The sequence below is a fragment of the Bradyrhizobium sp. PSBB068 genome (assembly GCA_016839165.1).
GTDB lineage: Bacteria > Pseudomonadota > Alphaproteobacteria > Rhizobiales > Xanthobacteraceae > Bradyrhizobium.
In genome coordinates, this window is record CP069300.1 from 6210001 (window position 1) to 6267073 (window position 57073).

Sequence of the window (57073 nt, forward strand, 5' to 3'; positions counted from 1 at the left end):
GCTCGTGGCTTGAGCCCCGTTACATCTTCGGCGCAGAAACCCTTATTTAGACCAGTGAGCTGTTACGCTTTCTTTAAAGGATGGCTGCTTCTAAGCCAACCTCCTGGTTGTTTTGGGATTTCCACATCCTTTCCCACTTAGCCACGAATTAGGGGCCTTAGCTGTAGGTCCGGGTTGTTTCCCTCTCCACGACGGACGTTAGCACCCGCCGTGTGACTCCCGGATATTGCTCTCAGGTATTCGGAGTTTGGTTGGGTTTGGTAAGACGGTAAGTCCCCCTAGCCCATCCAGTGCTCTACCCCCTGAGGCATTCATCCGAGGCGATACCTAAATATCTTTCGCGGAGAACCAGCTATTTCCCAGTTTGATTGGCCTTTCACCCCTAACCACAAGTCATCGGAGCCTTTTTCAACAGGCACCCGTTCGGTCCTCCAGTGAGTGTTACCTCACCTTCAACCTGCTCATGGCTAGATCACTAGGTTTCGGGTCTAATACAACGAACTTGACGCCCTATTCAGACTCGCTTTCGCTGCGCCTTCGCCTATCGGCTTAAGCTTGCTCGTTAAATTAAGTCGCTGGCCCATAATACAAAAGGTACGATGTCACCCAGAACGTATCTTGGGCTCCATCTGTTTGTAGGTGTCCGGTTTCAGGTCTATTTCACTCCCCTCGTCGGGGTGCTTTTCACCTTTCCCTCACGGTACTGGTTCACTATCGGTCGCTGAGGAGTACTTAGGCTTGGAGGGTGGTCCCCCCGTGTTCAGACAGGATTACACGTGTCCCGCCTTACTCGTGGATACATCATCGCATTACTCGTACGGGGCTATCACCCTCTGAGGCCCAGCTTTCCTGACTGGTTCCGATTGTCTTTGATGTATCACTGGCCTGGTCCGCGTTCGCTCGCCACTACTAACGGAGTCTCGATTGATGTCCTTTCCTCCAGGTACTTAGATGTTTCAGTTCCCTGGGTTCGCTTAAAACCTCCTATTTTATTCGGAAGTCTCATACCTTCTCTTGATAACCGGAAATCCAAAACCTCGCGGTCTGATTTCTTCCATTTCTGGTCGAACCCCAAAACACAAGGTCTTGGAGTTCCGGCTATCGAAGGTGGGTTTCCCCATTCGGAAATCCGTGGATCAAAGCTTCTTCGCAGCTCCCCACGGCTTATCGCAGCGTAGCACGTCCTTCATCGCCTCTCAGCGCCAAGGCATCCACCGAACACCCTTAAGGCACTTGATTGCTCTCATTATCAATGTCCACACACTCGGCAGAATGTTGTCTGCACAATTGCCTTGCGGCGCACGCCCTCGATGAGCGCTATGTGCAGCCGGACATTGACTAGAAAGACCAGCTTGCTTCGTAAGATCGGCCCGATAGCGAGGCGGTCAAGCTTCGCTACAAAGATCGTTTTACAACTCGCTCATCTCACTCATCTTGCGATGAGCTGCGATGCGCGAGCGCCGAAAACGATCTGGAGATTAGGAATGGTACCCGCGAATTGCTTCGCTGGATCCAAACTCGGATCGATCTCCTCTTTACGATGTCAGAAAACACGCACGTCACCGTCCATCCGGACCAATGAGTGCGAAGTGATGTTTCGCGGACGAATTTGAACAGAGCTTCTTAAGCAGGGCGCATTCTCGAGCTTCAATTCCATCTGGTGGAGCCAGACGGGATCGAACCGACGACCTCATGCTTGCAAAGCACGCGCTCTCCCAGCTGAGCTATGGCCCCGTACCAGAAGACGAATGCTCACATTGAGCCCGCCGTCGCCCTTTGGGCTATGCCGGGCACACTTCGCTTCGTCTGCTACGTGGCCGCGCCACGCGTAGCCGACGGCGAAGCGTGGTGGGCCTGGGAAGACTTGAACTTCCGACCTCACGCTTATCAAGCGCGCGCTCTAACCAACTGAGCTACAAGCCCCTAACACGAGAGACATGCCGGCGCGCATCCGACGTGAAGTCGATGCATCGCACAGCGCTCAGCCCCTGGCGCGTGTTCGTCCGCGAAGAAAGAGAAACGAAGACGGCGAAATCCCGCCGATGGAGCTCAACAATCCTGAAATTGTTGGCCCCTGAATGTTTCTAAAACGATCCGATAGTGAGCGTGAGCTCGCTGAAGGATCATCCTTAGAAAGGAGGTGATCCAGCCGCAGGTTCCCCTACGGCTACCTTGTTACGACTTCACCCCAGTCGCTGACCCTACCGTGGCCGGCTGCCCCCTTTCGGTTAGCGCACCGTCTTCAGGTAAAACCAACTCCCATGGTGTGACGGGCGGTGTGTACAAGGCCCGGGAACGTATTCACCGTGGCGTGCTGATCCACGATTACTAGCGATTCCAACTTCATGGGCTCGAGTTGCAGAGCCCAATCCGAACTGAGACGGCTTTTTGAGATTTGCGAAGGGTCGCCCCTTAGCATCCCATTGTCACCGCCATTGTAGCACGTGTGTAGCCCAGCCCGTAAGGGCCATGAGGACTTGACGTCATCCCCACCTTCCTCGCGGCTTATCACCGGCAGTCTCCTTAGAGTGCTCAACTAAATGGTAGCAACTAAGGACGGGGGTTGCGCTCGTTGCGGGACTTAACCCAACATCTCACGACACGAGCTGACGACAGCCATGCAGCACCTGTCTCCGGTCCAGCCGAACTGAAGAACTCCGTCTCTGGAGTCCGCGACCGGGATGTCAAGGGCTGGTAAGGTTCTGCGCGTTGCGTCGAATTAAACCACATGCTCCACCGCTTGTGCGGGCCCCCGTCAATTCCTTTGAGTTTTAATCTTGCGACCGTACTCCCCAGGCGGAATGCTTAAAGCGTTAGCTGCGCCACTAGTGAGTAAACCCACTAACGGCTGGCATTCATCGTTTACGGCGTGGACTACCAGGGTATCTAATCCTGTTTGCTCCCCACGCTTTCGTGCCTCAGCGTCAGTATCGGGCCAGTGAGCCGCCTTCGCCACTGGTGTTCTTGCGAATATCTACGAATTTCACCTCTACACTCGCAGTTCCACTCACCTCTCCCGAACTCAAGATCTTCAGTATCAAAGGCAGTTCTGGAGTTGAGCTCCAGGATTTCACCCCTGACTTAAAGACCCGCCTACGCACCCTTTACGCCCAGTGATTCCGAGCAACGCTAGCCCCCTTCGTATTACCGCGGCTGCTGGCACGAAGTTAGCCGGGGCTTATTCTTGCGGTACCGTCATTATCTTCCCGCACAAAAGAGCTTTACAACCCTAGGGCCTTCATCACTCACGCGGCATGGCTGGATCAGGCTTGCGCCCATTGTCCAATATTCCCCACTGCTGCCTCCCGTAGGAGTTTGGGCCGTGTCTCAGTCCCAATGTGGCTGATCATCCTCTCAGACCAGCTACTGATCGTCGCCTTGGTGAGCCATTACCTCACCAACTAGCTAATCAGACGCGGGCCGATCTTTCGGCGATAAATCTTTCCCCGTAAGGGCTTATCCGGTATTAGCACAAGTTTCCCTGTGTTGTTCCGAACCAAAAGGTACGTTCCCACGCGTTACTCACCCGTCTGCCGCTGACATATTGCTATGCCCGCTCGACTTGCATGTGTTAAGCCTGCCGCCAGCGTTCGCTCTGAGCCAGGATCAAACTCTCAAGTTGGACTTGAAACCTTTGAACCGGCTGATCACAACGTTTGACGAGGTCCCACCATTCTTCGTCGACCGAAGTCAACGAGCCGCCCGCGATTCACATCGTTGGCAGCGATGGTGTAACCTTTGAAACGTGTACCGCCGAAGTCTTTCGTCCACTCCCAGAAGTCAAAAGCCGAAGCTTTCGAGTATTCCGAGAGACGCAAGGACTCCGCCGTCCACGTTTCTCTTTCTTCATCTTCACTTGTCAAACAGCCCGGGATCCGACGACCCCACACCCTTAGAGGGTGGTTCTACCCTTCACCGGCAGACAGTGAACCTCAACCGATTTATGTCGGTTGTTGTGTCACTCATCTAAGTGAGGAGCATCAGAGGCGCGTTCGCTCGCCTTGGTCAGTGACCCGGCGGCGCCGCGCTCAGTGGTTGGTTTATAGTCCGCCCCCCTCGGGATTGTCAACGGCCATTGTCAACAAAACGTCGTACGCCGAAATCGCTTGAGCAGTGCGAAGAAATTCTCATTCTTTCCGTGACTTAGGTCGGTGGTAAAAATTCGCCACCCGACCCGCGTGGTAAAAAACTTGAAAAAAAGTTTGGCGCCGAAGCGCCCGTCAGGCCCCTCGGAACGGGTTCCAGGCCGCTCGAGGCGGGGCGGCAGCACCAACCTGCTGCAGGAAACTTTTCCATCCCAAATGCCGCACTTGAGCCACAATCCTGCGACGTTCTGGCTATAAGACAAGCACTGAACCGCTCGTAACCTGTGGGGGCACGGGTGGTTTTTCTGGGGGACCAGGCGAATTCTTCGAGAACCCGTCGCCTCTTCCCTACACGGCCGAGCAATATCGAGAGATCTGCACACCATTGACGTTCGAGAGTGCGGCCAGCGAATGGCCATCGTCTTCTCGACTTCGATGCGTGTGGCTCGCCATACTGCCGAGATTCCGCTTCAGGGGATCAAGGTGGCGACGAGGACGAGCAGAGGACGATCGCAGTTGCTGGAATTTGGGGGGATATCGGGTTGAGCCAACGGGCGTCACGCGGAAGCGGCATTGGGCGCGAGACCGGGATGATCGATCTCGGTCACGAACCGCCGCTTTCAGTCGACGGCACCGAGGCCGCGGTGATCGATCGCCGCCGTGTCTCCGTTCAATGGTTCAGCGGCACCATTCTCACCGGTCTCTGTGGCGCAGCTCTGATCGGCGGCGCCGTTTTTGCGTCGCTCGATGGCGAGATGACCTTCGCCAAGGTGCCGGAGCGCGTCGAAGGCGCGCTGCGCGGCGCCTTCACCGGCAACGATCGCGTCGTCAGCCTGCATAAGGGCGACCGCCTGCCGCCGCCGAGCGAATCGTCAGCCTCCCGCAGCCTGGTGCGCGTGTCGACCGTGACCCGCGTCGGCAATCGCGACGTGATGCGGGTGCGGCCCTTCATCCGGATTTCCGGCAATCTCTCGATGACCACGAGCGATCTGTCGTCCAAGATACCGGCGTTCAACGCGCAGCGTCTGTTGACCGATGTCGGCTCCGACACGCCGGCTGCGGCCGAGGATCCGAATGCGGCGGCGTCCGCCGAACCCGACGCCGAGGTCTCCTTCGTCACCAAGGATCTCGGAGCCGTGCTGCCGAAAGCCAAGCTGGCCGCGGTCGTCGCACTCGACGACATCCTGATGCGGGTCCGCGACGCCGCCAACTGGCGCGGCTCCGGCAATTCCGTGCGCTACGCCTCACTCGCCAATGCCGCGGCCGATGCCACCGGCGCCGGCCCCGATATCAGGATGGCCTACGCCACCGAGGGCAACACCTCCGATCCCTATGCGGGCTTCGAGACCCGCGTCGTGCCGGAAAACGTCACGCTGCTGCCGAAGACCAAGGAGCAGGTCACCGGCGGCAATCCGGTCGGCGAACGGGTTCACCTCGTCAAGAAGGGCGACAGCATCACCTCGATCCTGCGCGATCAGGGCGCGACGCCAGACGAGGCGAAGGCGATTGCCGCAACGCTCGGCCCGCGCGGCCGCGACGGCGGCCTGAAGGAAGGCCAGAAGGTGCGGATCCTGATGGCGCCGGCAGCTCCCGGACCGAATGTCAGGCTGCAGCCCTATCGCGTCATCGTCGCCAACGATGCCGTGGTCGAAGCCGTCGCCGCGCTGTCCGATCTCGGCAAATACGTCGCCGTCGACGTGCAGAGCATGAACACCACGACCGACACCGCCGACAATTCCAGCGACGACGACGAGGATGATGGCAGCGGCGTGCGGCTCTATCAGAGCATTTACGAGACCGCGCTGCGCAACAAGGTGCCGCCGACCGTCATCGAGGACATGGTCAAGATCTACTCCTATGACGTCGATTTCCAGCGCAAGGTCCAGCCCGGCGACTCGTTCGACGTGTTCTTTGCCGGCGAGGACGAAGGCGTCACCAGCACCGAAAAGACCGAAGTGCTCTACGCCGCGCTGACCGTCGGCGGCGAAACCAAGAAATACTATCGCTTCCAGAGCTCGGATGACGGCCTCGTCGACTACTATGACGAGACCGGCAAGAGCGCGAAGAAGTTCCTGGTGCGCAAGCCGGTCAACAACGCGATCATGCGTTCGGGCTTCGGCGGCCGCCGCCACCCGATCCTCGGCTACGTGAAGATGCATACCGGCGTCGACTGGGCCACCGCCTACGGCACGCCGATCTTCGCATCCGGCAACGGCGTGCTCGAGAAGGTCGGATACGAGGGCGGCTACGGCAAATATATCCGTATGAAGCACTCCAATGGCTACGAGACGGCCTACGGCCACATGTCGGCCTTCGCCAAGGGCATGGAGATCGGCAAGAAGGTGCGACAGGGCCAGGTGATCGGCTTCGTCGGCTCGACCGGCCAGTCGACCGGCCCGCACGTCCACTACGAAATCCTGGTCAACGGCCGATTCGTCGACCCGATGCGTGTGAAACTGCCGCGCGGCCGATCGCTCGAAGGTCCGATGCTGGCGAGCTTCGAACAGGCCCGCGACAAGATCGAAGCCCAGATGGCGAGCCGCGGCAGCTCGCGCATCGTCTCGGATGCCACGAGCTCGACGTCGCAGACCCGCTCCATCACCAACCGCTGATCAGTCCGCCCATCAGGAGTGATCCACAGGGCGAGGCCCTCCCCGCGGCATGCGGAGAGGGCCTCCATTGTTGCGCTAGTCGCGCTCAGTTCAGCTTGCGCTTCGAGACCGGAGCATCGAACTGCACGATCTCGGCGGTCTTGGGCACCTGACCGTTGAAGGTCAGCACATTGCCCTTCTCCGAAATCAGCACGCGATCGCCGTCCTTGACCTCGCCGGCGAGGATCATCTCGGCCAGCGGATCCTGCACGCTGCGCTGGATCACCCGCTTCAAGGGGCGGGCGCCGTAAGCCGGATCCCAACCCTTCTCCGCGAGCCAATCCCGCGCCTTCGGATCGAGCGTGAGCTCGATCTTGCGATCCTCGAGCAGCCTGGTGAGCCGCGCGAACTGGATCTCGACGATGCGCCCCATCTCGCTCTTCTGCAGGCGATGGAACAGGATGATCTCGTCGATCCGGTTCAGGAATTCCGGCCTGAAATGCGCCCGCACGACGCCCATCACCTGGTCGCGGACCGCCGCGGTGTCCTCGCCTTCCGGCTGATTCACCAGGAATTCCGAACCGAGGTTCGAGGTCATGATGATCAGCGTGTTGCGGAAGTCGACGGTGCGGCCCTGACCATCGGTCAGGCGGCCGTCGTCGAGCACCTGCAGCAGCACGTTGAAGACGTCGGGATGCGCCTTCTCGATCTCGTCGAACAGCACGACCTGGTAGGGCCGGCGCCGCACGGCTTCGGTCAGTGCACCACCCTCGTCGTAGCCGACATAGCCGGGAGGCGCGCCGATCAGCCGCGAGACCGAGTGCTTCTCCATGAACTCGGACATGTCGAGCCGGACCATCGCGGTCTCGTCGTTGAACAGGTCAGCGGCGAGCGCTTTTGTGAGTTCGGTCTTGCCGACGCCGGTCGGGCCCAAGAACATGAACGAGCCGGTCGGCCGGTTCGGATCCTGCAGGCCCGCACGGGCACGGCGCACGGCGGTTGCCACCGCACGCACCGCTTCGGCCTGACCGACGACGCGCTTGGCGAGACTGTCCTCCATTTTCAGGAGCTTGTCCTTCTCGCCCTCGAGCATCTTGTCGACCGGCACGCCGGTCCAGCGCGAGACGACCTGCGCGATGTGGTTGGCGGTGACCGCCTCCTCCATCATCTCGCCGCCGCCATGCTTGCTTTCGCTCGCCTCGATATCCGCAAGCTTCCGCTCCAGCTCGGGGATCCGGCCATAGGCCAGTTCGCCCGCCTTCTGGAATTCGCCGCGACGCTGCGCATTGGCCAGCTCGACGCGGAGCGCATCGAGTTCGCTCTTCAGCTTCTGGGCGTTGGAGAGCTTGTTCTTCTCCGCGCTCCAGCGCGCCGTCAGCGCCGCCGACCGCTCCTCGAGCCCGGCGAGCTCCTTCTCCAGCGTCTGCAGACGGCTCTTCGAGCCGGCGTCGTTCTCCTTCTTCAGCGCCTCCTGCTCGATCTTCAGCCGGATGATGTCGCGATCCAGCGAATCGAGTTCTTCCGGCTTGGAATCGACCTGCATCTTCAGCCGCGCCGCCGCCTCGTCCATCAGATCGATGGCCTTGTCGGGCAGGAAGCGGTCGGTGATGTAGCGGTTCGACAGCGTGGTCGCGGCCACCAACGCGGAGTCGGTGATGCGCACGCCGTGGTGCTGCTCGTATTTGTCCTTGAGGCCACGCAGGATCGAGATGGTGTCCTCGACCGTCGGCTCGCTGACATAGATCGGCTGGAAGCGGCGGGCCAGCGCCGCATCCTTCTCGACGTGCTTGCGGTACTCGTCGAGCGTGGTCGCACCGATACAGTGCAGCTCGCCGCGCGCCAGCGCCGGCTTCAACAGGTTGGACGCGTCCATCGCGCCGTCGGCCTTGCCGGCGCCGATCAGCGTGTGCATCTCGTCGATGAACAGGATGATGCCGCCCTCGGCGGTCGAGACCTCCTGCAGCACGGATTTCAGCCGCTCCTCGAACTCGCCGCGATATTTCGCGCCGGCGATCAAGGCGCCCATGTCGAGCGACAGCAGCTTCTTGTCCTTCAGGCTCTCCGGCACGTCGCCGTTGAGGATGCGCAGCGCCAGGCCCTCGACGATCGCGGTCTTGCCGACGCCGGGCTCACCGATCAGGACGGGATTGTTCTTGGTTCGCCGCGACAGCACCTGGATGGTGCGACGGATCTCCTCGTCGCGGCCGATCACCGGATCGAGCTTGCCGTCGCGCGCCGCCTGGGTCAGGTCGCGGGCATATTTCTTCAGCGCGTCATAGGCGTTCTCGGCGGTCGCGCTGTCAGCGGTGCGGCCCTTGCGCAGCGCTTCGATCGCCGCGTTCAGGTTCTGCGCCGTGACGCCGCCCTTGCTGAGGATGGAGGCCGCCTCGCTGCCCTTCTCGAGCGTGAGCCCGAGCAGCAGCCGCTCGACGGTGACGAAGCTGTCACCGGCCTTGTCGGCAGCTTTCTCGGCCGCATCGAAGGCACGCGCCAGTTCCGGCGACAGGTAGACCTGCCCGGCACCACCGCCCGAGACTTTCGGCAGCTTGTTCAGCGCCTCTTCGGTCGCCTTCAGGATCGCTCTGGAATTGCCGCCGGCGCGGTCGATCAGACCGCCGGCGAGCCCCTCATTGTCGTCCAGCAGCACCTTCAACAGATGCAAGGGTGAGAATTGCTGGTGACCGTCGCGCATGGCGAGCGACTGGGCAGACTGGATGAATCCGCGCGAGCGCTCGGTGTACTTCTCAATGTTCATTCGTTTTCCCTCGGCCTGCCGTCACCACCCCTTCAGGCATGACAACGGCATCTTCATTGGGTTTCCGCGGGCCGCGTTGACGTTCCTCAACCAGCCTCTGGTCGTCGCCATCATTTTTCAGGCTTGCCGCAGATGTGGGCACTTGGTTCCGAAACGGAAGAGCCTCTCTGCGATTTCGCCCGGTGAATCTCAGCGCCGCGCGATGGCGACAAGGTAGCGGCAGGGCTGAGCAGTCTCATTGCGGAAGACGATGTCCGACGGCGGCCCGAGCTCGACGCGGTCACCCGCAGCGAGCTCGTGGCGCTCCGTCCCCTCCATCAAGACGAGGCGGCCGCTGATCACCCAGACCACCTGGCGGATCAGGTGATAGGCGCTGGCAGGAAAGCCGGCTTCCTGGTTGGCAGGCAGCTCGACCTCGACCAGCTCCAGCGGATTGGCCGGATGCAGGAACACCTGCCGCCGCAGATAGGCCGCCTTGGGATCGCGCCACACCGGCTGATCCTTGGCCCGCTGCAGGCGGGAACTGTGCGAGGCAACCTCGAACAGCGCGGCCATGGTCAGGCCATAGGCCGTGGCGATCCGCGACAGCGTCGCCGCCGTCGGGCTCGCCTCCGCCCGCTCGATCTTGCTCAGCATGGCCTTGGACACGCCTGCCCGCCCGGCGAGTTCCGCCAGCGACCAGCCGCGGCCCTCCCGTTCAGCGCGAACCCGCCGCCCGAGCGCTTCATCGGCATTGTCTTCTATAATTGACATATCGTCTTATATAGTAGACGATGGGGTTCGTTCAAGAGGCTTGTCGAGGAAGACCAATGATGATCCGCCCCGCCACCGAGCAGGACATCCCCGCCATCACCGCGATCTTCAATGAGGCGGTCGTCAACTCGAACGCGATCTGGACGGAGAAGCAGGATACCGAGGCCGAGCGGTTGGCCTGGATGAAGGCCCGGCTGGCGCTGGGCTACCCGGTGCTGGTCGCGGCCGAAGGGCCTGTGGTGCTCGGCTACGGCACCTTCGGCGATTTCCGGGCCTTCCCCGGTTACCGCTACAGCGTCGAGCACAGCGTCTACATCCACGTCGATCATCGCGGCCGCGGCCTTGGCCGCGTCATCGTCGATGAGCTGGTGGCTGCGGCGAACGCGCTGGGCAAGCACGTCATGATCGCAGGTATCGACGGCGGCAATCCGGCCTCGCTGCGGCTGCACGCCCAAGCCGGCTTTGTCGAGGTCGCGCGGATGCCGGAGGTCGGGCGCAAGTTCGGCCGCTGGCTCGAACTCGTCTTCATGCAGCGCGTGCTGGATGCGCCGGGAGCATCGCGGCCCGACTAGCAGCCTTCGCATTGGCGGTGGTTCTCCTCGCCGGCCAAACAGGCTAGAGCGAGCGGATGGACAACACACGCGCCTCCTCCGCCACGATCACCGGCATCTTTCGCTATCCCGTCAAGGGCCTGACGCCCGAGCCGCTGCCCCGCGCCGATCTCAAGGTTGGCGAGACGCTGCGCTCCGATCGCCGCTACGCGATCGAGAACGGGCCGAGCGGTTTCGATCCCTCGGCGCCGACATGGCTGGCGAAGCCGCATTTCCTGATGCTGCAGCGGGACGAGTGGCTGGCGCCGCTGCGCGCCCATTTCGACGACGACAGCCACGTGCTGACGCTGCGCCGGGACGGCGCGATGGTGGCCCAGGGCGATCTCGAGACGGAGGCCGGGCGTGCGGCGATCGAGCGCTATTTCGCCGATCGTCATGCCGGCCAGATCAAGGGCCCGCCCAAGGTGCTGGTGAGCCCCGGGCACAGTTTCTCCGACGTGCCGCGCAAGGTGGTCTCGATCATCAACCTGGCGAGCCTGCGGGCGATCGAGGAGATGGTGCAGGCGCCGGTGCATCCGCTGCGCTTTCGCGCCAACCTCTATGTCGAGGGCTGGCCGGCCTGGCATGAGGCCAGCCTGCTCGACCAGACCATTGCGATCGGCAGTGCGCGGGCAAAAGTTGTGAAGCGGATCACACGTTGTGCCGCGGTCAATGTCGATCCCGAGACCGGCGCGCGCGACCTCTCGGTCCCGAACACGCTGATGCAGCGCTTCGGCAACAACGAATGCGGCATTTACGCCGAGATCATCAGCGATGGCGGCGCGGCCATCGGCGACACGATTGCCGCGGAACCGCAATAGGTCACGCCGGGTTCCATATTCCTTGATGACTGCATAGGCGCGCGGCGCATTGCAATGCTTGGTTGCGTGCAATAGACTTCACTCGACATATTGAATTGCAGCAAATTTGTCGAAATTGATTGCACGGGGTCGCCATGAGCATGATCATGGTTTCGTACCGGCGGGTCGATCAGGACACAGCGGGCCGCATCGCAGACCATTTGATCGAGAAGTACGGTGAGCGATCCGTCTTCTTCGACGTCAACAGCATTCGTACCGGCGCGAACTTCGTCGATCGGATCGCCAAGGCCATCGTCGCCTGCGACGTCGTCATCGCCGTGATCGGTCCGCACTGGATCGGCAGGAGCGATGACGGGAAACCCACGCGTCTGGAGGACCCCGCCGATTCCGTGCGTTTCGAGATCGAGACGGCGTTGAAGCACAACAAGACGCTGCTGCCGCTGCTGGTGAACGGCGCAACCATGCCGGAGGCGGCCGAGCTGCCGGAATCGCTTCGCTTCCTGCACTTCTGCAACGCTGCCCGGGTCGATTCGGGCCAGGACTTTCGCATGCACATGACCCGCCTGATCGACACGATCAACGAGGTCCTGAACGAAGCCGGGCGATCGCCGCTGCGTCAGGTTTCGCCGATCAGGCGCTACTGGAAGTACGGCGCAGGCGTTGCCGCCGCCGCGTTGGCGCTGGCGGTCTGGACCGTCGGGCCCGCGTTCGAACATACGGTGGTGAAGTCGGGCGGACAGGATGATCAGGCCACCGTCGGGCGCACGACCCCGCCCGCCGTTCCGGCCTCCGTCACCCAGCGCGCCAAGGCACATGACGGCTTTCTGTTTCCCGATTCCGACCGGCGATTTCTCGGTGACGCCGATCTCAAGGACATGTCGGCGATCGAGCTGCGCGTCGCGCGAAACGAGATTTTCGCGCGGCATGGCCGGTTCTTCAAGGATCAGGTGCTGGCAAACTACTTCTCGCAATTCGCCTGGTATCAGCCCGCCGCGGTCGAAGTTCCCTTGAGCAACCTCGAGGCCACCAACGTCGACACTATCGAGGCGAAGGAGCACGGGAAGTGAAGCCGAACGAATTGCCACCGCTCCCCGCATTCCCGGGGAGAGGTGGAGAGTGCCGCCTCAGTTCGTCGGCATCACATAGGCATAGATCCGGCCGCGCGAGACCGGCGCCTCGCGGACGCGGTGACTGCTGTTGCCCGAGATCATGATCGGATTGCCCCTGGCGTCGACGCCGGTGATGATGCCGACATGGCCGCCGCCGCGGCGGCCCATCACGGCGATCGCGCCGACCTGCGGCCCCGAGACGCGCGTGCCGTATTTGGCGAACGAACTCGCCATGTCGGACCCGGTGCCGCGATGACCGGTCTGCTGCAGCACCATGTTCATGAAGCGTGCACACCATAGGCTGGAGCGGCCGGTCGGGTTGCCACCGCCGAGATAGCGGCGCGCCGTGTCGACGATGCCGGATGAGCCGAAGCCGCCTGTCGCGCTCGCCTCAATGTTCGACGCAGCGGGTATTGCGGCGGCATTGGCCTCGCCAGAACCGCCCGCCTGCATCCGGGCGCGACGCTCGGCGCGCGACAGCCGCGCGGTGTGCCGGTGGTGATGATGGGCGGAATGCCGCGCGTGATGGCCGGCATGAGCCGAATACGCGTGACGCTGATGGTGCGGACGAGCCGATGCCGAAGAAACCGAAATGACGGCGAGGGTGAGCGAACACAGAGCCAGCGCCAAAACTCGAAGCGACCGGCGATACGCAAGCAACTGAACCATACTTCACGAGATCCTCTGTAACGCCCCCACTTCCCCGTCGCGTTCCCTGCGAAACGCGGCGGTGGGTTTGAAAGTCGGGATGTGGCGGGAGCAGGATTTGGTGTGACGGCACCAAAACGATTTCTGGGTCATTCCGCGCAAATTCCATGACGAAAATAGTCAGAACTGCCGCATTGCCGCCGCGGAAATTAATTGCAAGTCTGGGGGTGGCCAACGAGAGGAGAATTTCAATGCCCTACGCCACGACGAAAGATCATGTCCGGCTGCATTTCGAGGAGGCAGGCAGCGGGACCCCGATCATCTTCCTGCACGAGTTCGCAGCTGATCACACCAATTGGGAACCGCAGCTGCGCTACTTCGCGCGCGCCCACCGCTGCATCGCCTATTCCGCGCGCGGCTACACGCCGTCGGACGTGCCGCCGAACGCCGACGTCTACACTTACAAGCATTTCTACACCGATGCGCTCGCGGTGCTCGATCATCTCGGCATCGCGAAAGCGCATTTCGTCGGCCTTTCGATGGGCTCCTATTCGTCGCTGCAGGTCGCGCTCAACGCGCCTGAGCGCGCGCTGTCGATGACGCTCGCCGCGGTCGGCTCCGGCTCAAGCCTCGAGAATCTCGATGCGTTCCGCGCGCAATGCCGCGCCAATGCCGAGCAATACGAGGCGATCGGCGCGGTCGAGGTCGCCAAGGTGACGCGGGAGGCGCCGAGCCGGATTCCGTTCCTGATCAAGGATCCGCGCGGCCACGCCGATTTCTATGCCGCGCTGGCGCGCCACGACGCCAAGGGCTCGGCCAACACGATGCGCAGCTTTCAGGGCGCGAGGCCCTCGATCTACACCATGACCGATGCCATCAAACGCGTGCCGACGCCGGCGCTGATCCTGTGCGGCGACGAGGACGACAATTGCATCGCGCCGAGCCTGTTCCTGAAGCAGCATCTGCCGGCCGCCGGGCTGTCGTTCTTCCCGAAGTCGGGCCACGTGCTCAATCTCGAGGAGCCGGCGCTGTTCAACGAGATGGTGGAACGCTTCATCGCGCTGGTCGAGGCCGGCCGCTGGCCGGCGCGCGATCCGCGGTCGCTGGTGGCGGCGGTGGTGTAGGCCGTCATTCCAGGGCTCGCGAAGCGAGAGCCCGGAATCCATTGGGCCGCAGAGTTCGTGGATAAATGGATTCCGGGCTCGATGCTACGCATCGCCCCGGAATGACGCCAAAGGTGGCGTCACTTGCCCCCGCCCCGACTGAGCAGGAACACGCCCTGCTCGCCGAACATGTTCCACACCCACCATGGCAGGTTGAGCGGCACCGGGCGGCCGTAGAGATCGAGCGCCACCGCGCGCTCCATCTTGACGTTGATCTCCTCGCAGAGCTGCACGAAATCCTTGATGGTGCAGAAATGGATGTTGGCCGTGTCGTACCAGCTCGCGGGCAGATTCTCGGTGCGCGGCATGTGACCGCCGATCAGGAGCTGCAGCCGCATCTTCCAGAACCCGAAATTCGGGAACGAGACGATGGCGCGCTGGCCGATCCGCAGGAGATTCTCCAGCACGACCTTCGGCTGTCGCGTCGCCTGCAGGGTCTGCGACAGGATCACATAGTCGAACGCATCATCGGGATAGTTGACGAGGTCGGTGTCGGCATCGCCCTGCACCACCGCGAGCCCCTTGGCGACGCAGCCATTGACGCCCTCGCGCGACAATTCGATGCCGCGGCCGTCGATGCCGCGGCTCTCCAGGAGCTGCAGCAATTCGCCGTCGCCGCAGCCGACGTCGAGCACGCGCGAGCCCGGCCGCACCATCTCGGCGACCAAAAGATGATCCCTGCGATAGCCGCCGCCGGTCCGCTCCGGCGCGACACCGGGCAACGGCAATGTCTGCTGCATGCTCATGACCGGCCGTCATCCTTCAGTCCGCGCGCTTTGCCTGCGGCCAGCAGGAAAGCGCGGGAAATGTCGAGGAATTCGGGCACGTCGAGCAGGAAAGCATCGTGTCCCCTGTCGGTCTCGATCTCGGCGAACGACACCCGCGCGCTCGACGCGTTCAGCGCGTGCACCAGCGCGCGCGATTCCGAGGTCGGAAACAGCCAGTCGCTGGTGAACGACACCACGCAGAACCGGGTCTTGATGCCGGCGAACGCCTTCGCCAGCACGCCGTTATGGTCGGCCGCGATATCGAAATAGTCCATTGCACGCGTCAGATAGAGATAGGAGTTGGCGTCGAAGCGCTCGACAAAGGACGAGCCCTGGTAGCGCAGGTAGCTCTCGACCTGGAAGTCCGCGTCGAACGAGAAGGTCGGCAGCTCGCGGTCCTGCATCCGCCGCCCGAACTTGCGATGCAGCGCCGCGTCCGAGAGATAGGTGATGTGCGCGGCCATCCGGGCCACCGCCAGGCCGCGATGCGGATGGGTGTCCTCGTCGACATAGCGGCCGCCGCGCCAGTCCGGATCGGCCATCACGGCCTGGCGGCCGAGCTCGTGGAACGCGATGTTCTGCGCCGAGTGACGGGTCGAGCAGGCGATCGCGAGCGTCGCGAACACGCGCTCCGGATAGGCCGCGGTCCATTGCAGCACCTGCATGCCGCCCATCGAGCCGCCGACCACGCAGAACAGCGTCGTGATGCCGAGCCGGTCGATCAGCATCGCCTGCGCGCGCACCATGTCGGGGATGGTGATGATCGGGAAATCGAGCCCCCACACTTTGCCGGTCGCGGGGTTGAGCGACGCAGGGCCCGTCGAGCCCATGCAGCCGCCGATCACGTTGGAGCAGATGATGAAGTATTTCTCGGGATCGATCGGCCTGCCGGCGCCGACCATGGTGTCCCACCAGCCGGGCTTGCCGGTGACGGGATGGGTGTTGTTGACGTGCTGATCGCCGGTCAGCGCATGGCAGATCAGGATCGCATTGGACTTGTCGGCATTGAGCTCGCCATAGGTCTGATAGGCGATCTGGAACGGTGCGAGATCGATGCCGCAGTCGAGCCTCAGCGGCTGATCCATGCCGAACTTCGCCACCAATGACGACGGATGATCGGCCTCATGGGCGCGATCATCGCTCTGGGTTTGCGGGCTCGGTATCGGACGCACGTTGCTCATCTAGGCGACCCTGCCCTCGCGCGGGAGGGCCTCAGCGGACCTCAGGCCATAAAAAACCCGGCCTGAACAAAGGTTCGGCCGGGAGCTGACTGTCCCCGGCCTGTTTAGCGAGTTGTTTAACGTGGCTGCAAGCCGGCCGGCTCAAATGACCACGGAGTAGCCGAAACCTAGTCCCGAGGTCTCCCGACGTCAAGCCAGCCGCATCGCCGGCTGATTGGTTAACCGATTGCGCAACGCACGGCTGCGACGTTTCTCTTTGCTTTCGGTGGCCGTCTTTCCTAATCAGGAGCCCTGTCTGACGCGGCATCGGGCCGCTCGGACGACAAGGTTTGAGAGCATGTCCAACCCACCCCCGTCGCCGCCTACGCTGCAGGAGCTGCGCAAGGAGATCGATGCGATCGACGAACAGGTTCACCGCCTGCTGATGGCGCGCGGCGACATCATCGACCGCCTGATCCAGGTCAAGAAGACCCAGGAGGTGGGCTCGGCGTTCCGTCCGGCGCGCGAGGCCAGCATGATGCGCGAGCTGGTGCAGCGCCATCGCGGCATCCTGCCGCTCGACACCATCGAGGGCATCTGGCGGGTCATCATCTCGACCTTCACCTATGTGCAGGCGCCATTCGCCGTGCATGCCGATGTCTCCGTCGGCGAGCAGGCGATGCGCGACTCGGCGCGGTTTCACTTCGGCTTCGTGGTGCCCTACGTCTCGCATTTCAGCGCCCAGGCCGCGGTCGAGGCGGCGGCGAAATCGAAGGGCGATCTCGCGCTGGTCTCCGCGATCGCGAGCCGCACGCCGTGGTGGAATGCGCTGGAGGCCGATGGCGCGCCGAAGATCATCGCGCGGCTGCCGTTCCTCGAACGCGCCGACCATCCCGCCGCGCTGCCGGTGTTCCTGATCTCGCGGGTCGCCGACGACGCCATGGTGACGGAGGTGCAGACCTGGAGCGTGCGCGTCTCCGGCTGGAACGCCGACGTCGCCCGCGCGCTGGCGCCGCTCGCCGAGATCGTGGCGGTCCCCGACACCGCCTTCGACGGCGCGGCGCTGCTGGTCTCGGTCGCCGGGCAAGGCCCTGAGAGCAAGGGTTTCGAGGCCATCAAGCTCGCCTTGATCAAGGCCGGCGCCTCGGTGCGCTCTTCGGCCCTCGTCGGCAGCCACGCAACGCGCTATACGGTGCCCTCTAACGGATCGGCCAAGAGCTAGATTAAGCATCGGCCCGTCCGCCCATCGGAGTAGATGATGTCCCGCCCTGTGCCGAACCCCGGCATTCTCGATATTGCGCCCTACACACCCGGCAAGAGCCCGGTGCCGGAACCGGGCCGCAAGGTGTTCAAGCTGTCCGCCAACGAGACGCCGTTCGGGCCGTCGCCGCAGGCGATCGCGGCCTACAAGGCCGCGGCTGACCATCTCGAGGACTATCCGGAGGGCACCTCGCGTGTGCTGCGCGAGGCGATCGGCCGCGCCTACGGCCTCGATCCCGACCGCATCATCTGCGGCGCCGGCTCCGACGAGATCCTCAATCTGCTGGCGCACACCTATCTCGCGCCCGGCGACGAGGCGATCTCGACCACCCACGGCTTCCTGGTCTACCCGATCGCCACCATGGCGAACGGCGCCAGGAACGTGATCGCGGCCGAAAGCAATTTCACCGCCGATGTCGACGCCATCCTCAAGGTGGTGACGCCGCGCACAAAACTGGTCTGGCTCGCCAACCCGAACAATCCGACCGGCACCTACATCCCGTTCGACGAGGTCAAGCGGCTCCGTGCCGCCTTGCCCTCAAATGTGCTGCTGGTGCTCGACGCGGCTTACGCCGACTACGTCTCGCGCAACGACTACGAGCTCGGCATCGAGCTGGTCGCGACCACCGACAACACGGTGGTGACGCACACCTTCTCCAAGATCCACGGCCTCGCCGCGCTGCGGGTCGGCTGGATGTTCGGCCCGGCGCATATCGTCGATGCCTGCAACCGGATCCGCGGCCCGTTCAACGTCACGACCCCTGCGATGCTGGCGGCGGTGGCGGCGATCGAGGACACTGCGCACGTGCAGATGTCGCGGACCCACACCGAACAATGGCGCAACTGGCTGACCGAGGAGATCGGCAAGCTCGGCCTCAAGGTGACGCCGAGCGTCGCCAATTTCGTGCTGATCCACTTCCCGACCGACAAGGGCAGGACCGCCGCCGAAGCCGACGCCTATCTGACGCGACGCGGCCTCGTGCTGCGCGCGCTCAACAATTACAAGCTGCCGCATGCGCTGCGCATGACCATTGGCACCGAGGAAGCCAACCGCCTCGTGGTCGAGGGGCTGCGCGACTTCCTGGCCGGAACCGGAAAGTGACGACGTGACCACGGCTCCGCTTTTCAACCGCATCGCGCTGATCGGCTTCGGGCTGATCGGCGGCTCGATTGCGCGCGGCGCGCGCGCGCAGGGCCTCGTCGGCGAGATCGTGACCACCGCGCGCTCGGAGAAGACGCGCGCGCGGGTCGCCGAGCTCGGCATCGTCGACCGCGTCGTCGCAACCAATGTCGAGGCCGTCAGGGATGCCGATCTCGTCATCCTCTGCATCCCCGTCGGCGCCTGCGGCCCGGTCGCGGCCGAGATCGCCGCTCATCTCAAGCCCGGCGCCATCGTCTCCGACGTCGGCTCGGTGAAGGGCGCCGTCGTCAAGGACATGGCGCCGCATCTGCCTGAAGGCGTGCATTTCGTCCCCGCGCATCCGGTCGCCGGCACCGAGAACTCCGGTCCGGATTCCGGCTTCGCCGAGCTGTTCATCAACCGCTGGTGCATCCTGACGCCGCCGGAAGGCGCCGATCCCGCCGCGACCGACCGGCTGCGCGCGTTCTGGGCCGCGCTCGGCGCCAAGGTCGAGATCATGACGCCGGATCATCATGACCTCGTGCTCGCGATCACCAGCCATCTGCCGCATCTGATCGCCTACACCATCGTCGGCACCGCCGACGAGCTGGCGCAGGTGACGGAATCCGAGGTCATCAAGTTCTCCGCCGGCGGTTTCCGCGACTTCACCCGCATCGCGGCCTCGGACCCGACGATGTGGCGCGACGTGTTCCTCGCCAACAAGGACGCCGTGCTCGAGATGCTCGGCACCTTCACCGAGGATCTGTCGAAGCTGACCCGCGCGATCCGCCGCGGCGACGGCGAAGCGCTGTTCGACCACTTCACCCGTACCCGCGCCATCCGCCGCGGCATCGTCGAGACCGGCCAGGACTCCGCCGCGCCCGACTTCGGCCGTCCGCACGCGAATTTGCAGAAGTAGCAGTCGGGCACGCAGCTTTCCCCACATCGTCGTCCTGACGAAAGCCAGGACCCATAACCACCGCATTTGCTTGCGAACGGGGATCGTGGTCCCAGCGTCGCACAACAATTGCGATTTGGGGTAATGGGTCTCGGCCTTCGCCGGGACGACGATGAGGATGGTTCTCGATTCAAGATATCAAACACACGGCGTCGTCGCAGCACCGTAGGATGGGTAGAGCGCAGCGAAACCCATCATTGGCGCAGCGAGTGTGATCGATGGGTTTCGCTGCGCTCTACCCATCCTACAATTCCGAACGACTTACGCCGGCGGCAGGCCGAGCGATTGCGCGGCCTCCATCCAGACCGGCAATTCGCGCTGATAGAGCGCATTGCTGTCCTTGAAGCCGATTGCGGGCTCGAGCACGAAGGTCGCGAGCACCTCCTTCACCCTCGGATCGTTGTTGGCGGCGACGCAGAGCTCGGCGAGCCGATCGACGATCGGCTGCGGCGTCGCCTTCGGCAAGGCCCAGCCGGAGAAGCCGCTCACGGTGAAGAATTTCGATGTCGTGCCCTGTTCGGGCAGCGTCTTGATCTCGGGGATCGCATCAACCTTCTTCGCGTGCACGGCGAAGACGACGCCGCGGCCACTTTGCAGCACGGTCTGCGCCGCGGTGTAGCTGCCCATCGCAACATCGAGCGTGCCTTCCGCCAAGCCCGTCCACATCGGCGCTTCACCGCGATAATGGATCGGCTCGATGTTGAGGCCGTATTGCTTGTTGAGCTCGTTGATCGTCATGTGCGGGGCGGAGCCCGCGCTGTAGGTGCCGAAGTTCACCTTGCCGCTGCTGCGCGCATACGCGACGAATTCCGCGAGCGTCTTGACGCCGAGTTTCGGGCTCGCGACCAGCAGCAACCCGCCGCCCGGAATGACGCTGACCAAGGTCAGATCCTTGTCCATGTCGTAGCCGGGGTTCTTCATCATCGCCCGGTTCATCACATAGGTAGTCGAGATCGAGCACAGGATAGTGTGCCCGTCGGGCGCTGAGCGCGCGACTTCCGCGGCGCCGATCGAACCGGACGCGCCGGCCTTGTTCTCGATGACGACGGTTTGCCCGACCTGCCTCGCGATGAACTCGCCGAAGGCGCGCGCCAGGAGGTCGGTCTGTCCGCCGGCCGGGTAGCTGCAGATCATGCGGATCTGCCGCGACGGCCACGCGCCCTGCGCCGAGGCCCCGCGCGACAGCCAAGGCATCGCGGCCGCCGCAGCACCGGCCGTGATGAGGTGACGGCGGCTAATCTTCGCTGGCATTCTGGTTCCTCCCCGATTTTTCGGTGAGGGTATCGTATCGGCGGGTCGCAGCTACGGGACAGATTGGCGCAGCAGGGCACGCTCACCGTCGCAACCGTTGATCCCGGATCGGCCCCGCCGACATCGCGGCAACCTTCTGCGTTGGCCGCCGGCGACCGAGCAGGCCGGCGGTTGCCAGCATGACAATGCCGCCGAACCACCACGAGCCGATCACGAACTCCCAGGCCCGCGGCGGAATCTCGTCGAAGATGATGCCGTAGACCGACACCAGCGCAGCCAGCGCGGCGAGGAAGATGCCGCCAGCGCTCATGAGCTCGACGGCATCGATGCGCCCGGTGGCGCGCATCGGCGGCCGCGGAACATCGATGCCGAGATAGAAGCCGACGGCACCGATCACGATCGTCGTCGCGATGAAGGCCAGCGTACCGAAGAATGCGATGTGCCCCCTCGCGAGCTGGGCGGCAACGAAGGTGCCGCCCATGGCGCCGGCCATCGCCAGGCCGGTTCGCTGCAGCACATGCGCGGCGCGGCTGACCATCAGCAACTCGCGAGCGATCATGGCCCTCTCCTTTCTGCTCACGATCCTCATGTGCGGTCTCCTTTGACGGCCCTGCGCGCGCTCTCCGTTGCTACGGCGAGAACGGGTAGTAGCGGATCTGCGACATGATGATGTGGTCGTCGGTCCTCGGCGCGCCGCCGACACCTGCGAAGGCGAAGCGCTGGTTGTAGGAGTACTGGATGCCGGCCTTGATCGCCCCGTAATCGCCCTTGAAGATCGTGTCATAGAAGCCGGCGGTGTATTGCCTGACCTCCGAGGTGTTGCCGTTGCAGGTCGCGGCCGGCGAGTTCTCGATGTTGCAGCCGAGATTGTTGTAGAGCGGATTGCCGTAGCCGAACGGCACCGTGCCGACATTGGAGAACGTCGGCTTGGTCTTCTCGAGGCCGGCATAGGCGTAGAGATCGAGCGACGGCGTCGTGTGCCAGACCGTGCCGAGCAGGAATGCGGTGATCGGCAGCGGCTGGATCGTGCCGTCCTGGCGCACCGTGGCGTCCGGGAACGGCGCCGCGGTGAAGCGGCCGAGCGCGCCGTGCGACGCGGAGCCTTGCAGCTCCAAGAGCTTCGGCACGATCTCCGCCGAGAAATGCCCGCCGAAGCTCACCGTGCTGACGTCGTGATTGGCGAAGTTGAAGCGATCGTAGAAGTCGCGGTACATCGCCCAGCCCTCGACATGCAGCTTGTAAGCGCCGAGCCGCGGATCCCAGGCGCCCTTCACGGTGAAGTCAGGCACGTGATTGAGGCTGACATTATTGGCGTTGTTGAAGAAGCTGCCGCCCGGCCCGGTGAGGTTGACCAGCAGGTTCGGATTGAGCACGCCCTGCGGCCCGACCGCGGGCGTGCCGACCAGCGGCGCGTTGCCGCCGAAGAACGAGGTCTGCGGATTTTCCGCCGAGACGGCGAGCTTGAATTCGGGCCCGATATCCTGCCAGACGCGGATGCCGGGCTGCCGCGCCGCGAGGAAGCCGGGCACCGATTCGAAATCGATCACGCCGGGCGCATCGACGCCACGCGGATCGATACCCGCCTTGCTCGGCGCGTTCAGCGACCAGCTCTGACCGGCAAGGACGTGCAAGCCGAGATCGCTGCGGCTGATCTCGACACTGGCCTGCCGCAGCCGGGGGTTGAAGGAGTTGGTCGCGACCGAATTCGCCGTCTGTGCGGCTCCCTCGAGATCCAGTTCGCCATAGCCGGCGACGCGGGTGTTGGCGAACACCTCGGCTTCCGCAAGCACCGAGAAACGGGTTTGCCGCGCCGAGAAGCGCGACTCGCCGGTGTTGAAATTCTTGCTCTGCGGGAACGGAATGAAGGCGTAGACCGAGCCCGTGTCGGAAGCAAGATTGCGGGTGCGGTAGATGCCGGTGAGATCGACCCAGCCGCCGAAGGTGAAGGTCACGCCCTTGTAGCAGAGCTTGCCCGATGCGCAGGGATCGAACGGCACCGGCGCCTTGGCCGCCATCCTCGTGTCTTGCATCGCGCTCTGTCGTGCTGCCAGCGCCTCCTCCTTGCGGGCCTGCACTTCCATCTTCTGTTCGAGCTGCCTGAGACGTGCCTTCAGGGCCCGCAGCTCGGACGCATCGTCTTCCGCCAACACTGGACCTGTCGACAGCAGCATGCTGCCGAGCAGAATTCCCCCGAGAATTCGCATCGCTTCCTCCACACGAGGTTGTTTCCTCAGGCGAGAGAGAGCGGTACTCGGGGAATGATATTCGCGGCGGCCCGCAAGATTGCGGTCACGTTTTTCTCATCGCGGCCGCGGGAATAGATTGCCGTGATGGACGATATCGCGCGCGAGGGTTTAATGAATCGTGGGGTGGATCAGCGAAGCGCAATGCGCCGCACAGCCGGCGCTGAAGGACGGCGGATGACGCGTTGCGGCAAATCCGCCCTGCGAAGCGGCAAGGCCGACGTCGCGCCTTGGCGTGAGTTTTTCTCGCGCTATGCGCGAGTTTTTACCGGATTGTCCGGCTCGGATTTTGGCGGTACGTCCATGTCGCGGTCAGGCGATCAACAGGGGCACACAACATGGCGGACGGCACGAACATTCGGACTGGCCAGTGCCATTGCGGCACCGTGCGCTTCGAGGTGGCGCTCAGCGACGGCTTCAACTCGATCCGCCGCTGCACCTGCTCCTACTGCCGCATGCGCGGCGCCGTCGTCGCCATGGCCGAGATGGGCGGGATCAGATTCCTGCAAGGCGAGGACGCGCTGACAAGCTACCGCTTCCATACCGGATCGGCGCAGCACTTCTTCTGTTCCCGCTGCGGAATCTACACCCATCACCAACGGCGGTCCGACCAGAACCTCTATGCCGTCAACGTGGCCTGCCTGGACGGGGTCAGCCCGTTCGATTTCCCTGACGTGCCGGTCATGGATGGCGTCAATCACACCAACGACACCGGCAAGCCGACGCGTCGCGCCGGCACGCTCCGCTTCATCCCGGCCGACTGAGCACGCTGCTCAGAACAGCGGCGGGATCTGCGCGACCTTCAGCGGGCCCAGAAACACCGCGCCGTCGGCGAAGCGGAGCGGGAAGCTGCGCGCTTTCTTGCCTTCGAGCGTGGCCTCGGTGCCGAGCGAATTGATGCCGGCGGAGATGCCGGCATTGGCGTTCTGCTTGATCACCTTGCCGAGGCCGGGGATCGCGCGATCCAGCGCGCCGAACAGATTGCTGAGGTCCTGGCTCTTTACGCCAGGCGCGACGCGATCGAGCGTTGCCTGCGGCACGCCGTCCTCCAGCATCTTGTCGATGCCGAGCGCGGGAATGACACGCTCGAGGCCGGCGACCGTCATCTGCAACTCGCCCTCGATGCGGCCTTGCGCGTTGAGGCGCAGTGTGCCGGCCGCGACCGACAGCACGTCGCCCTGTTCGATCCGCGACTGCTGGATCTCGACGCTGCCGCCGGCGGCCTGGATCTCGCGGAAACGATCCGGCCACGGCTTCGGCGAGAAATCCTTCAGCCCGTTCAGGCGCGCATGGATGTCGGCGTTGAACGGCTGGGTGAGCAGCGGATGCACCTCCTGCAAGGTACCGCCGGCAATCTGCAACACGGCCTCGATCGCGGGGTTATCCGGCGCCGAACCCTCGACCTGGCGGCCATGCAGCTCGATGTGATTGACGCGCATCAGCGGCGTCGGCGCGGCACCGCCGGTGCGATCGATGGCGAGATCGTCGAACACCAGCGAGGCGCGCTGCGGCACCGCCGGCAGGCCGACCACGCTGGCGCGTCCGAGGCGCCAGTCGACCGACAGCGTCGGCTGCGCGTTGCGCTCGGCGACCGTGGCCGGGCCCTTGAACTCCGCGATCACGAGTTTGGGATCGTAGATCTGCGCCACGACCAGAATCTCGGCCAGCCGCGCCACGAACGACATCTGCGGCGAGGCGGTCTGCGACACCAGCATCACGCTCGGCTGCTCGCAGCGGATCTCGAGCCGGAACGGGTAACCCGCCACCGAGCGCCTGTCGCAATCATAGACCCGGCCGGCTTTCGCCTCCTGCGCGCGCCAGGCATCGGCCTGCACGCCGACCTGCGAGGCGGCGAAGAACCAGAAACCGCTCCACAGCACCGCGGCGATCAGGACCGCGACGGGGACGGCATAGAGGCCGAAGCGCGAGCGGCGGCGGGGAGCAGAGGTCGAATCGGACATGCGGCGTCCTTTGGAGCGCGAATTTGTCAAAATCTAAGCGGCAGCAGGCCGCGGGCAAGCCTTACGCAACCTTCGCGCAACCCTCCCGCAACCCTTGGAAACATCACGGAATCTGCTTCGCTTCGACGGCCCGTTCTGCTAGCCCATCTGCGCGATGTCAGCAAATCCTCCCCATTCCGAAACCGACGGCGACCTCTGGGTGTTCGGCTACGGCTCGTTGATGTGGAAGCCGGGCTTCGAGTTCCTGGAGCAGGTGCCGGCGCGGCTGATCGGCGAGCATCGCGCGCTCTGCGTCTATTCGTTCGACCATCGCGGCACGCCGGAGAAGCCAGGCCTGGTGCTCGGGCTCGACCGCGGCGGCGCCTGCCGCGGCATCGCGTTCCGCGTCGCCGCCCGCCTGCGCCACGACACCATCGCCTATTTGCGAGCGCGCGAGCAGACCACCAATGTCTACCGCGAGGTGATGCGCTCGGTGTGGCTGGAGAACGCGGCACGCGATCGGGTCTCGGCGCTGGCCTACGTGGTCGATCGCGGCCATGTGCAATATGCCGGGCGGCTGTCGCTGGCCGAGCAGCAGCGCCTGGTGCTGCAGGGCTATGGCCGCTCCGGCAACAACCGCGACTATGTGCTCTCGACCGTCGCCGCGATCGAGAAGCAGGGCCTGCGCGACGCGCAGCTGCACCAGCTCGCGGCGATGCTGCACGACGCAGGCCCGCTGCATCGGGATGCGCGTGCGGCGGATGACGTGGATCCGAACTGAGGCGCGGCCGGACGGCGATATCGCTGCATCAGGCTGATCTCGTAGGATGGGTGGAGCGCAGCGATACCCATCAACCGCATCCACGCAATGAGGCGATGGGTATCGCCTCGCTCCATCCATCCTACGCAAATCGTCCGCGCGCCCCCTCTCCATCAGCTGCCTCGATCGGGCTTTGTAAACGGCTTGTTGCCAGATCGCGCTTTTTCGGTCCGCGGCACTGCGCATCCGACACATCGCGGCTTCTCTAAGGCAGCGCGCTGTGACATTTAGGCTTTTGCATCGCGGCGCGGACGGATAGAAGCTCATCCGCGAACATCGACACTGATGCAATGAACCTCTCCGCCCCCTTCATCCGCCGGCCGGTCGGCACCACGCTGCTGTCTCTCGGACTGGTGGTGGCGGGCGTCATTGCGTTCTTCAAGCTGCCGGTGTCGCCGCTGCCCGACGTCGACATCCCGACCATCATGGTGCAGGCGACCCTGCCTGGCGCGAGCCCGGCCGACGTCGCCGCCACCGTGGCGAGCCCTCTGGAACGCCATCTCGGCCAGATCGCCAGCGTCACCGAAATGACCTCGACGTCCTCGCTCGGCTCCGCGCGCATCACGCTGCAATTCGACATCGACCGCGACATCAACGGCGCCGCGCGCGACGTGCAGGCCGCGATCAACGCGGCGCGGGCTGACCTGCCGACCAACCTTCGCGCCAACCCGACCTACCGCAAGTTCAACCCGGCCTCGGCGCCGATCCTGATCTACACTTTGACCTCGGACACCCTGACACCGGCCGAGCTCTATGACGCCGCCTCGACCGTGCTGGCGCAGAAGCTGTCGCAGGTCGAGGGCGTCGGCGAAGTCTCGGTCGGCGGCGGCTCGCTGCCCGCGGTGCGCGTCGAGCTGATCCCGCCGGCGCTCTACAAATACGGCATCGGGCTCGAGGACGTCCGCGCCGCGCTGTCGAGCGCCAATGCGCACAGCCCGAAGGGCGGCATCGACGTCGGCGACCAGCGCTACCAGATCTACGCCAACGACCAGGCGCGGAAGGCCGCCGACTACAAGCCGCTGGTCGTCGCCTACCGCAACGGCGCAGCGGTGCGGCTGACCGACGTCGGCGACGTCATCGACTCCGTGGAGAATGCGCGCACGCTCGGCCTCGCCAACGGCAAGCCGGCCGTTGTGATGATCGTGTACCGGCAGCCCGGCGCCAACATCATCAAGATGGTCGACCTTGTGAAGGGGCTGATGCCGCAGCTGAAGGCCTCGGTCTCGCCCGCGATCGACCTCACGCTCGCGGTCGACCGCTCGAAGACGATCCGGGCCTCGCTGCATGACGTCGAGATCACGCTGCTGATCGCGGTCGCTTTGGTGATCCTGGTCGTGTTCGCCTTCCTGCGCAATGCGCGGGCGACGCTGGTGCCTGTGGTGGCGGTCGGCGTGTCGCTGATCGCGACCTTCGCCATGATGTATCTGCTCGGCTACACACTCGACATCTTCTCGCTGATGGCGCTGACGGTGGCGACCGGCTTCGTGGTCGACGACGCCATCGTGGTGCTGGAAAACATTACCCGCCACATGGATGCCGGACTGTCGCGGCTGGAGGCGACCCTGGTCGGCACCCGCGAGGTCGGCTTCACCGTGCTGTCGATGAGCGTGTCGCTGATCGCGGTGTTCGTACCGATCCTGCTGATGGGCGGCCTGGTCGGCCGCCTGTTCCGCGAATTCGCCATGACGATCACGATCGCGATCGTGATCTCGCTGGTGGTCTCGCTGACCACGACGCCGATGATGTGCGCCGTGCTGCTGCGCAAGGAAGAGGAAGGCCAGCCGCACGGCCGGATCTACCGCATCAACGAACGCGTGTTCGAGCTGATGCTGGGCGGCTACCGCGCGACGCTCGGCCTCGCGCTGCGCCACCCGCTGCTGGTGATGCTGATCCTCGGTTCGACGCTCTATCTGAACTTCCACCTCTATCGGGTCGTGCCAAAGGGCTTCGTGCCGCAGCAGGATACCGGGCTCCTGATCGGCTCGATCCAGGCCGACCAGAGCACCTCGTTCCAGCTGATGCAGCAGAAGCTGACCCAGTTCATCGACATCGTGAAGGCCGATCCGGCGGTCGATACCGCGGTCGGCTTCACCGGCGGCGGCGGCGTCGGACCGGGCGGCACCAACACCGGCACCGTGTTCGCCTCGCTGAAGCCGATGGACGAGCGCAGGCTGCGCGCCGACAAGGTGATCGAGCGGCTGCGCGAGCCGTTGGCAAGCGTGGCCGGCGCCACCCTGTTCTTGCAATCGATCGGCGATCTCGGCGCCGGCGGGCGCTCCGGCAACGCCGCGTATCAGTACACGCTGAAGGGCTCGACCTTCGAGGAATTGAACGAGTGGACGCCGAAGCTCGTCGCCGCGCTGCAGAAGGAGCCGACGCTCGCCGACGTCAACAGCGATCAGCAGAACCGGGCGTTGCAGGCCAACCTCGTGATCGATCGCGACGCCGCCTCGCGGCTCGGGATCACCGTCAGCCAGCTCGACAACACGCTCTATGATGCGTTCGGACAGCGCCAGGTCTCGACCATCTTCGTCGCGCGCAACCAGTATCACGTGATCATGGAGGTCGCGCCGCGCTTCTCGCAGGACCCGCAGACCCTGAAGGAGGTCTATATCTCGACCTCGGGCGGGTCGGCGACCGGCACCCAGAGCACCAATGCGGTGGCCGGAACGGTCGCCTCCTCGTCGCAGAAGAGCTCGCTCAATTCGATCGCCGCCAATGTGGTGCGCAACCAGGCCACCAACTCGATCGGCGCCACCGGCAAGGGCGTCGCCTCGACCGGAACCGCGGTCTCGACTAACGCCGAGACCATGATCCCGCTGTCGAGCGTCGCGCGCTTCGAGCATGGCGAGACGCCGCTCGCGGTCAATCACCAGGACCTGCTGGTCGCCAGCACCGTCTCCTTCAACCTGCCGCCCGGCGTCTCGCTGAGCACGGCGACCACCACGATCGAGAATGCGATGCACGCGATCAACATGCCGGCCAGCATTTCCGGCGGGTTTGCGGGCTCCGCGAAGGTCTTTCAGCAGGCGCTGGCGAACGAGCTGTTCCTGATTCTCGCAGCGCTCGCGACGATCTACATCTCGCTCGGCATGCTCTATGAGAGCTACGTCCACCCGCTGACCATCCTCTCCACCTTGACCTCGGCCGGCGTCGGCGCGGTGGCGGCCTTGATGGTGTCGCACACCGATTTCGACATCATCGGCATGATCGGGGTGATCCTCCTGGTCGGCATCGTGAAGAAGAATGCGATCATGATGATCGACTTCGCGCTCGACGCCGAGCGCCAGCGCGGGCTGTCGTCGCGCGACGCGATCTACGAGGCCTGCCTGATGCGCTTCCGCCCGATCATGATGACGACGCTCGCCGCGCTGTTCGGCGCGGTGCCGCTGATGATCGGGCTCGGCGAAGGCAGCGAGCTGCGCCAGCCGCTTGGCATCGCGATCTTCGGCGGCCTGATCCTGAGCCAGATCCTGACGCTCTACACCACGCCGGTGGTCTATCTCTATCTCGACCGCGCGCGGCTCTGGACCCAGCGGCGCCGGGCGGCACGCCGTGCCCGCCGCGCGGCGACAAGCGCCGCCAGTCGTTGACAGACCCGCACCGAGCTTGCCGCGCCGCACGCGCGACGCCCCAGCCGGCTGCAACCCATTCCCGCGGCCGCGTTATGACGGCGTCGCGCAAGGCGTGATAGCGTTTGGGAAACCCAATCCAATCGCTGCGGGAGGATGTCATGAAAACCTATCAGCTCTACATCAACGGCCAGTATGTCGACCCGGTCAATGGCGAATGGTTCGACACCATCGATCCCTATCGCGGCGAGGCCTGGGCGAAGATTCCGCGCGGCACGGCCGCCGATGCCGACAAAGCGGTGAAGGCCGCCAACGAGGCGATGTGGAACGGCCCGTGGGCGAAGATGACGGCCTCCGCCCGCGGCAAGGCGATGCGCAAGCTCGGCGACCTCGTCGCCGCCAATGCCGAACGCCTCGCCGAGATCGAGGTGCGGGACAACGGCAAGCTGATGGCCGAGATGCTGGGCCAGCTCCGCTACCATCCGGAATGGTGGTGGTATTTCGGCGGCCTCGTCGACAAGCTCGAGGGCGGCCTGGTGCCGATCGACAAGGCGGAGACCTTCGCCTACACGACGCACGAGCCGGTCGGCGTCGTCGCAGCGCTGACCGCGTGGAATTCGCCGTTGCTGTTCGTCGCCTGGAAATGCGCCGCCGCGCTCGCGGCCGGCTGCGCCGTGATCGTGAAACCCTCGGAATTCACCTCGGCCAGCACACTGGAATTCGCCGCGCTGACCAAGGAAGCTGGAATTCCCGACGGCATCTTCAACGTGGTGACCGGCTTCGGTCCCGAGGCCGGCTCGGCGCTGATCTCACATCCCGGCGTCGCCAAGATCACCTTCACGGGGTCGGACACCACAGGCGCAAAGGTCTACGAGACCGCGGCCAAGAGCCTGAAGCGCGTCTCGCTCGAGCTCGGCGGCAAGTCGCCCAACATCGTGTTCGAGGATGCCGACCTCACGGCCGCCGCCGCCGGCGCGATCTCCGGCATCTTCGCAGCCACAGGGCAGACCTGCATCGCCGGCTCGCGCCTGCTGGTGCAGAGCTCGATCAAGGAGCAATTCGTCGCGCGGGTGCTGGAGCTCGCCAAGTCCGCCAAGATCGGCGACCCCATGCAAGCAGATACCAATGTCGGGCCGATCACCACACCCGCGCAATACAAGAAGGTGCTCGACTACATCGATATCGCCAAGGCGGAAGGCGCGCGCTGCCTGCTCGGCGGGAGGCCTGCCTCCGGCGACGGCATCAAGGGCGGGCAATTCGTCGAGCCGACGATTTTCACCGATGTCGACAATTCGATGCGGATCGCGCGCGAGGAGGTGTTCGGGCCGGTGCTGTCGATCATCTCGTTCGACACCGAGGCAGACGCCGTCCGGATCGCCAACGACACCATCTACGGCCTTGCCGCCGGCATCTGGACCAAGGACCTCGCCCGCGCCATCCGCGTGCCGAAGCAGCTCCGCGCCGGCACGGTATGGGTCAACACCTACCGCGCCATCAGCTACATGATGCCGTTCGGCGGCATGAAGTTTTCCGGCGTCGGCCGCGAAAGCGGCATCGACGCGGTGCGCGAATATCAGGAGACCAAGAGCGTGTGGATCTCGACCGCGACCGACGTGCCGGCCAATCCGTTCGTGATGCGGTGACTTCCAGCCCTACCCCTTCGCACCCGGCACGCCGCCGAACAGCTTCGCCTGCTCGGCGCGGCCGGCCTCGACGATGCGGGTGGTGGCGGTTTCGATCGCCTCGCGCAGGCGGGTCATGAACTCGTCGCGCGGCAGGCCCGGCGGCAGCGGATCGAGGAATTCGACCACCAGTGTGCCGGGATAGCGCATGAAGGTGCGGCGCGGCCAGAACAGGCCGGAATTGAGCGCGATCGGCAGACATGCCACGCCGCTCTCGGCATAGATCTGCGCGACGCCGGCCTTGTAGCTTGGCTCGGCGCCGGGCGCGGTGCGGGTCCCCTCGGGGAAGATCACGAGCTGCCGGCCGAGCTTCACCTCGGCCGCGGCGCGCTTCAGCGTCTTGATCAGCGAGCGCGGCCCGCCGCCGCGCTCGACCGAGATCATGCCGACCTTCTTCAGGTACCAGCCGAACACCGGGATCATCATCAGCTCGCGCTTGAGGATGAACAGCGGATGCTCGAAGAAGCGCACCAGCGCAAACGTCTCCCAGAACGACTGGTGCTTGGAGGCGACGACCAGCGGTCCCGCCGGAATCTTCTCGACGCCGCGGAACTCGATCCGGATGTTGCAGATCACGCGCATCAGGAACAGGCTGGTGTTGGCCCACGCCGCCTCGATCGCCATCAGCGCCCCGCGCGGCAGCAGCAGCGCCGGCAGCGCGACGATGCAGAGCAGCACCAGCACCAGATAGAACAGCACGTTGAAGATCAGCGAGCGCAGGAAGATCATTTCAGTCCTTGTTTGACGCCTGCGCGGTCGCCGGGCGGCGCGGCGTGGCTGTCGGCTCGGCGAGATCGGAGGTCAGGTCGAGCCCGAGGTCGGCGAGCCGCACCCGGACCTCGGCGGCGACATATTTGGCGTATTCCGATAGCAAGAGACGGAACGTTCCGCCACTCGTCCACCAGGGTTCGTCGCGCCATTTGTCGCCGACCACCGCGAACGGGATCAGCGTGACGTCCGGCATCGCATGCGACAGTTCCACGATCGCGCGCGGCATGTGGTAGTTCGAGGTCACCACGATCAGCGACTTGAAGCCGCGCTCGCGCGCCCAGCGCCGCGTCTCCGCCGCGTTGCTGCGGGTGTTGACCGCCGAGCGGTCGAGATCGACGCAGCAGCGCATCAGCCCCTGGCTGTCCGGCACCGAACGCGAAATATCGCTGGCCTCGTTGGTCGGATGCACGCCCGAGATCAACAGGCGCTTGCCGTATCCCGCGGCCAGCAGCTCCATCGCGTCCGACACCCGCGACGAGCCGCCGGTCAGCACCACAATGCCGTCGGCATTGTGCGGCGGATCGGTCTCGACGCCGCGCAATTGCGACAGGAAGGCGATGAAGCCGACGGCGGCGGCCACGAAGGCCAGCGCCAGCGGCGCGACGACGGCGGCGCGCAGCCAGCCGCGCTGGCGCGCGGCATGGCCATTCGGCGACGTATCGTCGGGCTGCGAACTCATGTGATGCGGTTACCCTTCCCCCCGGGGATTTTAGAGCATGATCCGGAAAAGTGGAAACCGGTTTTGCCGCCGGCCGGGACCTGCGCGCGCGCACGCCGGATCACACCTGCTCCGCGAAACCGCGATCACGAAATCGCCGCCATCGTGACGCGGCCGTCAGTCGATGTCGTCGAGCGTGGCGAACAGGGTGCGCCGCGACGCCCATGCGGTGATCGCCGCGATCAGCACCGCCTGCAGCGCCAGCACCAGATAGCCCGACGGACGCAGCGAGAAGGTGCCGAGCAGCGCCGCGAACTGGTCGCCCACCGGCGTGCCGGAGAACCAGTTGGCGATCGACTCGGAGAAGCCGAACGCCAGCATCGCCGCGCCGCCGCCGATCAGCCCGCCTTCGAGGCCGAGCCGGAGGAAGTGCCGCAGGAAGCGGTTGGCGATGAAGCTGTCGCCGGCGCCGACGAAATGCAGCACCTCGACGATCGGACGATTGGCGGCCATCGCGCCGCGGGTGGCGAACGACACCGAAATGATCGTGGCGACGATCACGAGGATCAGGATGCCGACGCCCGCGAACACCGTGGCGCCGGTCATCGAGCGCATGCGCTCGATCCAGGCGCGGTGATCGTCGACGCTCGCGGTCGGCGCCACCTGCGTCACCCGCGCGCGCAAGCTCGCGAGATCGAGCGTGGTGCCGGGCTGCACCCGCGCCACGATCACGCGCGGCACCGGCAGTTCGTCGATCGAGAGCCCGCTGCCGAGCCACGGCTCGAGCAGCTTGGCGCTCTCCTCCTTGCTGAACGGACGGACCTCGAGAATGCCGGACTGCGCCCGCATCGCATCGCTAGCCGCCTGCGCGTCGCGATCGAGGTCGCGGCCCGGCGAAGGACGCACCTGGATGGTGATCTCGCTCGAGACTTCCGATTGCCACTCGGCCGCCGACGCGCTGACCAGCAGCACGGTGCCCGTGGTCAGCGAGGCGAGGAAGGTCATGATCGCGACCACCGCGACCAGCGCGCGGCCGGAGATCGAGGCGCGCGGCACGATCGGCGACATGTTGCGCGCCGTGGCCGGAACCTGCGGACGCTCGCGCCCGAGATCGACCAACGACACTTTCTCGTCGCCGCTCCTACTCATAGATGTGCAGCCGTCCCTGATGCAGCACCAGCCGGCGCGCCTCGTATTGATCCATCAGCGTGATGTCGTGGGTCGCGATGATGACCGCGGTGCCCGATTTGTTGAGCTCGATGAACAGCCGCAGCAGGCGGCGCCCGAGCGTCGGATCGACGCTGCCGGTCGGCTCGTCCGCCAGCAGCAATTGCGGCCGCGAGATCACCGCGCGCGCGATCGCGGCGCGCTGCTTCTCACCGCCCGACAGGATCGGCGGCAGCGCGTCCATGCGCTCGCCGAGGCCGACCCATTTCAACAGGTCGATCACCTCGCGGCGATAGGTCGATTCCTCGCGGCCCATGACGCGGAACGGCAGCGCGACGTTCTCATAGGTGGTCATGTGGTCGAGCAGGCGGAAATCCTGCAGCACGATGCCGATCCGCTTGCGCAGGTCGGCGACCTGGTCCTTGCTCAGCAGCGAGACATCCTTGCCGAACAGATTGACCAGCCCGCGGGTCGGCCGCAGCGACAGGAACAGCAGCCGCAGCAGCGAGGTCTTGCCCGCGCCGGACGGACCGGTGAGGAACTGGAACGAGTGCGCCGGGATCATGAAGGAGAGGTCGCGCAAAATCTCCGGGCCGAGCCCGTAGCGCAGACCGACATTTTCGAACCGAACCAATGCGCTAGCTCCGTTCGAGAGGGCCTTTGGCCCGATACCCCATACTGGCGGCCCGACCGGCCGCGAACCGCACAGAAAGCTTGTGCGTCGGTTATGGTTTCCGATTCGTTAACGGTCGCTCGGTAGCATCCGGGCATACCACACGGTGGAGATTCGGCTCCATGCATATCGTTTGCCCGCACTGTACAACATCCTATGCCATCAATCCGGCGACCCTCGGGGAGGCCGGACGCACCGTCCGTTGTTCCCGTTGCCGCGAGGTCTGGCTGGCCCGGCCGGAGGATGCGATCGGGGCGACGGCGCCGACCCTGGCCTATCAGTCCGCGGGCTCCGATCTGGCCGCCGAATGGGACGCGATGGGCCGCGAGGAGGCTGACGAGACCCCGGTGGTCGAGAGCCCCTCGATTTCGGCCGATCTGCCCGAGGGGAGCGACGCAGCGACCGCGTGGCCGGCGGTGGCCGAGGCGGACGCCGCTGCCCATACCGACGGCGCGGAGGCGACCGGAAAGCGCCGTTTCCACCTGCTTCCCCGCCTGTTCCGCCTGCCCTCCCTGCCCCGGATTCCGTTCATGCCGGTGATCGGCGCGCTGCCGACCACCTGCGCCGCGATGGCCGCGCTGATCATCGCGCTGTTCGTCTGGCGCAACGACGTGGTGCGGCTGCTGCCGCAGACCGCGCTGTTCTACAAGATGGTCGGGCTCGACGTGAATCTGCGCGGCCTCGCCTTCAAGGACCTCAAGATCACCAACGAGACCGTGGACGGCAAGCCGGTCCTGGTGATCGAGGGCATGATCGTCGGCCAGACCAGGAAACCGGTCGAACTGCCGCGGCTGCGCTTCTCGGTCCGCGACGCGCAGGGTGCCGAGATCTATGCCTGGAACGCGGTGCTGGAGCAGCCGGTGCTCAATCCCGGCGAACGCGCCTTCTTCAAGTCGCGCCTCGCCTCGCCGCCGCCCGAAGGCCGCAATATCGACGTACGCTTCTTCAACAAGCATGACCTCACCGGCGGCCGCGCCTGAGGCTGCGCGCCAACACTTGCGGGAACCGACACTCACCATGACGCGTGTTCTGATCGCCGACGACGAAGATTCGATGCGCTCGCTGGTGGCGCGCGCCATCGCCATGGACGGCCACGAGACCGTGACCGCGCAGGACGGCGCCGAGGCGCTGGAGGTTTTGACGCGCCATGACGGCGCCTTCGACCTCCTGCTCACCGACATCCAGATGCCCGTGATGGACGGCATCGCGCTGGCGCTGACCGCGGCGCGCGACTTTCCCGAATTGAAGATCCTGCTGATGACCGGCTTCGCCCATCAGCGCGAACGCGCCTCCGGCCTCGAGGCGATCGTCCATGACGTGGTGACCAAGCCGTTCTCGATCGCCGATATCCGCACCGCCGTGGCGGACGCGCTGGCGGCGCGGAAGGCGCAGTAGTTCATCGCGAGCGAAGCAATCGCCTCATTTGCTCCTCGTCATGCCCCGCGAAAGCGGGGCATCCAGTACGCCGCGGCTTCTCGATTCAAGCACTGACGTCTCTGGGAGACTAAATCGCCCGGTTGAACCGGGCGATCCAGTGGAATGTGCGGTGATGTCAATAATCCTTCAGCAGCCGCTCGATGTAGTCGAGCTCGATCTGCGGCCGTGACGGATCAGCGAGGCGGCGGCGCAGCTCTTCGAGGATGCGGCGGACGCGCTGGACGTCGATCTCGCCGGGGATCTTCACGGTGTAGTCGTCGCCGAATTCGCGGCCATGCAACGGACGGCCGAGCGGGTCGGTCTGGTTGCCGCCGCTCTGCTGGCGGCCGACGCGGTTGCCGGGGCCGTCGCCCTGCTGGTCGCCGTCGCCTTGCTGCATCGCATCGGCGAGGTTCTGCGCGCCCTTGCGCAGTGCATCCAGCGCGCGGCCCTGCGAATCCACCGCGCCGTCGGCATTGCCTTCGCCGAGCCGCCCGGAGGCATCGCCCATCGCGGAATCGGCCTGGTCGAGCCCGTCGCCATCGTCACCCTGATCGTCGCCTTGCTCGCCCTGCTGGCCCTGATCGCCCTTCTGACCTTTCTGGCCCTTCTGGCCGCGCTGCTCCGGCCCCATGCCGCGCTTGGCGAGCTCTTCCTGCAGCTTCTTCAGGCGGTCGCGCAGCGCCTGCTGATCCTGCTGCAGGTCACCCATCGACTGATCGCCCTGCTTGCCGCGCATGCGGTCGCGGCGGGAATCCTGGCCCTGCTTGAAGGTCTTGTCGCGCAATTGCTGCTGCTTGCGGATCATGTCGCCGAGCTCGTTGAGCGACTGCTGCATGTCGTCGTCGCCCTGATTGGGCTGCGCCATCTGCAGGTTTTCCAGCATCTGCTGCATCTGCTCGAGCAGCTGCCGCGCCGCCTCCTTGTCGCCGGAGCGCGACATCCGCTCCATGCGATCGAGCATGTTCTTGAGGTCCTGCTGGCTCAGCACCTTGGCATTGGGATCGAGCGGCCGGGCGAGCTGCTGCGGATTGTTGCGGAACTGCTCGACCATCTGGCGCAGGAAATTGTCCAGCGCCGCGCGCAGATTGTCGGTGAGCTTCTTGATCTCCTCGTCGCTCGCGCCGCGCTCCAGCGCCTGCTTGAGCGCGTCCTGCGCCGCGCGCAGCGCCTTGTCGACGTCGCTGATGTTGCCGTCCTCGATGGTGACGGCGAGCGCCCACAGGCTGGCGACGACCTCGCGCAGCTGATCGTCGGTGCGCGCGGCCTCGAGCTGGCGGGCCACGGTGTGGAGGCCGAGATAATAGCCGGTCTCCGGCATGAACATTTCCGGCGCGATCATCAGCGCATCGAGCGCGGCGTAGACCTGGCCGTTCTGGTTGGCGTCGAGCGCCAGGATACGGCGCTGCTCGATCAGCGCGCGCGCCAGGGGCTTGGTGAACAGCCGCTCCGGCAGGCGCATGTTGAAGGGCTCGCTCTTGCCCTCATTGCCGGCCTCGTCCTTGGCGGTCAGCGTCAGCGTCACCTCGGCGCCGGCGTAGGGATCTTCGCTGAGATCCTTGACGGTCTGGCCGACGCCGTTACGGGTGCGGGCATTCGGCAGCACCAGCGGAAACTGCGGCGGCTCGAACAGCGGCCGCCGCTGCGCGGCCTTGCCGTCGGCATCCTTCGCCACATCGGCGGGCCGCGCGGCGAACTGCGCGCGTGCTTCGGTCACGCCGTAATCGTCCTCGAGCTTGTAGGACATCTGCAAGGCGCCGCGCGCCTGCCGCTCCGGATCCTTGGTCAGCGCAATCGACGGCGGGCGGTCCGGCGTCGCGGTGAACTTCCACTGCGGCTGGCCGGCCGGGGCGCGGACATGCGCGGTGCCGTCGGCGGTGATCTTGAAATGCCGCTCATTGGTCCCCTTCGGCGCCTGCCCTTCGGGCGCGACCTCGGTGACGCCGCCACCCACGACGACGTCGATGGCGCCACCGCTGGAGCGCACCAGAAGCGTGCTGCCCGAGGGAACCGCGAGCGGGGTCGCATCGGCCGCGTTGGCGTCCTTGTTGGAACTCGACAGGATGATCGGCGGCTTGGCCGTGTAGTTCGGCGGCGTCACCCAGGCATCGACCCGGACATTGGCCGGCGCCATGATGCCGTTCCAGTCGAACGCGGAGGCGACGCGCAGGCCGCGTTCGTCGCCGGCGGCGACATAGCTCGCGACCAGCATCACGATGACCAGCGCGCGCAGCGCCCAGGGATCGTGCAGCGAGACGCGCGGCCGCGGCAGGCCGGCACGGATACGCTTGATCGACGCCAGCGTGCGCTCGCGCTGCGCCTGCCACAGCGCCAGCGCGAACGGATCCTGGTTGGTGAGCGTATCGGAAAGCGTGGTCGCCGGCCGATGCCGGACGCCGACGCCGCGGTCGAGCCGGCTCAACCCCTCCTCGCGGCTCGGCCAGCGGAAGCGCAGCAGCGGCAACAGCGTCGCGAGCGCGGCAAGCCCAAACAGGCCGGCGCCGGCCAGCCGTGCGGCAAACGGCAGCACCAGCCAAAGCCCGGCCCAGGACGCGACCAGGAACAGACCCACGACCGTCAGGAACCGCGCCAGATGCGGCCAGGCCCGTTCCCACGCAATCGCGAGTTTTGCCCGCTGCAGGGCCTCGGTGAGCCTCTGTTGCGTCAGCTTCAGCCGTGCACTCGCATCACTGTCGCGCGCGGCGCTTGACGGGTTGGCAGACGGGTCGATGTTGGCTCCGCTCAATAAAATCTCCGGGGTAGCCCGCAGGTCAGCCTAGCACGGCGGCGGCTTTGAGGCACCCGTTCCCCGACGTAACCCACACCGGGAAATACGCATAACACGAAGGCGTGACTGCGGCGGTTCGACCCCGTAACTTCCCGGACCGAACCCAAGCCTAAACGCACGAGGAAACGATATGGACCAGAAGACGCACGACAAGGGGCTCGAAATCCGCAAGGCGGTGCTCGGCGAGGCCTATGTCAACAATGCGCTGAAGAACTCGGACAGCTTCAACAAGCCGTTCCAGGAACTCGTCACCGAATATTGCTGGGGTGCGGTCTGGGGCCGCGAGGAACTGCCGCGCAAGACCCGCAGCATGCTCAACCTCGCCATGATCTCGATCCTGAACCGGCCGCACGAATTGAAGGCGCACATCAAGGGCGCGCTGACCAACGGCGTCTCCCGCGACGAGATCCGCGAGATCTTCATGCAGGTCTCGATCTATGCCGGCATCCCCGCCGGCGTCGACAGCTTCCGCATCGCGCGCGAAGTGTTCGCCGAACTCGACAACAAGGCGTGAGGCGCTGCTGTCTTACCGCCGTCGTCCTGGCGAAGGCCAGGACCCATAACCACCGAACGTCATCGCTACGAAAGCTGTGGCCCCTGATCGGCGAAACAACAAGCTCCTGGGGTAATGGGTCCTGGCCTTCGCCAGGACGACATCGCGTGTGGGGCGCGGAATATCGCGCATAACGAAGAAAAGGAAACGACCCATGGAAATCGGATTCATCGGCCTCGGGAAGATGGGCTTCCCGATGGCGCGCCGGCTGATCGAGGCCGGCCACAAGCTCACCGTATTCGACACCAGCAAGGACGCGCTCGACAGGCTGGTTGCGCTCGGCGCCCAGGCCGCGACATCGCCCAAGGACATCGCCGACCGCGTCGAGACCGTGATGGCGAGTCTCCCGTCGCTGCAAGCCTCGCTCGAGGTCGCGACCGGTGCGGGCGGCGTGATCGAGGGCACGCGCGTCAAGCGCTTCATCGATCTCTCCACCGTCGGCTCGCGGATGGCGGTGAAGATCCACGATCTGCTGGCGAACAAGCACATCGTGCAGATCGACAGCCCGGTCTCCGGTGGTGTGTCAGGCGCCGAGAAGGGCACGCTCGCGGTGATGGTGTCGGGCCCGCGCGCCGATTTCGAGCTGGTGAAGGGCGCGCTCGACGTCATCGGCAAGGTGTTCTTCATCGGCACCAAGCCGGGCTCCGGCCAGACCATGAAGCTGGCCAACAACTTCCTCTCCGCAACCGCGATGGTCGCGACCTCGGAAGCGGTGGTGATGGGCGTGAAGTCCGGGCTGGACCCGGCCGTCATGATCGACGTCATCAATGCGGGCTCGGGGCTGAACACCGCGAGCCGCGACAAGTTTCCGCGCGCGGTCTTGCCGCGCAGCTTCGACTTCGGCTTCGCCACCGGGTTGATGGTCAAGGACGTGCGCCTCGCCGTCGAGGAGATGCGCGCGCTCGGGCTGTCGATGGAAGTCGCCGAAGCGGTCGGCCGGCTCTGGGAGGTCATCATCCGCGACGAGGGACCGGAGTCGGATTTCACTGCGGCAATCAAGCCGATCGAGAAGGCCGCGGGCGTGATCGTCGGCGGAGCCAAGGGCGGCAGTCACGCAGCGAAGTGACTCTGTCGACCAAACAAACGCTGTCGTCCCGGGCAAGCGAAGCGCGACCCGGGACCCATAACCACAGGATTTTGTGGGGTAGCTGAGCTGGAGCCCCAGCTCAGTGTAACAATCAAGGGCGGTGGTTATGGGTCCTGGCCTTCGCCAGGACGACACTATTGATGCGGCACGCTCAGAGCCTCACAGCCACGGCGCGGGCTTGTCCATCGCGATCAGGGCGTCGACGTCGATACGTGGGCGCACGACGGCGTACTGGTCGTCCTTGACCAGCACTTCCGGCACCAGCGGCCGCGTGTTGTAGGTGCCGGACTGCACCGCGCCATAGGCGCCGGCGGTCATGATCGCCAGCAGATCGCCGGCCTTCGGCTGCGGCAGCGTGCGGTCGAGCGCGAGATAGTCGCCGGTCTCGCAGACCGGGCCGACCACGTCGGCGACCATGACCGGCGTGCCCGCGGCTGGCTGACGCACCGGCAGAATGTCGTGATGCGCTTCATAGAGCGTCGGCCGGATCAGGTCGTTCATCGCCGCGTCGATGATGACGAAGTTCTTGGCATCGCCCGGCTTCACATGGATCACGCGGGCAACCAGGATGCCGGCATTGCCGACGATCATGCGGCCCGGCTCGAACATCAGCGTGCAGCCGAGATTGTGCGTGACGCGCTTGACCATCGCGGCATAGGCATTAGGTTCCGGCGGCGCGGCGCGGTCCATGTAATAGGGAATGCCGAGGCCGCCGCCGAAATCGACATGCGAGATGTCGTGGCCGTCGGCGCGCAGCGTCTGCACGAATTCGGCGAGCAGCCGGAAGGCGGCCTCCAGCGGGCCGAGATCGGTAATCTGGCTGCCGATATGCACGTCGGTGCCGGTGACCTTGATGCCCGGCAGCTTCGCGGCGCGGGCATAGACCTCGCGGGCACGCGCGATCGGAATGCCGAACTTGTTCTCCGACTTGCCGGTCGAGATCTTGGCATGGGTGCCGGCATCGACATCGGGATTGACCCGCACCGAGATCCGCGCGGTGGTCTTCATCTCGACCGCAAGGCGCGACAACATCTCGAGCTCCGGCTCGGACTCGATGTTGATGCAGAGGATGTCGACAGCCAGCGCGGCACGCAGCTCGCCCTCGGTCTTGCCGACGCCGGAGAACACGATCTTCGACGGCGGGATGCCGGCCGCCAGCGCCCGCTTCAACTCACCGCCCGACACCACGTCGGCGCCGGCGCCGAGTTTGGCCAGCGTGCGCAGCACCGACTGGTTGGAGTTCGCCTTCATGGCGTAGCAAACCAGCGCCTTCTCGCCGGCGAAGGCCTCGGTGAAGACGCGGTAGTGCCGCTCCAGCGTCGCCGTCGAATAGCAATAGAACGGCGTGCCGACGGCTTCCGCGAGCTCAATGAGATTGACCGCCTCGGCATGCAGCACACCGTTGCGATAGTCGAAATGGTTCATGACACGCTGGTTTGTTTGAACATGATCTCGTCGGAAAACCGCTTCGCACTCTTCCGGATCATGCTCCAGATATTAGTTGCCGAGCAGCGGATCGAGGACGAAGGGCCGTTTATTGCCACGCGTCGCGGCCGGCGCGGCATCCGAGCCATAGGTCGGATTGAACACGCTGGGCTGCGCCGCCCGCTCGCTATCGGTGTCGCTCGCTGCCGCACCCGGCGCAGCGTTCGCGGTCGGCGGCAGGTCAAGCGGTCCCTTGCGGCCGCAGCCGCCGAGCGCCAGCGCTGACACGCTCAGCACAATGATGGCCCATCCCGAGGGGGTCAGGCGGTTCTTGCTAATCACGACGAATTCCCCAATTCGGGCGGCACCATACAAACATTGGCGTGCTCTGGCGAGAGGCGGAGGACGATGAAATCACGGCCAAATTTTCTCGATCAGCCCAATTTTCGCTCTTTTTCCAGCCGCTTGGCCCAGGCCTTGGCCTGCGCCATCACATTCTTCGGCGCCGTGCCGCCAAACGAGGTCCGGCTTTTCACCGAGGATTCGACGCTGAGCACCTTGAGCGCGTCGGCGGTAATCTTCGGCTCGACCTCCTGCATGGCCGCAAGCGGCAGCTCGTGCAGTGCCACGCCCTTGCTGGAGGCCAGGCCGACGATGCGGCCGGTAACGTGGTGGGCATCGCGGAACGGCATTTTCAGGGTGCGCACCAGCCAGTCGGCCAGGTCGGTCGCGGTGGCATAGCCCTCGCCGGCCGCGGCCTTCATCTTCGCCTCGTCCGGCACCAGATCCTCGACCATGCCGGTCATGGCGCGGATCGCGAGCGACAGCGCCTCGAACGCCTCCATCGCGCCCTGCTTGTCCTCCTGCATGTCCTTTTGATAGGCGAGCGGCAGGCCCTTCATCACGATCAGCAGCGCGGTGAGTGCACCGATCACGCGGCCGGTCTTGGCGCGCACCAGCTCGGCGGCGTCCGGATTGCGCTTCTGCGGCATGATCGACGAGCCGGTCGTGAACTTGTCGCTGAGCTTGACGAGGCCCACCAGCGGCGAGGTCCAGATCACGATCTCCTCGGCGAAGCGCGACATATGCACCGCGCAGATCGCGGCCGCGGAGAGCGTCTCCAGCACGAAATCGCGGTCCGACACCGCATCGAGCGAATTGGCCATCGGACGGTCGAAGCCGAGCGCCTTCGCCGTCGCGGCGCGGTCGATCGGAAACGAGGTGCCGGCGAGCGCCGCGGCGCCGAGCGGCGATTCGTTCAGCCGCTTGCGCGCGTCGATAAAGCGGCCACGGTCGCGGCCGGCCATCTCGACATAGGCGAGCAGATGATGGCCGAACGTCACTGGTTGCGCGGTCTGCAGATGGGTGAAGCCCGGCATCACGGTTCCGGCATGCTCCAGCGCACGGGTCACCAGGGCCCGCTGGAACGCGGCCAGCGCCGCGTTCGTCTCATCGATGGTGTCGCGGACATAGAGCCGGAAATCGGTCGCGACCTGGTCGTTGCGCGAGCGCGCGGTGTGCAGCCGGCCCGCCGCGGGCCCGATCAGCTCCGACAGCCGCGACTCGACATTCATATGAATGTCCTCGAGCGCGCGCTTGAAGTCGAAATCGCCCTTGCCGATTTCTGACAAAATCGTGTCTAGACCTTTACCGATATTTTTCGCATCAGCTGACGTGATGATGCCTTGCGCGGCGAGCATCGCGGCGTGGGCCTTGGACGCGGCAATGTCCTGGGCATAAAGGTGCCGGTCGACGTCGATGGAGACGTTGATTTCCTCCATGATCGCGTCGGGACGCTCCGAGAACCGGCCGCCCCACATCTTGTTGCTCATGACTTCTCGCTCACGAATTTGTATTTCAGGCCGTGCTGGTTCATTGCCCGTGGCGGCGAAACAGCATGGCGGTTCCTAACGTATTCCCGGCATTGCATAGCCATATCTGACCCAGGATGACAAACGATATGCCCGAGACGCCCCCACCCGAATCGACCACCAGGCCGACGGCCAAATGGCGCATCCCGCTGGTGATCGGCGCCGTGCTGGTCGGAGCCGTGATCGGCTATGTCGGGATCTCCGGCCTCAGGCATCCCGCCGGCGGCGATATCGCCTGCAACAGCGCGGTGGACCTGGCGAAGAAGATCGCCCCGCTCGCCCATGGCGAGGTCGCGGCGCTGACCATGGCGACCACTCCCTTGAGGCTGCCCGACCTGGCCTTCGAGGACGCCAATGGGCAGCCGAAGAAGCTTTCGGACTGGCGCGGCAAGACCGTGCTGGTGAACCTGTGGGCGACCTGGTGCGTGCCCTGCCGCAAGGAGATGCCGGCGCTCGACAGCCTGCAGACCAAGCTCGGCGGCAAGGATTTCGAGGTGGTCGCGATCAACATCGACACCCGCGACCCGGACAAGCCGAAAAACTTCCTGAAAGAGGCCAATCTGACCAATCTCGGCTATTTCAGCGACCAGAAAGCCAAGGTGTTTCAGGATCTTAAGAACATAGGCAAGGCCTTGGGCATGCCGACCTCGGTGCTGGTCGACGGCAAGGGCTGCGAAATCGCCAACATCGCCGGCCCCGCCGAATGGGCGAGCGACGACGCGATCAAGCTGGTGAAGGCGGCGCTACAGCCTGCGGCGGCCGGGTTCTGATCAGGCGACGGCGTTGAGGTTGCCACCGATGCCGGCACCGAGATTGGCGGTCGACGGCGTACCGAGCAGGGTCTGAACCGCGAACTTTTCCGCGTCGAGGTTCTGCTTGGTCACGCGGGTCGCGATCTCACCCTGCAGATTGCCCTGCTGCATCGAGAGGATGCTGGTGACCATGCTCATCGTGTCCATACGCGGTACTCCCAAGTCCAACTTGCAAGTTCGACCTTAGGTAGCGCGCGAAAGTTAATGCTTGGGTAATGGATGGCCGTGTCAGGCTGACGCATCGTCGTCTTCATGGCGCAGGAGGTCGCCGGGCTGGCACTTCAGATAGGTGCAGATCCGCTCCAGCGTGTCGAACCGGACGCCCTTCACCTTGCCCTGCTTGAGCAGGGACAGATTGGCCTCGGTGATCCCGACATATTCGGCGAGCTCCTTCGATTTCACGTTGCGCTCGGCGAGCATCACGTTGAGCCGGACCCGGATCGGCATCGCAAATGCCTCAGACGAATTGCGCGTGCTCGTCGGCGATCGCATTGGCCTCGGCCATCACCCAGGCCGTTACCGCGACCAGACCCGCAAACAACAGCGCCAGCAGCGTGTCGGAGCCGAGCGCGATGACGATGGACTGGCCCTGCGCGTAGGTCTGCCAGCTCAGCAGGATCGAGAGCAGCGCGCCGATCAGCGGCTTCAGCAGGGTCGAGACCAGCATCGCGATCGCGAGATCGCGCAACCCCGCAACGTTATCCGCCGTGAAGAAACGTCCTGCCGCGAACGAATTGAAGCAGCGCCGCACCCGCGACAGTCCCCAGATCAGACCGGCCAACGGCAGCGCCGAGACCGCGAGAGCCATCAGGCGGACCAGCCAGCCGATCGGATGGAACGCGAAGCCGGTCAGCCCCGCATCGCGCAGGATCGCCTCGTCGGGGCTCGCCAGCCAATAGGCCAGCAATCCCACAGCGAGCAGGAACGAGATGCCGGTGCAGGCATAGGCAAGCAGGCGGCTGATCGCGCTGATGCGCGCGAGGCGGGCCGGCCGCGCAAACTGGGACGGTTCTGATGAGAGGGTCACGGACATGCTCGACCTCGGGTGCTGACCTGATATTATTGTTTTATGATAATTAATATCTGCAAGTCAACATGCATTGAAAGGTCACCTCATGCTCAATCGTCCGACGTGCGTCATCTGCGCCCTCCTCTTCCTGACCACGGCCGCGCCGGCACAGCCTTCGACATCACGCGGACAGATCTCGGTGGCGCAGGTCAGGGCGATGCTGGATCAGGCCGCCACCAATCCGACCGCGCGCCAGACATTGACGGCCTATCTGGCTGGGTCAGGCGAAACCGCCGGCTGGCTGCTCGATACCGCCCGCGGCCTGCCGCCTTGTGCCCGGCGGCTGACGCTCGACGCCCAGCAGGCCCGCGATGCGATCGCCGGTGCGGCTGCCGCAAACGGGACGCCGGCCACGCCGCTGATCATCCGCGACATGCTCAAGCGTGCCGGGTGTCGCTTGACCGAATGACGGACGTCTAGGCTGCGTTCGCCGCGAAGGCTGCACCGAGGGTGCGCAGCGCCTGCCGGGTCCGTGCGTCCGACAGTTTCGAGTGCAGCATGACGTCGCGCGACGGCAATGGCGGCAGGCCAAGCCGCGGCCCGAGGTCGACGGTATCGGCCGGCGCCACCCGGCGCGCCAGCGCGGCAACCGCGAGGCCTGCGGATATGGCGGCCCCGATGGTCGAAAGCCCGCCACCGACAAACGCCTCGGTCCAGGCGATGCCGGCAGCGTCGAGGACCTCGACCGCCATGGCCCGCACGCTGCACGGCTCGGCTTGGGTCGCGAGCCGCAGCGGCTCGCCGGGCCGGTGGTGGAAGTCCGGGGCGGCCATCCAGCCGAACGGCTCCTCGAACAGCACGTCGCCATCGCGACGCCTGGCGTCGTGGCGCAGCACGATCGCCGCATCGAGCCTGCCGTCGTCGAATGCGCCGAGCACCGCGCGTGACGTATCGACATGCAGCTGGATCACCAGTCCTGGATCAGTGGCGTTCATCCGCTTCAACAGCGATGCGAGCTCCGATCCGACGATGTGGTGGCTGATACCGACCATCAGCCGCCGGTGTTCGGCCGCGAACGACCCGATCGCCGACTGATGCGCGGCAACCAGGTTGCGCGCCGCGCCGAGGAAGGCGGCGCCTTCGGCAGACAGCCGAACCAGCCGCGGCGTTCGCTCCAGCAGCCGGCGGCCGAGCCCGTCCTCCAGCCGTCTGATCTTCAGGCTGACCGCGGACTGCGTGGTCTCCATCGCCTGCGCGGCGCGGGTGAAGCTGCTGAGGTCCGCCACCAGCACGAAGGCCTGCACCGCCTCGATGTCGAGCGCCTTCATGGCCATTCATTTAAAATGAATATCATTAAAATCATTTATCATACGGTTTTTCAATGATCAAGAAGCCCCTAGGTTCGGCTGAACGCAACGATCGCCGCCAGGAGAGCCATCATCATGCCGCTGACCCGCGTCTCACTGCGGCGGGGCAAGCCCGCCGCCTACCGCAAATCGATTCTCGAGAACCTTTATCGCGCGATGCGCGAGACCTTCGATGTGCCGGAGGGCGATCGCTTCATGACGATCTCCGAGCACGACGGCGACGACTTCGTCTATGGCGCCGATTACCTCGGCATCGGGCGGAGCGACGACCTGGTCATCATCCAGATCACCGTCAGCAACACCCGTCCGGTGGCGCAGAAGCAGAGGCTGTATCGGCGGATCGCCGAACTGCTGGCGGAAAGTCCCGGCCTGCGCCGTGAGGACATCTTCATCAACCTCGTCGAGGTGCTCCCCGAGAACTGGTCGTTCGGCAACGGCGAGGCACAGTACGTCCGATGACCGCAACACCGATCCTCTCGCCGCGCATGAGCGGCATCAAGGCGTCGCCCGCATCGGTGCTGCGTCGACGCGCCCGCGAGTTGCGCGCCGCCGGGCGCGACATCATCGAGCTGTCGTCGGGCAATCTCGACTTCCCGACACCGGACCATGTGATCGCGGCGGCGCATGACGCGGCGTTGCGCGGCGAGACCCGCTACACCGACGTCGACGGCACGCCGGAGCTGAAGCGGGCGGTGCAGGCCGCGCTGCTGCGCGACCATCGTCTCGACTATCGGCTGGATGAGATCGTGATCACCAACGGCTCGACCCAGGCGTTGTTCAATGCGCTGCTGGCGACGCTGGCGCCGGGCGATGAGGTGATCATCCCCGCGCCCTATTGGGCGCCCTATCTCGATCAGGTGCGGCTTTCGCACGGCACGCCGGTGGTCGTACCGTGCGCGCAGAACAACGGCTTCAAGCTGCGCGCGGAGGATCTGCAGGCGGCGATCTCGGCGCGGACGCGCTGGATCGTGATCAACAATCCGGTCAATCCCTCCGGCGCGCTCTATTCGCGCGAGGACCTGGCCGAGATCGCCGCAGTCCTGTCGCGGCATCCGGAGATCTGGGTGCTGGCCGACGGGCTCTACGAGCACATCGCGTTCGATGGTGCGCCGGCGACGACGCTGGCGGAGATCGAACCGCGCCTGAAGCCTCGGACATTGACCGTCAGCGGCCTCGCCAAGAGCTACGCCATGATGGGATGGCGGATCGGCTATGCCGCCGGACCTGCGGCGCTGATCCGCGCGATGATCGCGATCCAGTCGCAGACCACGTCCGGCGCATCGTCGATCAGCCAGGCCGCGGCGGTCGCCGCGCTCGATGGCGCACAGGATGTGCTGCTCGAGCGCGCCGCGATCCTTCGCACGCGGCGCGATCGCTTTGCCGAACTGGTCAACGGATGCAACGGGCTCTCCTGCACGCCGCCCGAGGGCACGTTCTATTTGCTGGTCAACTGCGCCGGCGTGATCAGCAAGCGTACACCCGACGGCAAGGTGATCGAGACCGACCGAGACTTCTCGACCTATCTGCTCGAGGAAGCGGACGTCGTGGTGTTTCCCGGCGAGGATCTCGGGCTGTCGCCCTACATCCGCGTCAGCTTCGCCAACCCGTCATCGACCATCGAGGAGGCTGCAAGACGGCTGAAGCGCGCCTGCGAGGCCCTCCAATGACGCCTCACGCGAAGAGCCAGCGTCTCGCGCTGACGGCGCATCTGCTCGGGCTTGGAACGGGTGTGACGATGGTTGTCAGTCTCGTGCCCGCGACGCTTGCGCTGCTGCGGGCACTGATCTGAAGACGCGGTGATTATCGGGTCGGGATCGGCTTGTCGCCGCGATAGTCGTAGAAGCCGCGCTGGCTCTTGCGTCCGAGCCAGCCGGCTTCGACATACTTCACCAGCAGCGGGCACGGCCGGTATTTGGAGTCGGCCAGGCCCTCGTGCAGCACCTGCATGATCGACAGGCAGGTGTCGAGGCCGATGAAATCGGCGAGCTCGAGCGGGCCCATCGGATGATGCGCGCCGAGCTTCATCGCGGCATCGATCGCCTCGACATTGCCGACGCCTTCATACAGCGTGTAGATCGCCTCGTTGATCATCGGCAGCAAAATGCGATTGACGATGAAGGCAGGGAAATCTTCCGACACCGCGACCTGCTTGCCGAGCTTGGCAACGAACGCCTTGGCGGCGTCGAAGGTCGCGTCGTCGGTGGCGATACCGCGGATCAGCTCGACCAGCTCCATCGCCGGCACCGGATTCATGAAATGAATGCCGATGAATTTCTCCGGGCGGTCGGTCGAGGCGGCGAGCCGCGTGATCGAGATCGACGACGAGTTGGTCGCGACGATCGCATCCGGCTTCAGCACCGCGCAGACGTCGTGGAAGATCTTGCGCTTGGTCTCTTCCTTCTCGACCGCGGTCTCGATCACGAGATCGCAATCGGCCAGCGCATCGATCGTCTCGGCGGAGGTAATGCGGTCGAGCGCCTGCTTGCGGTCGGTCTCGCTGATCGCCTTCTTGGCGACCTGGCGGGTCAGATTGCCGTTGATGGTCGCCAACGCCGACTTCAGCCGGTCGCCGGACACGTCGTTGAGCGCCACGTCGAAGCCGGCCAGCGCCGCCACATGGGCAATGCCATTGCCCATCTGGCCCGAACCGATCACGCCGACCTTTTTGATTGCCACCGTCATCTTGTCATCCACCGGAACGGCGCGCATGTCGCGCCTGCCCAATCCCAACGATACCCGAAGTGCAGCCTTCCGGGTTGCCCAATCCGCCGGAAAACGTTTCCCGAGACCATGGTGTGATGACAGGTCATCACACCGGGGTCCCATTTCCCCTGTCGGGCATGATCCTTCCGGAAAAACGTTTCCGGATCATTGCCTCGAAAATCATAACACCGGCCGGAGCTTACCCACCCGGCCGGTGTCTTGTCGCTTACTTTCCGAGCTTGCCGAGCGCTTCGGTCAGCTCCGGAACCGCCTGGTAGAGGTCGGCGACCAGGCCGTAATCGGCGACCTGGAAGATCGGCGCGTCTTCATCCTTGTTGATGGCGACGATCACCTTGGAGTCCTTCATGCCGGCCAGATGCTGGATCGCGCCGGAGATGCCGACCGCGACATAGAGTTCCGGGGCCACCACCTTGCCGGTCTGGCCGACCTGCCAGTCGTTCGGCGCATAGCCGGCATCGACCGCGGCGCGCGAGGCGCCGACCCCGGCGCCGAGCTTGTCGGCGAGCGGCTCGATGTACTTGGCGAAGTTCTCGCGGCTCTGCATGGCGCGGCCGCCCGAGACGATGATCTTGGCCGAGGTCAGTTCCGGACGGTCGCTCTTGGCGACCTCCTCGCCGACGAACGTGGACAGGCCCGGATCGGCGGCGGAAGCGGCGTTCTCGATCGCCGCGCTGCCGCCTTCGCCGGCGGCGGCGAAGGTCGAGGTGCGGACGGTGATCACCTTCTTGGCGTCCTTCGACTTCACGGTCTGGATCGCGTTGCCGGCATAGATCGGCCGCTCATAGGTGTCGGGCGCGACGACCTTGATGATCTCGGAGACCTGCATGACGTCGAGCAAGGCTGCGACGCGCGGCATCACGTTCTTGAAGCGCGAGGTAGCGGGCGCGACGAAGGCGTCATAGTTCGGCGCCAGCGCGACGATCAGCGCAGCCAGCGGCTCGGCAAGATCGTGCTCATAGGCGGGGCCTTCGGCCACCAGCACCTTGCTGACGCCGGCGAGCTTGGCGGCTGCTTCCGCCGCCGCCTTGGTGCCCTGGCCGCCACCGGCAACCAGCACATGCACGTCGCCGCCGAGCTGGCTCGCCGCGGTCAGCGCCTTGTTGGTCGAGTCCTTCAGGGTCTCGTGGTCGTGTTCGGCAATCAACAGCGTCGTCATCAGAGAACCCCGGCTTCGGTCTTGAGCTTGTTCACGAGTTCGGCGACGTCCTTGACCTTGACGCCCGCCTTGCGGCCTGCCGGTTCCGCGGTCTTCAGCACTTCCAGACGCGGCGTCACGTCGACGCCGTAGTCCGCGACGCTCTTGTCGTCGATCGGCTTCTTCTTCGCCTTCATGATGTTGGGCAGCGACGCATAGCGCGGCTCGTTGAGGCGGAGGTCGGTGGTGACGATCGCCGGGCCCTTCAGCTTGATGGTCTGCAGGCCGCCGTCGACTTCGCGGGTGACCTTGAAGTCCGATCCTTCGACTTCGAGCTTGGAGGCGAAGGTCGCCTGCGACCAGCCGAGCAGCGCGGCCAGCATCTGGCCGGTCTGGTTCGAATCGTCGTCGATCGCCTGCTTGCCGAGAATGACGAGGCCGGGCTGCTCCGCCTCGACCACCGCCTTCAGGATCTTGGCGACCGCGAGCGGTTCGACATTGCCTTCGGCCTTGACCAGGATGCCGCGGTCGGCGCCCATCGCAAGGGCGGTGCGGATGGTCTCGGAGGCCTGCGCGGGTCCGATCGACACCACCACCACTTCGGTCGCCTTGCCGGCTTCCTTCAGCCGCAGCGCTTCCTCGACGGCGATCTCGTCGAACGGGTTCATCGACATCTTGACGTTGGCGAGCTCCACGCCCGTCCCGTCGCTCTTGACGCGGACCTTGACGTTATAGTCGACGACCCGCTTTACCGGCACAAGAACCTTCATCGATCCTCTTTCGCTTTGATTTTATGGGTTTCGGTTGGCTGGCGCGGAACCTAAAGGTCCCGTTTCCCCCGGTCAACGCGCCAACGCCAAAAAACCGTCACCCGGTTTTGAGCCAGTCTAACGGTTCTGGCCGGGCACCCACAACACGTCCCCCGCCCCTTTATTGTTCTGGAAGCGGCTGGCAACGAACAGGAAATCCGACAGGCGATTCATATACTGGATGCCAGCTTGATTGACCGGCTCGTCGGGCCGGGCGGCGAGTTCCACCATCATCCGTTCCGCACGGCGACATATCGTCCGGGCGAGATGCAGATATGCAGCGGCAGGCGTGCCGCCGGGCAGCACGAACGAGGTCAGCGGCGCGAGCTGATCGTTCAGGCTGTCGATGTCGCGCTCGAGGCGCTCGACCTGGCTCGCCAGCACGCGCAGGCGTTCGGCCTTGCCCTCGCGCTCGGGCACCGCAAGGTCGGCGCCGAGATCGAACAGATCGTTCTGGATCCGGCCGAGCATCGCATCGACCTCGGGACTATCAGCCAGATGCAGCCGCACCACGCCGATCGCGGCGTTGGTCTCGTCGACGGTGCCATAGGCGGCGACGCGCAGATCGTATTTCGGCCGCCGCTCGCCGGAGCCGAGCGCGGTGGTGCCGTCATCGCCGGTGCGCGTGTAGATCCGATTGAGAACGACCATGGTGAGCTCCGGTGTTGACACCTCTCCCGTAGGGAGAGGTCGCGAGCATCTTGCGAGCGGGTGAGGGGTTACAGTCTAACGATAAACCAAAGCCCCTCACCCGGATCGCCTTTGGCGATCCGACCTCTCCCAATGGGAGAGGTGTACGATAGCGCATCTATCGCCCCATCGCCCAGACCGCGAGCATCGCGATGACGATAGCGACGAACTGAAAGAGCACGCGCAGCCGCATCAGCTTCTGCGACGTGTTCGGCGAGCCGCCCTTCATCATGTTGATGAGGCCGAGCAGGAGCACCAGCGCGACGGCGCCGACGGCGATGGGAAGAATGATCGTGCTGAGAAGAGATGTCATCTGCGGTACATAACACCGCATGACGCGGACTTCCACACAGGCGGCCGATGCAACCAACTGGCTTTTCAGTGCGTAATATCAGATGCTGGGTCCGTTCTCGGACCGAGCCGTTTTCGACAATGCCGGGTGGAATGTGAAGCAGCTTCGTTACGTCACCCACGTCGTGATGGATGCCTTTTACACGTTCCTCGCCGATGACGGCTGGGCGATCTCAAGCCACATCGCGCTGTCGACCCTGATGGCGCTGTTCCCGTTCCTGATCGTGCTGACGTCGCTGGCCGGCTTCTTCGGCTCCAAGGAGCTCGCCGACCAGGCGGTCGGGCTGCTGCTCCAGGTCTGGCCGGATCAGGTCGCCGGGGCGCTGTCGGGCCAGATCCACGACGTGCTGACCAACACCCGCGGCGACATCCTGACCATCGGCGCGGTGCTCGCGGTGTACTTCGCCTCCAACGGCGTCGAGGCGCTGCGGGTGGCGCTGAACCGCGCCTATGCCGTGATCGAGCCGCGGCGCTGGTACTGGCTGCGCCTGGAATCGATCGGCTACACGCTGGTGGCTGCCTTCACCTCGCTCGCGATGGCGTTCCTGATCGTGCTCGGGCCGCTGATCATCGAGGCGGCGCGGCGCTACATCCCGTTCTTCGTCGAATCCAACGAGAGCCTGCTCAACATCGCCCGCTACGGCATCACGATCCTGGCGCTGGTCGTCGCGCTGTTCATCCTGCATGCCTGGCTGCCGGCGGGGCGCCGCGGCTTCACGCAGATCCTGCCTGGCATCATCTTTACCGTGGTGGCGTCGCTGATCTCAGGCATCGGCTTCGGCATGTACCTGGCGCGCTTCGCCAACAATTACGTCACGATGTATGCGGGGCTCGCCTCGGTGGTGATCGCGCTGGTGTTCATGTATTTCATCGCCGCGATCTTCGTGTTCGGCGGCGAATTGAACGCCGCGATCATCAAGTCGCGGCTGCCGCGCGGCGTATCGCTTCATGCAGCGCAGTTGCGAGTGCCCGCGGAGAAACAGGCTTGACCAGGAAGGCGTCGGCGCCGGCGGCGCGCGCCGCGGCTTCGTCCTCGGCACGGCCGGAGATCCCGACGATCGCGATCCGGCCGCGCGGCGGCGGCAGCGCGCGGATGCGCTTGATCGCCTCGACGCCGCCGATGCCGGGCAGCACCATGTCCATCAGCACCGCATCGAAGGCACCCTGTCCGAGCCTGTCGGCCGCGCCCTCGCCCTGACCTATAAATTCGGCGTGGTGACCGAGCTCGGTCAGGATGGTGTTGAGCACGACGCGGCCGAACGGATTGTCCTCGACGCTGAGCAGCCGCAGCCCCTGCGATAACGGCGCTGTTGCGCCTTCGCGCGACGACGCACCGGCCGGTCCTTCGGCTGAAACCAGTTCCACGTTGAGCGTGAAGACGGTGCCGCCGCCCGAGCGCTGGGCCACGACGATGTCGCCGCCCATGGCGCGCGCAAGCTGCTTGACCGAGGACAGGCCGAGCCCGGCGCCGCCGAACCGCGCGGCGATCGAGACATTGGCCTGCGAGAACGGCCGGAACAGGCGCTTGAGCTCAGGAAGCGTCAGGCCGATACCGCTGTCGGCAATCGCAAAGGCAATGCCGATCCTGCCGTTCGCCCTTCGCTTGCCGGCGCGCACCGGTGCGACGCGCAGCTCGATGCTGCCCTGCTCGGTGAACTTGACCGCGTTGTCGATCAGATTTTCCAGCGCCGCGCGCAGGCGGACGGGATCGCCTACCGCGAAGGCGGGCAACTCGGCGGAGACCTCGATCGAGGCCCGCAGTCCCTTGGCTGCCGCCCGGCCCGCCAGCGAATCGCCGGCGAGGCGCGCCAGTGTGCGCAGGTCGAAGAAGTCCTGCCGGATCTCGAGCCCCGGCCCCTCGCTGCGGGCGGCATCGACCAACAGGGTCGCAAGGCTCGCCAGGTGCTCGGCGCCGGCCCTGATGGTGTCGACCCAGCGCCGCTCGCGCTCTCCGAGATCCGACGTCGCGAGCAGATTGCTGATCGCGAGGATTCCGGTCAGCGGCGTCCGCACCTCATGGGCAAAGGCGGCGAGAGCGGTCTCGACCATGCCGGGACCGGACTTCGATCCGGACTTGGCTCCAGACTTGGCTCCGGACTTGGCGGATGTCTTTGGCGCGGTCCGCGTGCGGCGCGGCTTGGCCGCCGCCTTGGACTTGCGGGTCTTCGACTTGCTGGCCTTGGCCTTGCGCGTCTTGGCGGCGCGGGTCGTCGACGGCGCGCCCTTTGCTCGCCGCTTGCTGCGCCCTCCGCGCGATGATGCCGCCATGATCTCGTGACCCCGCCCCGGAGGCAACATGGCATGCCAGGAGTGGCGGAGTCACGGCGCTGTTCGGGAGGAGCCAAGCCAAATCAGGATGATGGTAAGCGGTCCATCTACTTGCGGCGCCAGCTGCCGCGAGGGGCGCCTCCGAGCAAAATGTCGAAAACAACCCCATGCAAAGCAGCCGGCGTCCAACGCCGCAACTTGACATGTCGGGCAAATCGGTGGTACTTTTCTATTATTCCGAAATCGCGCAAGCCCCATCGCCTCCGCCAGGGTAGAGAGCCGCGCAGCACGTCGGTGGCGGACTACTCCAAATCGACCAGACGGCGGATGTCGGCGGGGCTTGCCCCCGCAGCCCGCAATTCGCGCAGCCCGGTCGCGCGGGTGGATTTCGACAGTTTTTGACCCGCCGCGTCGCGGATCAGCGCATGGTGCCGGTAGGCGGGTGCGGGCAGGCCGAGTAGCGCCTGCAACAGCCGATGCACGCTGGTCGACCAGAACAGGTCAGCGCCCCTGACCACATCGGTGACGCCTTGCAAGGCGTCGTCGATCACGACCGAGAGATGGTAGCTGGTTGGGGTCTCCTTGCGGGCCAGGATCACGTCGCCCCAAGCCTCGGGCCGGGCCGCGACGTCACCGCTCTCGCCGCCCGGCCCCTCGCCGGCCTCCTGCCAGGAGAGGCTGCCGGCGCGCGCGGCGGCTGCGGCCATGTCGAGTCGCAGCGCGAACGGCGCGCCCTGCCCGATCAGCCGGTCGCGCTCCCCGGCCGACAGCGATTTCGCCGCCCCCGGATAAAGCGGCGCACCGTCCGGATCGCGCGGCCAGGCACCGCCAGCCTCGCGTTCGGCGACCAGCCGCGCGATATCGGCGCGGCTCTCGAAGCTCGGATAGACCAGCCCCTGCACCGACAGGCGGTCGATCGCCGCGCGATAGGCGGCGAAATGCTCCGACTGGCGTCGCACCGGGGTCTCCCAGGTGATGCCGAGCCAGGCGAGGTCCTCGTAGATCGCGGCTTCGAATTCCGGACGACAGCGCATCGAATCGATGTCTTCGATCCGGAGCAGCAGATGCCCACCCCCCTGCCGCGCCAGATCGAAATTGAGCAACGCGGAGTAGGCGTGGCCGAGATGCAGATAACCGTTCGGACTCGGCGCAAAACGGAAAACGGGTGGCGGCATCCAATTGATCTCGTCATGCCGGGCTTGTCCCGGGCATCCATGCTCTTACAACTAACTCCGACAAAAAGAACGTCGCCGATGGGCGCGCCAGCGATGCCATCGTTCAGACGGCCCATGCTCAATGACGAAGAGCCCGCAATGCTGATTCATCTCGAAACCCAGGCCGACCTCGACGACGCCGTCCACAAACTGGTCGACCAGGATCGCCGCCTGCGCCCGATCCTCGAAGCGACCGGCATGCCGGCGATCCGGCAGCGCGAGCCGGGGTTTGCCGGGCTCGCCGCGATCATCTGCGGCCAGCAGCTGTCGACCGCGAGTGCTGCCGCGATCTGGGGCCGCGTCAGCCAGGCTTTCGACCCGTTCCACCATGATGCGATCCGCAAGGCGCGCGCCGACCGCCTCGGCCGGCTCGGATTGTCCGCCGCGAAGATCAAGACGCTGAAACACATCGCCCGCGAGCTCGCCGAGGAGCGGCTGAACCTCGACGTGCTTGCCAACGAGGAGGCCGATGCCGCGCACAACACGCTGACCGCGCTGCCCGGGATCGGCCCGTGGACCGCCGACGTCTATCTGCTGTTCTGCCTCGGCCACGGCGATGCGTGGCCCGCGGGCGACCTCGCGGTGCAGGAGGCGGTCAAGGTCGGGCTCGGCTTGAAGGAGCGGCCGACGCCGAAGCAGATGGCGCCGCTGGCCGAGCCGTGGCGGCCGCTGCGCGGCGCCGCCGCCCATCTGTGGTGGGCCTATTATCGCGTACTCAGGAATCGCGAAGGCGTGATCGCCGGTGCGAAGTAGGCCGTCGAGAAAGACACGCCAACTGTGTCATCGCGTGATATAGCACCAACCGACGCATAGTTTTTCAATTTGCCGGCCTCGCCATTTCGCACGCCCAGCACATCCTTCCTGCAAGGGGGACCGACCTGGTATCGCTTCGCACCCCGCTGACGCTTCTCCTGATATCCTTGGGCGCTATCGCCACCGCGTGGTGGTGGCTGGGCATCCCGGTCAACCTGCCGCGCGCGCCGATCGATCCGAACGA

The 57073-nt window shown here is 65.1% G+C and carries 51 protein-coding genes, 2 tRNA genes, 2 rRNA genes and 1 riboswitch (2 of these 56 running past the window's edge); of the genes, 23 read left to right on the forward strand and 32 right to left on the reverse strand.

Going from position 1 to position 57073, the window contains the following annotated elements:
- The 4 genes from JQ507_28935 to JQ507_28950 form a co-directional block, all read right to left on the reverse strand.
- Window positions 1-1239: ribosomal RNA gene (locus JQ507_28935) — 23S ribosomal RNA — on the reverse strand (it extends 1607 nt beyond the left edge of the window).
- Window positions 1240-1658: 419 nt separating this feature from the next.
- Window positions 1659-1734: transfer RNA gene (locus tag JQ507_28940), tRNA-Ala, on the reverse strand.
- 112 nt (window positions 1735-1846) lie between these two features.
- Window positions 1847-1923: transfer RNA gene (locus JQ507_28945), tRNA-Ile, on the reverse strand.
- A gap of 210 nt (window positions 1924-2133) precedes the next feature.
- Window positions 2134-3622, reverse strand: a 16S ribosomal RNA gene (locus tag JQ507_28950).
- Together the 16S and 23S rRNA genes with 2 tRNA genes alongside form the textbook arrangement of a ribosomal RNA operon.
- 1005 nt (window positions 3623-4627) lie before the next feature.
- On the opposite strand from JQ507_28950, the gene JQ507_28955 reads away from it, so the two are divergent.
- Complete coding sequence (locus JQ507_28955; protein QRI68875.1) at window positions 4628-6697, forward strand: M23 family metallopeptidase; 2070 nt, start codon at window positions 4628-4630, stop codon at window positions 6695-6697.
- 85 nt (window positions 6698-6782) lie between these two features.
- Here the strand turns inward: JQ507_28955 and clpB are convergent, their stop codons facing one another.
- Entirely contained in the window at window positions 6783-9431 is a 2649-nt protein-coding gene (gene clpB / locus JQ507_28960; protein QRI68876.1) for an ATP-dependent chaperone ClpB, read from the reverse strand.
- Between the two features lie 189 nt (window positions 9432-9620).
- Complete coding sequence (locus tag JQ507_28965; GenBank protein ID QRI68877.1) at window positions 9621-10184, reverse strand: helix-turn-helix domain-containing protein; 564 nt, start codon at window positions 10182-10184, stop codon at window positions 9621-9623.
- Window positions 10185-10240: 56 nt separating this feature from the next.
- On the opposite strand from JQ507_28965, the gene JQ507_28970 reads away from it, so the two are divergent.
- From JQ507_28970 to JQ507_28980, 3 genes are all read left to right on the forward strand, one after another.
- Window positions 10241-10756 (forward strand): N-acetyltransferase, encoded by a 516-nt coding sequence (locus JQ507_28970; GenBank protein QRI68878.1) that lies wholly within the window; start codon window positions 10241-10243, stop codon window positions 10754-10756.
- Between the two features lie 56 nt (window positions 10757-10812).
- Window positions 10813-11595, forward strand: coding sequence for an MOSC domain-containing protein (locus JQ507_28975; protein QRI68879.1), 783 nt, complete (start codon window positions 10813-10815; stop codon window positions 11593-11595).
- A gap of 134 nt (window positions 11596-11729) precedes the next feature.
- The gene (locus tag JQ507_28980; protein QRI68880.1) at window positions 11730-12662 is read left to right on the forward strand and encodes a YARHG domain-containing protein; all 933 of its coding nucleotides are present in this window, start codon (window positions 11730-11732) and stop codon (window positions 12660-12662) included.
- A gap of 57 nt (window positions 12663-12719) precedes the next feature.
- On the opposite strand, the gene JQ507_28985 is transcribed toward JQ507_28980, so the two are convergent.
- Entirely contained in the window at window positions 12720-13373 is a 654-nt protein-coding gene (locus tag JQ507_28985) for a TIGR02594 family protein (GenBank protein ID QRI68881.1), read from the reverse strand.
- 230 nt (window positions 13374-13603) lie between these two features.
- Between JQ507_28985 and JQ507_28990 the strand changes: the two genes are divergently transcribed.
- Window positions 13604-14476 (forward strand): alpha/beta fold hydrolase, encoded by an 873-nt coding sequence (locus tag JQ507_28990; protein ID QRI68882.1) that lies wholly within the window; start codon window positions 13604-13606, stop codon window positions 14474-14476.
- Window positions 14477-14595: 119 nt separating this feature from the next.
- Here the strand turns inward: JQ507_28990 and metW are convergent, their stop codons facing one another.
- The gene (gene metW / locus JQ507_28995) at window positions 14596-15261 is read right to left on the reverse strand and encodes a methionine biosynthesis protein MetW (GenBank protein ID QRI68883.1); all 666 of its coding nucleotides are present in this window, start codon (window positions 15259-15261) and stop codon (window positions 14596-14598) included.
- The gene (locus tag JQ507_29000; GenBank protein QRI68884.1) at window positions 15258-16463 is read right to left on the reverse strand and encodes a homoserine O-acetyltransferase; all 1206 of its coding nucleotides are present in this window, start codon (window positions 16461-16463) and stop codon (window positions 15258-15260) included. Before JQ507_29000 ends, metW begins: the two co-directional genes overlap by 4 nt.
- A gap of 83 nt (window positions 16464-16546) precedes the next feature.
- Window positions 16547-16626: riboswitch (SAM riboswitch) on the reverse strand.
- 174 nt (window positions 16627-16800) lie between these two features.
- Between JQ507_29000 and JQ507_29005 the strand changes: the two genes are divergently transcribed.
- From JQ507_29005 to JQ507_29015, 3 genes are read left to right on the forward strand one after another with little or no spacing between them, the layout of a single operon-like run.
- Window positions 16801-17664, forward strand: coding sequence for a chorismate mutase (locus JQ507_29005; GenBank protein QRI68885.1), 864 nt, complete (start codon window positions 16801-16803; stop codon window positions 17662-17664).
- A 36-nt stretch (window positions 17665-17700) separates the two neighbouring features.
- On the forward strand, window positions 17701-18804 hold the full coding sequence (locus JQ507_29010; GenBank protein ID QRI68886.1) for a histidinol-phosphate transaminase: 1104 nt from the start codon (window positions 17701-17703) through the stop codon (window positions 18802-18804).
- A 4-nt stretch (window positions 18805-18808) separates the two neighbouring features.
- Complete coding sequence (locus JQ507_29015; GenBank protein QRI68887.1) at window positions 18809-19741, forward strand: prephenate/arogenate dehydrogenase family protein; 933 nt, start codon at window positions 18809-18811, stop codon at window positions 19739-19741.
- Between the two features lie 300 nt (window positions 19742-20041).
- Here the strand turns inward: JQ507_29015 and JQ507_29020 are convergent, their stop codons facing one another.
- From JQ507_29020 to JQ507_29030, 3 genes are all read right to left on the reverse strand, one after another.
- Entirely contained in the window at window positions 20042-21031 is a 990-nt protein-coding gene (locus JQ507_29020) for a tripartite tricarboxylate transporter substrate binding protein (GenBank protein QRI68888.1), read from the reverse strand.
- An 82-nt stretch (window positions 21032-21113) separates the two neighbouring features.
- Complete coding sequence (locus tag JQ507_29025; protein QRI68889.1) at window positions 21114-21620, reverse strand: hypothetical protein; 507 nt, start codon at window positions 21618-21620, stop codon at window positions 21114-21116.
- Window positions 21621-21660: 40 nt separating this feature from the next.
- Complete coding sequence (locus JQ507_29030; GenBank protein ID QRI73565.1) at window positions 21661-23202, reverse strand: hypothetical protein; 1542 nt, start codon at window positions 23200-23202, stop codon at window positions 21661-21663.
- A gap of 410 nt (window positions 23203-23612) precedes the next feature.
- Between JQ507_29030 and JQ507_29035 the strand changes: the two genes are divergently transcribed.
- Window positions 23613-24038 (forward strand): GFA family protein, encoded by a 426-nt coding sequence (locus tag JQ507_29035; protein ID QRI68890.1) that lies wholly within the window; start codon window positions 23613-23615, stop codon window positions 24036-24038.
- Window positions 24039-24047: 9 nt separating this feature from the next.
- Here JQ507_29035 and JQ507_29040 read toward each other — a convergent pair whose 3' ends face one another.
- Window positions 24048-25235: a DUF2125 domain-containing protein gene (locus JQ507_29040; protein QRI68891.1), complete on the reverse strand. Its 1188-nt coding sequence runs from the start codon at window positions 25233-25235 to the stop codon at window positions 24048-24050.
- A 154-nt stretch (window positions 25236-25389) separates the two neighbouring features.
- Here JQ507_29040 and JQ507_29045 point away from each other — a divergent pair, with 154 nt between their 5' ends.
- The 3 genes from JQ507_29045 to JQ507_29055 all read left to right on the forward strand — a co-directional run bounded on the left by JQ507_29045 (window position 25390) and on the right by JQ507_29055 (window position 31249).
- Window positions 25390-25995: a gamma-glutamylcyclotransferase gene (locus JQ507_29045; GenBank protein QRI68892.1), complete on the forward strand. Its 606-nt coding sequence runs from the start codon at window positions 25390-25392 to the stop codon at window positions 25993-25995.
- Window positions 25996-26324: 329 nt separating this feature from the next.
- Entirely contained in the window at window positions 26325-29627 is a 3303-nt protein-coding gene (locus JQ507_29050) for an efflux RND transporter permease subunit (protein ID QRI68893.1), read from the forward strand.
- A 140-nt stretch (window positions 29628-29767) separates the two neighbouring features.
- Window positions 29768-31249, forward strand: coding sequence for an aldehyde dehydrogenase (locus JQ507_29055; protein QRI68894.1), 1482 nt, complete (start codon window positions 29768-29770; stop codon window positions 31247-31249).
- 9 nt (window positions 31250-31258) lie between these two features.
- Here JQ507_29055 and JQ507_29060 read toward each other — a convergent pair whose 3' ends face one another.
- From JQ507_29060 to ftsE, 4 genes are all read right to left on the reverse strand, one after another.
- The gene (locus JQ507_29060; GenBank protein ID QRI68895.1) at window positions 31259-32017 is read right to left on the reverse strand and encodes a 1-acyl-sn-glycerol-3-phosphate acyltransferase; all 759 of its coding nucleotides are present in this window, start codon (window positions 32015-32017) and stop codon (window positions 31259-31261) included.
- A 1-nt stretch (window position 32018) separates the two neighbouring features.
- Window positions 32019-32738 carry a YdcF family protein gene (locus JQ507_29065; protein ID QRI68896.1) on the reverse strand — a complete coding sequence of 240 codons (720 nt, stop codon included), beginning with the start codon at window positions 32736-32738 and terminating at the stop codon, window positions 32019-32021.
- 156 nt (window positions 32739-32894) lie between these two features.
- Window positions 32895-33866 (reverse strand): ABC transporter permease, encoded by a 972-nt coding sequence (locus JQ507_29070; GenBank protein ID QRI68897.1) that lies wholly within the window; start codon window positions 33864-33866, stop codon window positions 32895-32897.
- Window positions 33859-34554, reverse strand: a complete 696-nt coding sequence (gene ftsE / locus JQ507_29075) for a cell division ATP-binding protein FtsE (GenBank protein QRI73566.1) — start codon at window positions 34552-34554, stop codon at window positions 33859-33861. Before ftsE ends, JQ507_29070 begins: the two co-directional genes overlap by 8 nt.
- Window positions 34555-34679: 125 nt before the next feature.
- Between ftsE and JQ507_29080 the strand changes: the two genes are divergently transcribed.
- Window positions 34680-35537 (forward strand): zinc-ribbon domain-containing protein, encoded by an 858-nt coding sequence (locus JQ507_29080; protein QRI68898.1) that lies wholly within the window; start codon window positions 34680-34682, stop codon window positions 35535-35537.
- 37 nt (window positions 35538-35574) lie between these two features.
- Window positions 35575-35952 (forward strand): response regulator, encoded by a 378-nt coding sequence (locus JQ507_29085; GenBank protein QRI68899.1) that lies wholly within the window; start codon window positions 35575-35577, stop codon window positions 35950-35952.
- A 157-nt stretch (window positions 35953-36109) separates the two neighbouring features.
- Here JQ507_29085 and JQ507_29090 read toward each other — a convergent pair whose 3' ends face one another.
- On the reverse strand, window positions 36110-38719 hold the full coding sequence (locus JQ507_29090; protein QRI68900.1) for a TIGR02302 family protein: 2610 nt from the start codon (window positions 38717-38719) through the stop codon (window positions 36110-36112).
- 172 nt (window positions 38720-38891) lie between these two features.
- Here JQ507_29090 and JQ507_29095 point away from each other — a divergent pair, with 172 nt between their 5' ends.
- Both JQ507_29095 and JQ507_29100 read left to right on the forward strand, forming a co-directional pair.
- Window positions 38892-39275 (forward strand): carboxymuconolactone decarboxylase family protein, encoded by a 384-nt coding sequence (locus tag JQ507_29095; GenBank protein QRI68901.1) that lies wholly within the window; start codon window positions 38892-38894, stop codon window positions 39273-39275.
- A gap of 193 nt (window positions 39276-39468) precedes the next feature.
- Entirely contained in the window at window positions 39469-40380 is a 912-nt protein-coding gene (locus tag JQ507_29100) for an NAD(P)-dependent oxidoreductase (protein ID QRI68902.1), read from the forward strand.
- A 180-nt stretch (window positions 40381-40560) separates the two neighbouring features.
- On the opposite strand, the gene lysA is transcribed toward JQ507_29100, so the two are convergent.
- The 3 genes from lysA to argH form a co-directional block, all read right to left on the reverse strand.
- Complete coding sequence (gene lysA / locus JQ507_29105; protein ID QRI68903.1) at window positions 40561-41826, reverse strand: diaminopimelate decarboxylase; 1266 nt, start codon at window positions 41824-41826, stop codon at window positions 40561-40563.
- A gap of 72 nt (window positions 41827-41898) precedes the next feature.
- Window positions 41899-42168 (reverse strand): lipoprotein, encoded by a 270-nt coding sequence (locus JQ507_29110; GenBank protein ID QRI68904.1) that lies wholly within the window; start codon window positions 42166-42168, stop codon window positions 41899-41901.
- Window positions 42169-42260: 92 nt separating this feature from the next.
- Complete coding sequence (argH, locus tag JQ507_29115) at window positions 42261-43658, reverse strand: argininosuccinate lyase (protein ID QRI68905.1); 1398 nt, start codon at window positions 43656-43658, stop codon at window positions 42261-42263.
- Between the two features lie 116 nt (window positions 43659-43774).
- Between argH and JQ507_29120 the strand changes: the two genes are divergently transcribed.
- Window positions 43775-44467: a TlpA family protein disulfide reductase gene (locus tag JQ507_29120; GenBank protein QRI68906.1), complete on the forward strand. Its 693-nt coding sequence runs from the start codon at window positions 43775-43777 to the stop codon at window positions 44465-44467.
- Here JQ507_29120 and JQ507_29125 read toward each other — a convergent pair whose 3' ends face one another.
- From JQ507_29125 to JQ507_29135, 3 genes are all read right to left on the reverse strand, one after another.
- Window positions 44468-44656: a putative motility protein gene (locus tag JQ507_29125; GenBank protein ID QRI68907.1), complete on the reverse strand. Its 189-nt coding sequence runs from the start codon at window positions 44654-44656 to the stop codon at window positions 44468-44470.
- Window positions 44657-44737: 81 nt separating this feature from the next.
- Window positions 44738-44956, reverse strand: a complete 219-nt coding sequence (locus JQ507_29130) for a helix-turn-helix transcriptional regulator (protein ID QRI68908.1) — start codon at window positions 44954-44956, stop codon at window positions 44738-44740.
- A 10-nt stretch (window positions 44957-44966) separates the two neighbouring features.
- Window positions 44967-45542, reverse strand: coding sequence for a DUF2975 domain-containing protein (locus JQ507_29135; protein ID QRI68909.1), 576 nt, complete (start codon window positions 45540-45542; stop codon window positions 44967-44969).
- Between the two features lie 82 nt (window positions 45543-45624).
- Between JQ507_29135 and JQ507_29140 the strand changes: the two genes are divergently transcribed.
- On the forward strand, window positions 45625-45987 hold the full coding sequence (locus tag JQ507_29140; protein QRI68910.1) for a chlorophyllide reductase: 363 nt from the start codon (window positions 45625-45627) through the stop codon (window positions 45985-45987).
- Window positions 45988-45994: 7 nt separating this feature from the next.
- On the opposite strand, the gene JQ507_29145 is transcribed toward JQ507_29140, so the two are convergent.
- Entirely contained in the window at window positions 45995-46852 is an 858-nt protein-coding gene (locus JQ507_29145; GenBank protein QRI68911.1) for a LysR family transcriptional regulator, read from the reverse strand.
- 108 nt (window positions 46853-46960) lie between these two features.
- On the opposite strand from JQ507_29145, the gene JQ507_29150 reads away from it, so the two are divergent.
- On the forward strand, window positions 46961-47344 hold the full coding sequence (locus tag JQ507_29150) for a tautomerase family protein (GenBank protein QRI68912.1): 384 nt from the start codon (window positions 46961-46963) through the stop codon (window positions 47342-47344).
- A 26-nt stretch (window positions 47345-47370) separates the two neighbouring features.
- A complete protein-coding gene (locus JQ507_29155; protein ID QRI73567.1) occupies window positions 47371-48552 on the forward strand; it encodes a pyridoxal phosphate-dependent aminotransferase in 1182 nt (393 codons plus the stop codon).
- A 133-nt stretch (window positions 48553-48685) separates the two neighbouring features.
- On the opposite strand, the gene JQ507_29160 is transcribed toward JQ507_29155, so the two are convergent.
- From JQ507_29160 to JQ507_29180, 5 genes are all read right to left on the reverse strand, one after another.
- Window positions 48686-49567 (reverse strand): 3-hydroxybutyryl-CoA dehydrogenase, encoded by an 882-nt coding sequence (locus tag JQ507_29160; protein QRI68913.1) that lies wholly within the window; start codon window positions 49565-49567, stop codon window positions 48686-48688.
- 247 nt (window positions 49568-49814) lie between these two features.
- Complete coding sequence (locus JQ507_29165) at window positions 49815-50765, reverse strand: FAD-binding protein (protein ID QRI68914.1); 951 nt, start codon at window positions 50763-50765, stop codon at window positions 49815-49817.
- Entirely contained in the window at window positions 50765-51514 is a 750-nt protein-coding gene (locus JQ507_29170) for an electron transfer flavoprotein subunit beta/FixA family protein (protein QRI68915.1), read from the reverse strand. Before JQ507_29170 ends, JQ507_29165 begins: the two co-directional genes overlap by 1 nt.
- 117 nt (window positions 51515-51631) lie before the next feature.
- A complete protein-coding gene (locus JQ507_29175; GenBank protein QRI68916.1) occupies window positions 51632-52204 on the reverse strand; it encodes a cob(I)yrinic acid a,c-diamide adenosyltransferase in 573 nt (190 codons plus the stop codon).
- Window positions 52205-52361: 157 nt separating this feature from the next.
- On the reverse strand, window positions 52362-52556 hold the full coding sequence (locus JQ507_29180) for a twin transmembrane helix small protein (protein QRI68917.1): 195 nt from the start codon (window positions 52554-52556) through the stop codon (window positions 52362-52364).
- A 133-nt stretch (window positions 52557-52689) separates the two neighbouring features.
- Here JQ507_29180 and JQ507_29185 point away from each other — a divergent pair, with 133 nt between their 5' ends.
- Window positions 52690-53583 (forward strand): YihY/virulence factor BrkB family protein, encoded by an 894-nt coding sequence (locus tag JQ507_29185; protein QRI68918.1) that lies wholly within the window; start codon window positions 52690-52692, stop codon window positions 53581-53583.
- Here JQ507_29185 and JQ507_29190 read toward each other — a convergent pair.
- Window positions 53510-54862 (reverse strand): response regulator, encoded by a 1353-nt coding sequence (locus tag JQ507_29190; protein QRI68919.1) that lies wholly within the window; start codon window positions 54860-54862, stop codon window positions 53510-53512. The two genes, JQ507_29185 and JQ507_29190, sit on opposite strands and share 74 nt — an antisense overlap.
- Before the next feature lie 302 nt (window positions 54863-55164).
- On the reverse strand, window positions 55165-56037 hold the full coding sequence (gluQRS, locus tag JQ507_29195) for a tRNA glutamyl-Q(34) synthetase GluQRS (protein ID QRI68920.1): 873 nt from the start codon (window positions 56035-56037) through the stop codon (window positions 55165-55167).
- A 138-nt stretch (window positions 56038-56175) separates the two neighbouring features.
- Between gluQRS and JQ507_29200 the strand changes: the two genes are divergently transcribed.
- Complete coding sequence (locus JQ507_29200; GenBank protein ID QRI68921.1) at window positions 56176-56829, forward strand: DNA-3-methyladenine glycosylase 2 family protein; 654 nt, start codon at window positions 56176-56178, stop codon at window positions 56827-56829.
- 167 nt (window positions 56830-56996) lie between these two features.
- Window positions 56997-57073, forward strand: partial view of a beta-(1-6) glucans synthase gene (locus JQ507_29205; protein QRI68922.1) — the beginning only. The gene runs 1486 nt beyond the window's last position; the window shows 77 of its 1563 coding nt (coding positions 1-77); its start codon is at window positions 56997-56999; its stop codon lies off the right edge, out of view.

What these genes read in the sequence shown, in the direction of transcription:
- clpB (QRI68876.1), bottom strand. Translation starts at nt 9,431, where the DNA reads ATGAACATTGAGAAGTACACCGAGCGCTCGCGCGGATTCATCCAGTCT.
- JQ507_28965 (QRI68877.1), bottom strand. Translation starts at nt 10,184, where the DNA reads ATGTCAATTATAGAAGACAATGCCGATGAAGCGCTCGGGCGGCGGGTT.
- JQ507_28970 (QRI68878.1), top strand. Translation starts at nt 10,241, where the DNA reads ATGATGATCCGCCCCGCCACCGAGCAGGACATCCCCGCCATCACCGCG.
- JQ507_28975 (QRI68879.1), top strand. Translation starts at nt 10,813, where the DNA reads ATGGACAACACACGCGCCTCCTCCGCCACGATCACCGGCATCTTTCGC.
- JQ507_28980 (QRI68880.1), top strand. Translation starts at nt 11,730, where the DNA reads ATGAGCATGATCATGGTTTCGTACCGGCGGGTCGATCAGGACACAGCG.
- JQ507_28985 (QRI68881.1), bottom strand. Translation starts at nt 13,373, where the DNA reads ATGGTTCAGTTGCTTGCGTATCGCCGGTCGCTTCGAGTTTTGGCGCTG.
- JQ507_28990 (QRI68882.1), top strand. Translation starts at nt 13,604, where the DNA reads ATGCCCTACGCCACGACGAAAGATCATGTCCGGCTGCATTTCGAGGAG.
- metW (QRI68883.1), bottom strand. Translation starts at nt 15,261, where the DNA reads ATGAGCATGCAGCAGACATTGCCGTTGCCCGGTGTCGCGCCGGAGCGG.
- JQ507_29000 (QRI68884.1), bottom strand. Translation starts at nt 16,463, where the DNA reads ATGAGCAACGTGCGTCCGATACCGAGCCCGCAAACCCAGAGCGATGAT.
- JQ507_29005 (QRI68885.1), top strand. Translation starts at nt 16,801, where the DNA reads ATGTCCAACCCACCCCCGTCGCCGCCTACGCTGCAGGAGCTGCGCAAG.
- JQ507_29010 (QRI68886.1), top strand. Translation starts at nt 17,701, where the DNA reads ATGTCCCGCCCTGTGCCGAACCCCGGCATTCTCGATATTGCGCCCTAC.
- JQ507_29020 (QRI68888.1), bottom strand. Translation starts at nt 21,031, where the DNA reads ATGCCAGCGAAGATTAGCCGCCGTCACCTCATCACGGCCGGTGCTGCG.
- JQ507_29025 (QRI68889.1), bottom strand. Translation starts at nt 21,620, where the DNA reads ATGAGGATCGTGAGCAGAAAGGAGAGGGCCATGATCGCTCGCGAGTTG.
- JQ507_29030 (QRI73565.1), bottom strand. Translation starts at nt 23,202, where the DNA reads ATGCTGCTGTCGACAGGTCCAGTGTTGGCGGAAGACGATGCGTCCGAG.
- JQ507_29035 (QRI68890.1), top strand. Translation starts at nt 23,613, where the DNA reads ATGGCGGACGGCACGAACATTCGGACTGGCCAGTGCCATTGCGGCACC.
- JQ507_29040 (QRI68891.1), bottom strand. Translation starts at nt 25,235, where the DNA reads ATGTCCGATTCGACCTCTGCTCCCCGCCGCCGCTCGCGCTTCGGCCTC.
- JQ507_29045 (QRI68892.1), top strand. Translation starts at nt 25,390, where the DNA reads ATGTCAGCAAATCCTCCCCATTCCGAAACCGACGGCGACCTCTGGGTG.
- JQ507_29050 (QRI68893.1), top strand. Translation starts at nt 26,325, where the DNA reads ATGAACCTCTCCGCCCCCTTCATCCGCCGGCCGGTCGGCACCACGCTG.
- JQ507_29055 (QRI68894.1), top strand. Translation starts at nt 29,768, where the DNA reads ATGAAAACCTATCAGCTCTACATCAACGGCCAGTATGTCGACCCGGTC.
- JQ507_29060 (QRI68895.1), bottom strand. Translation starts at nt 32,017, where the DNA reads ATGATCTTCCTGCGCTCGCTGATCTTCAACGTGCTGTTCTATCTGGTG.
- JQ507_29065 (QRI68896.1), bottom strand. Translation starts at nt 32,738, where the DNA reads ATGAGTTCGCAGCCCGACGATACGTCGCCGAATGGCCATGCCGCGCGC.
- JQ507_29070 (QRI68897.1), bottom strand. Translation starts at nt 33,866, where the DNA reads ATGAGTAGGAGCGGCGACGAGAAAGTGTCGTTGGTCGATCTCGGGCGC.
- JQ507_29080 (QRI68898.1), top strand. Translation starts at nt 34,680, where the DNA reads ATGCATATCGTTTGCCCGCACTGTACAACATCCTATGCCATCAATCCG.
- JQ507_29085 (QRI68899.1), top strand. Translation starts at nt 35,575, where the DNA reads ATGACGCGTGTTCTGATCGCCGACGACGAAGATTCGATGCGCTCGCTG.
- JQ507_29095 (QRI68901.1), top strand. Translation starts at nt 38,892, where the DNA reads ATGGACCAGAAGACGCACGACAAGGGGCTCGAAATCCGCAAGGCGGTG.
- JQ507_29100 (QRI68902.1), top strand. Translation starts at nt 39,469, where the DNA reads ATGGAAATCGGATTCATCGGCCTCGGGAAGATGGGCTTCCCGATGGCG.
- lysA (QRI68903.1), bottom strand. Translation starts at nt 41,826, where the DNA reads ATGAACCATTTCGACTATCGCAACGGTGTGCTGCATGCCGAGGCGGTC.
- argH (QRI68905.1), bottom strand. Translation starts at nt 43,658, where the DNA reads ATGAGCAACAAGATGTGGGGCGGCCGGTTCTCGGAGCGTCCCGACGCG.
- JQ507_29120 (QRI68906.1), top strand. Translation starts at nt 43,775, where the DNA reads ATGACAAACGATATGCCCGAGACGCCCCCACCCGAATCGACCACCAGG.
- JQ507_29125 (QRI68907.1), bottom strand. Translation starts at nt 44,656, where the DNA reads ATGGACACGATGAGCATGGTCACCAGCATCCTCTCGATGCAGCAGGGC.
- JQ507_29130 (QRI68908.1), bottom strand. Translation starts at nt 44,956, where the DNA reads ATGCCGATCCGGGTCCGGCTCAACGTGATGCTCGCCGAGCGCAACGTG.
- JQ507_29135 (QRI68909.1), bottom strand. Translation starts at nt 45,542, where the DNA reads ATGTCCGTGACCCTCTCATCAGAACCGTCCCAGTTTGCGCGGCCGGCC.
- JQ507_29140 (QRI68910.1), top strand. Translation starts at nt 45,625, where the DNA reads ATGCTCAATCGTCCGACGTGCGTCATCTGCGCCCTCCTCTTCCTGACC.
- JQ507_29145 (QRI68911.1), bottom strand. Translation starts at nt 46,852, where the DNA reads ATGGCCATGAAGGCGCTCGACATCGAGGCGGTGCAGGCCTTCGTGCTG.
- JQ507_29150 (QRI68912.1), top strand. Translation starts at nt 46,961, where the DNA reads ATGCCGCTGACCCGCGTCTCACTGCGGCGGGGCAAGCCCGCCGCCTAC.
- JQ507_29155 (QRI73567.1), top strand. Translation starts at nt 47,371, where the DNA reads ATGAGCGGCATCAAGGCGTCGCCCGCATCGGTGCTGCGTCGACGCGCC.
- JQ507_29160 (QRI68913.1), bottom strand. Translation starts at nt 49,567, where the DNA reads ATGACGGTGGCAATCAAAAAGGTCGGCGTGATCGGTTCGGGCCAGATG.
- JQ507_29165 (QRI68914.1), bottom strand. Translation starts at nt 50,765, where the DNA reads ATGACGACGCTGTTGATTGCCGAACACGACCACGAGACCCTGAAGGAC.
- JQ507_29170 (QRI68915.1), bottom strand. Translation starts at nt 51,514, where the DNA reads ATGAAGGTTCTTGTGCCGGTAAAGCGGGTCGTCGACTATAACGTCAAG.
- JQ507_29175 (QRI68916.1), bottom strand. Translation starts at nt 52,204, where the DNA reads ATGGTCGTTCTCAATCGGATCTACACGCGCACCGGCGATGACGGCACC.
- JQ507_29180 (QRI68917.1), bottom strand. Translation starts at nt 52,556, where the DNA reads ATGACATCTCTTCTCAGCACGATCATTCTTCCCATCGCCGTCGGCGCC.
- JQ507_29190 (QRI68919.1), bottom strand. Translation starts at nt 54,862, where the DNA reads ATGGCGGCATCATCGCGCGGAGGGCGCAGCAAGCGGCGAGCAAAGGGC.
- gluQRS (QRI68920.1), bottom strand. Translation starts at nt 56,037, where the DNA reads ATGCCGCCACCCGTTTTCCGTTTTGCGCCGAGTCCGAACGGTTATCTG.
- JQ507_29200 (QRI68921.1), top strand. Translation starts at nt 56,176, where the DNA reads ATGCTGATTCATCTCGAAACCCAGGCCGACCTCGACGACGCCGTCCAC.